This window comes from Kitasatospora sp. MAA19 (genome assembly GCF_029894125.1).
Classification (GTDB): domain Bacteria; phylum Actinomycetota; class Actinomycetes; order Streptomycetales; family Streptomycetaceae; genus Kitasatospora.
Map to the genome: position 1 here is coordinate 55924 of NZ_JARXYZ010000015.1, position 56708 is coordinate 112631.

The following is a 56708-nucleotide window of genomic DNA, read 5'->3' on the forward strand; positions in this document are numbered from 1 at the left end:
CGCCGGAGAGCCCCGATGACCACGCCGACCCTCACCACCGCCACGCCCTCGACCGGTATCGGCGCCGCCCCGCGCACCCGCTTGCGTGACCTGCTCGCCGCCGAGTGGATCAAGCTCTGGTCGCTGCGCTCGACCGCCTGGGTCCTGGGCCTGAGCGCCCTGTTCGTCATCGCCGCCAACCTCAAGTCGGCCCGGTACACCTACGACCACTACACCGTCGGCGAGGGCGATCCGACCACCATGCTGCAGGTCGCGCTCGGCGACTCCTTCACCGTCATCGCGGCCGACGTCGTGATGATCGTCGCGGGCAGCGTCGGCGCGCTCGCCGTGGTCGGCGAGTACGCGAGCGGGCTGATCCGCACCACGCTGGTGGCCGTCCCGGACCGCCGGGCGGTGATCACCGCCAAGGCCTGCGTGCTGACCGTGGTCATGCTCGGCTACGGCGTCCTCACCGCGGGCGTCTCCTTCGTCGCCTGCCAGGCCGTGCTCGCCGACACGCACATCGGCCTGTCCCTCGCCCACCCGGCCGCGCTGCGCTTCGTCGCGGCCGCCGCGCTGTTCGCCCCGGTCTGCGCACTGGCCGGGTTCGCCCTCGGCGCGCTGATCCGGCACACCGCCGGCGCCGTGGTGTCCACCGTCCTGGTGCTGTTCTTCCTGCCCGCGTTCTTCAACGAGCGCTACCGCTGGTCGGCCGACCTCCTGCACGCCATGCCGCTGCAGGCCTGGCGGCGACTGTCCCAGGTCGACCTGACGCACACGCTCCCGGTGGCGCACCCCGCCACCGTCGCCGGATCCTGGGCCACCTACGCGGCCTGGGCGCTCGCCTCGGTGGCGGTCGCCGTGGCGGTGGTCCACCGGCGCGACCACTGACCGACCCCGGATTCCTAATCGCCGTGCCAGCCCGCCGCCACGTCCGCCACCGCGACCAGCAGCGCCGCCAGCACCAGGCCCGCCGCGACGGCCACGCCCAGTTGGAAGGCCCACGCCCAGTCCGGGCGCGGGCCCTGGGCGTGGGCGAAGAACACCGAGCCGACGACCGCGATGCCCACCGCCGAGCCGACCCGCTGCGCGGTCTGCAGCACACCGCCCGCGCTGCCTGCGCGGGCGACCGGCACCTGCTGGAGGGTCAGCGTCTGGTTCGGGGAGATCACCAGCCCGCTGCCCACCCCGGCGACCAGCAGCGGCAGGGCCGTCGCCCAGGCCACCGACTGCCCCGGCCACTGCTGTACCGCCAGCGCCGAGGTCAGCAGGCCGAGCAGCACCAGCAGCAGCCCGGCCAGCACCAGCCGCCGCCCCAGCCGCCCGACCAGCCGCCCGCCCACCGCCGCGGCCACGGCCGAGCCGAGCGCGAACGGCGTGACCGCCACACCCGCCGCGAGCGCCGAGTAGTGCAGGCCCGTCTGCAGGTACAGCGTGAAGATGAAGAAGATCGCGGTGAACCCGGCGAAGTACACCAGCGACAGCGTCACCCCCGCCGCGTACGGGCGGACCGCGAACAGCCCCATGCTCACCAGCGGCTCCCGGTGCCGCGCGTAGTACCGCTCCCAGCCGACGAAGGCCGCGAGCAGCACCGCCGCCAGCGGCAGCAGCAGCCAGCGGGCCGCGCTGTGCCACTGCTGCTCCTGGACGAACGGCAGCAGCACCGCGACCGTCCCGGAGCCGAGCAGCAGCATCCCGACCGGGTCGAAGTCACGGTGCCCGGCCCGCGCGGCGGCCTGCGGCGCCGGAAGCAGCCGGTAGGCCAGCGGAAGGGCGGCCACGCCGATCGGCAGGTTGACGTAGAACACCCAGCGCCAGCCGTCGTGCGGGCCGAACAGGTGGATCAGCAGCCCGCCGAGCAGCGGGCCGACGGCGGTGGACAGACCGACGGTCGCGCCGAGCGCGCCGAAGGCCCGGCCGCGCTCGGCGCCCTGGAAGAGGACCTGGATGAACCCGGACACCTGCGGGACGAGCACACCGCCCGCCGCGCCCTGGAACAGCCGGGCCAGCACCAGCCAATCCTGGTTGCGCGCCGCCCCGGCCAGCGCGCTGGCCAGCGTGAACAGGGCCAGCCCGGTGAGGAAGACGGTCCGCCGGCTGCGCGCGTCCCCCAGCCGCCCGGCCGGGACGAGCACCAGGCCGAAGGCGAGCGCGTAGCCGCTCAGCACCCACTGCAGGCCGCTGTCGGACATGTGCAGCCCGGCCCGGACGGTCGGCAGGGCGACGTTGACGATGCTGACGTCCAACAACGTCATGAACCCGGCCACCAGGCAGACCGCGAGCGCCCGCCAGCGCCGCGCCGCGGCCCGCCCGCTGACGGCGGAGGCACTGGGCGGCGGGCCGTCCGGGATCCTGCGCGAGGGTTGGGCCGTCATGGGCGCCCCTTCCGAACGTCCGGCGGGCACGTCGCCGACCGGACGAGAGAGCCAGGCGGGCACCGGGCACACGCCGTCCGGCCATCGTGCGCCCCCGCCGCCCGCCACCGCCAGGCGGGCTGGCCCGCCCGCGCGGCCCGTTCACCCGGACGGCCGAGCCCGATCGCGTCCGGCGCGCGCGCCCCGGACGCTGAGGGAATGAGCGCCGCCACCGAAAGCCCGCCGTCCGCCCCGCCGGTGCTGGACATCCGGCAGCGGAACGTCGTCTTCGCCACCATCGTGCTCGGCATGCTGCTGGCCGCCCTGGACCAGACCATCGTCGGCACCGCGCTGCCCACCATCGTCGCGGACCTCGGCGGGGCCGCGCACATGTCCTGGGTGGTGACGGCCTATCTGCTGGCCGAGACGGTGGCCACCGTGCTGGCCGGCAAGTTCGGCGACCTGTACGGGCGCAAGCTGCTGTTCCAGGTCTCGGCGATCGTCTTCATCACCGGCTCGTTCTTCTGCGGCCTGGCGACCAACATGACGCTGCTGATCGCCTGGCGGGCGCTCCAGGGCATCGGCGCGGGCGGTCTGATGGTGACGGCCATGGCCCTGATCGCGGACGTCATCCCGCTGCGCGAGCGCGGCAAGTACCAGGGCGCGATCGGCGCGGTGTTCGGCGTGGCGACGGTGATCGGGCCGCTGCTGGGCGGGCTGTTCACCGACCACCTGTCCTGGCGCTGGGCGTTCTACGTCAACGTGCCGATCGCGATCGTGGTGGTGGCCGCGGCCGCCCGGACGATTCCCTCGGTGCGTTCGGCGCTGCGCCCGGTCGTCGACTACCTGGGGATCGCGCTGGTCGCGGTCGGCGCCAGCGCCCTGATCCTGGCGACCAGTTGGGGCGGCAACGAGTACGCCTGGGGCTCCGGGGTGATCATCGCCCTGTTCGCCGGCGGCGCCGTCGCCCTCGGCCTGTTCTGCTGGGCGGAGACCAGGGCCGCCGAACCGATGCTGCCGATGCGGCTGTTCCGCAACCCGGTGTTCGCGGTCTGCTCGGTGCTCAGCTTCATCGTCGGCTTCGCGATGCTCGGCGCGCTGACCTTCCTGCCGACCTACCTGCAGTACGTCGACGGCGACTCCGCGACCGTCTCCGGCGTACGGATGCTCCCGATGGTGATCGGGCTGCTGCTCGCCTCGATCGGCAGCGGCACCGCCGTCAGCAGGACCGGGCAGTACCGGCTGTTCCCGATCGTCGGCACCCTGGTGATGGCCGTCGGCCTCTACCTGCTCTCCCGGCTCGAACCCGGGACGGGCACCGCGCTCGCCTCCTTCTACATGTTCGTCCTCGGCGTCGGCATCGGGCTGAGCATGCAGGTGCTCACCATCGCCGTGCAGAACACCGTCGACTACGCGGACCTCGGCACCGCCACCTCAGGGGTGACCTTCTTCCGCACCATCGGCAGCTCCTTCGGCACCGCCGTGTTCGGCACCATCTACGCCAACAGCCTCAAGACCGAACTGGCCAAGGGCGTGGCCGCCTCGGCCCGCCTCACCGGCGCGGACCCGGCGCTGATCGCCCGCGCCGCCGAGAGCCCGCAGGGCCTGCACGGACTGCCCGCCGCACAGGCGGCGCCGATCGTCCAGGGCTACTCCGACGCCCTGCACACCGTGTTCCTGTGGACGGTGCCGGTCGCCCTGGTCGGCTTCGTGGTCGCGCTCTTCCTCAAGCAGGTGCAGCTGCGGGACACCGCCCGGGCCGGCTCCACCGACATCGGCGAGGGCTTCGCCCAGCCGACCACCAGCGACTCCGACCCGCACCTGGAGTTCGCGGTCGGCAAACTCGTCCGCGGCGTGGACCTCGACACCGTCCGCACGATCGTCGACGACGCCGACACCCGGGTCGACCTGGCCGGGGCCTGGGCGCTGATGGAGGTCGCCGGCCACACCAAGGCCGTCGGCCAGGCCTCCCTGGACCTCATCGCCACCCGCAAGCGGGTACCGCCCGAGGTGCTGGAGCCGGTCTTCGACCGGATGGCCGCCGAGGGCTACCTCACCCGCGACGGCGACCGGCTCTCCCCCACCGAGGCCGGCACCCGGGAGGTCCGCGCCCTGGCCCGGGCCTGGTCGGACTGGCTCAACGCCCGCCTGGACGCCGACGCCGGACGCCCGCGCAGCGCCCAGCTGCGCACCGCGGCGGACGCCATCGCCTGGCGCCTGATGATCGAGGACCTCGCCAACGGCCTCCCGTCCCACGCCCGTTCGAAGGTGACCAGCCGGACGTAGGGGCCCCGGTGTCAGGGCTTCCGCGCCAGGACCAGCTCGCGCCGCTCGCCGTCGGCCATCAGGTCGCCGGGCTCGTCGGTGTCGGCGAAGCCGTTGCGGCGGTAGAGGGCGATGGCGGCGTCGTTGTCCGGGTTCACCGCCAGCTTGAGAGTGGCGTACCCCTGCTCGGCGGCCCAGCGGGCGATCTCGCCGATCAGCCGGTCCCCGACGCCCCGGCCGCGCGCCGCCGGGCCGACCCACAGGGAGATCAGCTCGGCGGCGGTCTCGTCCTCGTCGGCGGGCACGCCGCTGGCCATCGCGACCGGGCGGCCGTCCAGCACCGCCACCAGGTCCAGGGCGCCGGGGATCTCCAGCCGGGAGCGCCAGCGGGCCTCGTGGTCGCCGGCGCCCTGCCAGTCGGCCAGGGTCGAGCCGAAGGCGTACGGCGCCTCGGTCAGCGCGGCCAGGCGCAGCTCGCGCCAGAGCGGCCAGTCGTCGGAGCTGAGGCGGCGCAGTTCGGGTTCGGTCCGCTCGGGTTCGGGCCGCTCGGGTTCGGGCCGCTCGGGTTCGGGCCGCTCGGGTTCGTGCGGTTCAGGCAGTTCGCGCAGTTCAGACATGGTGCGGACCCTGCCGTACGCCCGGCCGCCGCGGCAACCCGATTATCGGCGACCCGCTTGACCGAGGAGCTGCGCGACCGGATCGGCGCTGCCCGAGGCGCTCAGCTCCTGCACCAGCTCGCAGTTCCTGGCGATCCTGCTGGAGACCCACTCGCGCAGCCACTCGGACAGGTGCGGGAGCGGCAGGTCGGACGGGGCCAGCCCGGCGAGCACGCACCCGGTTGCCGCCGCTCCGCCGACGTTGACCACCACGTCCGGCAGGACGGTGTGGCCGGCCTCGCGCAGCAACCGGCGGGCCGGAGCGGTACAGCTCAGGTTTCCGCCCTCGACCACCAGGCGGGCCCGGACCGCCGGCACCGCCTCCTCGTCGACCGCGGCGGCGGATGCCGCCAGCACCAGCACGTCGGCGTCGACGTGCAGCCACGCCTGCCCGGGCCCGTGGACCGTGACCCGGGCGGGCAGCCGGCTCCGGTCGATCGTGCCGTCGCTGCTGGTGAGCGCGGCGAGTTCGGCGACGGGCAGTCCGCGGTGGTCCTCGATGGTGCCCCGGACGTCGGCCACGGCCACCACCCGGTGGCCGTGGGCGGCCAGGTGACCGGCCACCGCGCGCCCGACGGTGCCGAAGCCCTGGATCGCGATGCGCTGCGGGGTCCGCGCACCGGAGGCCCGTAGGGCGCCGAGCACCGCGACGGCCACGCCGAACCCGGTGATGTCGGCCATGCGGTCCCACAGTTCGGCCCAGCCGACGGTGAGGCGGGTGGTGCCGGGCCGGCGGGTGACGTCGTACCCGGCGGCCTCGAAGGCCAGCTGCCGGTCGGCGTAGGTGGTGCCCTGGTCGCAGCCCAGGTACACCCCGCCGTGCAGCAGCGGGGCCGCGGCGCGGCCGAACCCCCGCATCACCACCTGCCGTTCGACGGTGGCGCCCGGATCGGGTGCGATGCCGGCCTTGGCGCCACCGATGGGCAGGCCGACCAGCGCCAGCTTGTGGGTCATCGCCCTGGCGAGCCCGGTCAGCTCCTGCTCGGTCACCGTCCGGGTCATTCTGGTGCCGCCCATGGCCAGGCCGTCGACCATGGAGTCGACGACGACCCAGCCTCGGGCCTGGCACCCCGGGAGGTTCAGGGTGGTGGAGAGCATGGGCTCGGTCACCCGGCGCGCACCGTGCGGTGCGAGCGTCCGGTTCACTGCGCACCGTCCTCCGGGACGGACCGCAGGCGCAGGCTGCGCGGGCGCATGTCGGTCCACACGCGTTCGATGTGCGCGAGGCATTCGTCCTTCGCACCCCGTACACCGATCTCGTGCCAGCCCGCCGGCGACTCGCGGTCGGCGGACCAGATCGAGTACTGCTCCTCGTCGTTGACGACGACCTTCCACTGCTCGGGTGCTTCGCTGGTCATGCCGTTACCTCCAGAGGTCGGTGGTTGGGGGGTCCGCCGGGCGGCGGACGGGTGGATCCGGTTCGAGGCCGGCGTCGAGGCGGGCGCCAAGACGGGCGTCGAGGCGGGCGTCGAGGCCGTCCAGCCATTCCGGCAGGCTGGCGGCGCGCAGGAGGCCCGTCCCGACGAGCACACCGGCGTAGCCCTCCCCGAGCAGGCGGGCGGCGTCATCGGGGCAGCGGACGGCCCCGGCACTCACCGGGCACCGGGTGCCGCTGCTCAGCACTGCGGGCAGGAGTGACGAGCTTCGCCCGAGGTCGCCCGCGCCGCGTTCGCGGGTGGCGATGTCCTTGTTGTTCACCGCGACCACGCACTCCTCGGCGCGTGGCACGCGGCTGATCTCCTCCTCGGTGGTGACCTCGACGAACGGCGTCAGGCCCAGGCGCAGGCCGAGGTCGACCAGCTGGCCCAGGGTGGCGCGCGGCAGCAGCGCGGCGGTCAGCAGGATCGCGGACGCGCCGCTCTCGCGGGCCTGGTGCAGTTGGCTCCGGCGGGTGATGAAGTCCTTCTGCAGCACGGGCAGGTCCGTCGCTGCCACGACCTCGTGCAACAGGTCCCGGGTGCCGCCGAACCACCGCCCGGTCACCACGGACAGGCAGGGTGCGCCGACGTCCTGGTAGTCGGCGACCAAACGGGCGGCCGACCTGTCACCGAACAGGTCGTGCCCTGCGGCGTCCTGCCGCTTGAGCTCCATGATCACCGGTCGGCGGGCGTCCAGCAGCGCCTCGATGAACTCGCCCGTCATCTAGTCCCTCTGCCGTCCGTCACTCCCCAGCCGCGCCGCACGGCCGTGACCCGGTCGGTGCTCAGCCGTCCGTCGAGGTCCCTGGCCGCCGTGTCCACGTCGATGCCCAGGAACAGGGGGTGGTCCACCACCGCCCGGTAGTCCTCCCGGTTGTCGGCCGAGATGCCGCCGGCCAGCAGGAAGGGGCGTGAGAGGCGGTCCGCGATCTCGATGACGGCCCCGCAGTCCGCCGGTTGCCCGGTACTGCCGATCCGGCCGTCCCCGGCCACCGCGTCCAGCAGGAAGAGGTCCGTGCCCGCCCGCTCGTACGCCGCGATCAGGGACCGCTCCGCGCGGGTGTCCGCACCGAGGTGCAGCACCTTGACCACGTTGAGGTCCGTGGTGCTCTTCAGGGCGCGGACCAGGCCCGGCGGCTGGTAGCCGTGCAGTTGGACCCACCGCACCCGGGCCGCGGCCGTCGCCGCGCGCAGCACCTCGGCGTCGCGGAGGAAGGTCACGAGGACCGGATGCAGTCGCGCCGTTCGGTGTACGACGTCCGCGAGCACCGTGAGTTGACGGAGCGTCAGCTCCGCGCGACCCCCGGGAACGCCGTGCCACAGGCCGACGAGGTCGGCCCCGGCGCTGTCGAGCGATGCCACGTCCTCGGCCGAGGCGGCTCCGCAGATCTTGACCAGCATCAGGTGTCACAACCCCAACATGGCGGCGATGCGGTTGCGTTGGATCTCCGACGTGCCCGAGTAGATCGGGCCGGCGACCGCGTCGCGCACGTCCTTCTCCAGTCCGTACTCGGCCAGGTACCCGCTGCCGCCGAAGATCTGCACGGCGGCCAGCGCGGAGGAGAGGTTGCTCTCGCTGGCGAGCAGCTTGCTGACGGCGATGTCCTTCGTGACGTTCTCGCCCTCCGCCAGCCGGACCGCCGTGTCGTAGAGCCATTTCCGCGCGGTGTCCAGGCGGATCTCCATGTCCACGAGCTTGTGGGAGATCGACTGGTACGAGCCGATCGGCTTGCCGAACTGGACGCGTTCCTTGGCGTACTCGACGCAGCGGTCGAGCCGGTACCGCATCTGCCCGGTGTTGATGACGAAGGAGCAGAGGATCTCCCACTTCATCACGTGGTCCAGGACCAGGAACCCGGATCCGACCCGGCCGATCACGGCGGATGCGGGGATCCTGCAGTCGTCGAAGTGCAGTTCGCTCAGCGGCGCGGTCCGCAGCCCCATGGTGGCGACGGGTGGCCCGACGACGAGCCCCGGGGTGTCCCGCTCCACGACGAAGGCGGTGATGCTGAGCGGGCCGTGCTTCGGGTGGGTGCGCGCGTAGACCACGAACACGTCGGCCACCGGGCCGTTGGTGACGAAGGACTTGCCGCCCCGCAGCACGAAGCCGTCGCCCTCACGGGTGGCCGTGGTCCTCATCGCCAGCGCGTCGGAGCCGCTCTCGGTCTCACTGATCGCATGCGCCCCGATCGTCTCTCCGGAGCAGATCCCCGGCAGGTGGCGCGCCTTGAGCTCCGGCGAGCCGAACCGCTGCAGCGGGACTCCGACGCTGACCAGGTGGGTGGCGACCGAGAAGTTCAGTCCGCCGTCACGGCACCCGGTACCGAGTTGTTCGAGTACGTGCATGGTGGTGAGCAGGTCCTGGCCCAGCCCGCCCCACTGCTCGTCGAACGGCAGGCCGAGGATTCCGGACCGCTGGATCAGCTTCCACTTGTCCCACGGGAAGGCGCCTTCCGCGTCCCCTTCGAGATGGCCGGAGCTGAGCTCCTCGCACCACTGGCCGATCCCCTCGCCCAGAGCGATCTGGTCGGCGTTCCACCTGATCATCTGTCAGTCCTGTTAGTACTCGGAGAAATCGGCTGAGTCCAGGTTGTGGCGTTCGTCGCCGCGCAACGCGGGCGAGAACACGCACACCAGGCGGAGGTCCTCGTCCTGGCCCGCGATCAGGAAGTGGGCGTCGTGCCGGTCGAGCGCGTACAGCGTGCCCGGCTCGATCGGGTGGGACGTGCCGTCGGCGTCCACGACCTCGCCCGTTCCCTTGATGCAGTAGCAGGCCTCCAGGTGGCGGCGGTACTCCAGCCTCGACTTGGTGCCGGCGCGGACGGTGGTGTCCGTCATCGTGTAGCCCAGGCCGTCGGATTCGAGAAGGAACCTGCGGCTGAGCCCGTTGCCCCAGTCCACGGTCGTCACCTCGTCAAGGCGTCGGACGATCATCGGGTGTGCCTCCTAGCGGCTTGCTGAATACGGCGAAATGGTGTGCACGAAGGTGTGGAACTCCTCGACCACGTCGACCCCTTCGGCGAGGGCGTGCTCGATGCGGGCGACCCCGGCGCTGCCCACGACCGCGGCGTCGGCGCCGAGGCCGTGCAGCAGGGCGATGTCCGCCCTGGAGCGGACGCCGAATCCGACGGCGATCGGTACGGCGGTCGTCTTCCGCAGTGCGGCCAGCGCGGCGGCCAGCTCCTGGCGGTCGGCCGTGAGCCTGCCGCCGCTGCGGCCGTAGTGGGCCACCAGGTACAGGTACGCGGTGGCGCACTCGGCGGCCGCGGCCTTCACCTCGGCCGCCGACGCGGCGTAGCAGGTGGCGACCAGGGGCAGCCCCGCCTCCTGCACCGCTTCGAGGCAGTCGGCCCGTAGCCGCGGTGGCAGGCCGTGGACCAGCAGCCCGTCGACGCCCGAGTCGGCGACCCGCCGGACGAAGCCGGGCACGGTCAGGTCTCTGACCGTATGGCTCCAGTCGGCCAGCAGTGCCACCCGCAGGTGGCGCAGCCGGGGCAGGATCCCGCTGAGGAAGTCGAGCACCTCGTCGAGTCCGCCGCCGTCGGCCAGGGCCCGCTGCGCCGATCGGCGGATGACCGGCCCGTCGGTGACCGAGTGGGGAAAGGGCACCGCCAGCTCCAGGCAGTCCACCCGGCAGTCGTCGAGCATCCGCATGACGTCGGCCAGGACGGACAGCGGGGGGTCTCCGGCGTTGAGGAACATCGCCAGACCGGGCTGGTCCGGTGGCCGGCGGGCGAAGAACCCGCTCACCGCGCACGCGCCGTAGCCACCACGCGGCGCGCCGGTTGCGCACGCAAGCGGTCGACGAGGTCGCGTGCGGCGCCGCTGCGAAGGGCGTCGTCGGCCGCCCTGACCGCCTCCGGCCACTCGCCGATCAGCCCGCTCGCGACGGCCAGTGCGGCGGCGTTCAGGCAGACGGTCCGCGTCGCGAGATCCGTCCCGTCTCCGGAGAGCACGCCGAGGAAGTGGTCGACCACGTCCGCTCCCCCTCCGCTCGGCCGCAGTTCGGCGATCGCGCCGGGCCCGGGACCGGAAGCCTCGGCCCGCAGCCGGATCCCGTCGGTGCCGTCATTGGTGAGGACGACGTTGTCGACGGAGCTGACGAGCTCGTCGATTCCCAGCTCGTTGGAGCACAGCCAGATCCTCCGGTCGGCAACGGTGGCGGCGACATGGCCCAGGGTCGGCAACAGCGAATGGTCCGAGACACCGACGAGCTGGGCGGAGACCGGCACCGCGGCCAGGAAGGGGCCGACGGAGTTGATGAATCCGCCGATCATCCGCAGGTCCATCGGCACGATGCTCCGGGCCAGCAGCGCGACCTCCCGCGGGTAGACGAAGTTCCCCGGGAAGGCGATGCCGAAGCGTTCCAGTACGGCGTCGGTCTGCTCGTACGAGGTGGTCGTTCCGATGCCGAGGCGGTCGAGCAGATCGTGGGAGCCGCAGGTGCTCGTGTAGGCGCGGGATCCCGTCTTGACGATGCGGACGCCCAGGGCGGCGGCGACGAACGCCGCCGCGGTGGAGATGTTGAACGTGGCCGGCCCGCCTCCGGTGCCGACGATGTTGGCCGTGTCGTCCAGCCGCGCGGCGACGGCCGGCCGGCGCTCGTCCAGCGAGCGGAGCATCCCGACCAGCGTGTCCCGATCGGGCATCCGGGTGGACAGCGAGGACAGCAGCGCCACCGTCTCGCCGGACCGGAGAGCGCCGTCACGCAGCTGGTCCCAGAAGGACCCCCACATCTCCTGATCGACGGAGCGGTCCCGGTCGATCAGCGCTCGCAGCACCTCGTGCATGACTAGTGGGAGTCCGTCCGGTGCTGCTGGGCCCGTTCGATGAACCTGCTGATCGAACCGACGGAGCGGAAGCTGTCCGGGTCGAGGTCGAGGTCGATCTCCTCAACGCGCAGGTCGAAGCGATCCTCAAGCCAGGCGATCGTCTTGAGCAGGCCCAGGCTGTCGATGACCCCGCCGTCCACGAGGTCGTAGTCGGAGTCCAGCTCGTTCGCGCCGACGTCCGGCAGGAACTCCTCGATGATGAACTGCGTGACTACCGCGGCGTGTTTCACGTGGCCGTTCCTTCGTTTGGCTGGGACGGGGAGCAGGCGCGCTCCACGGGCCTGCGGTCGATCTTTCCGGTGGACGTCCTGGGCAGCGGGTCGTCCACGATCAGCAGGGCCGAGGGGACCGCGGTGAGCGGAAGCCGTTGTGCGCAGTGCCGGCGCAGCGCCAGCGAGTTCAGCCGGCTGTCCGGGGCGCGACGGACCACGCTCCGCAGCAGGCGGCCGGCCACCGGGTCGGGCACGGCCACCACGGCCGCCTCGACGACGTCAGGATGGTCGAGCAACACCTGCTCGACCTCATGGGTGTTGACCCGCACGCCGCGGACCTTGACCTGGTGGTCGTTTCGGCCTTCCAGGGTGATGCGGCCGTCCCGGTCACGCCGCACGAGGTCGCCGCTGCGGAAGTAGCGCCGCGTCTCCCCGTCGTGGTGATGGGTCGCGAACGTGTCCGCGTCCTGTTCCCGGTCCAGGTAGCCGTCGGTCTGGAAAGGCGTCGTGACCTGGAGCTCGCCGGTTCCCGGCCCGGTCAGGATCCCGCCGTCGGCACCGACGATCACCGCGTGGACTCCGGGCAGCGGGCGCCCGATCGGCACCGGGCCGTCCGCCGGCTCGGTGCCGTCGACCTCGTGCAGGAAGCTGTCGTTGGTCTCGGTACAGCCGTAGACGTTGTAGAATCGCGCGCCGGTGAACAGCTGCGGAAATTCGGCCAGGCAGCGGGCGGGCATGCTGTCACCGGTGAAGACGACGTGCTCGACCGTGTCGAGCCGCCGGCCGCTCTCCGTGGCCGCGTCGACCAGTAGCCGGTAGAACATCGGTACCGCCTGGACGAGTTGGACCGCGTGGCGGGACACGAGGTCCAGCAGGTGGCCCGGGTGGGTGGCCCGGGCCGGATCGACCAGGACGACGCGGCCGCCGTACTTGAGCGTGGTCCAGATGTCCAGCAGGCACAGATCGAAGGTGAGCGGGGCGTAGTTGAGGACCGTCGTTCCCCGACGGATGCCGAACCGCTCGCCGGCCCAGGTGGTGAAGCGGTCCACCGCCCCCGTACTCAGTGGCACGATCTTCGGCCGCCCGGTGGAACCGGAGGTGGTGAACATGAAGGAGACGTCGGCGGGCTCCGTACGGCGGGGCGCCTTCGGTTCCGCAGGCCGGTCCGAGGCACCCGGCCCGGGTCCGGGCGCCTGGGGGCTCTCCGGCGACAGGACGTGCCGGATTCCGGCCTGCTCGACCAACGCGTGGGGCGTTCTCCCCTCCGGCGTGGGCGCCGGCAGCAGCAGAAAGCGCCGCCCCTCCAGCAGGCAGGCGAGCACCAGCGCGATCGCCGAGGGCGACTTGGCGGCCAGGATGCCGATCGGCTCGTCCTCGCCCGGGGCGAGCCGGGCGATCCGGACGCGCTCCCGCTCCGCCAGCCGGTGGAGTTCACGGTAGGTCGTCTCTTCTCCGTGCCATACCAGCGCCGGATCACCGGGGTGGCTGGTGGCGTGCGAGACGAATGAACCCACCAGGTTCTGCTGCTGCATCACGACTTCTCCGAGTTCATGCAACGGGGTGAGTTCATAGACAACGGATGAGTTCATGCAACGGGTTCACCGATCTCATTCGAAACAATGAGGGCCCGACACGAAAGGGGCCCACCCGGCCGCCCGCTGGCGACAGAAGAATTATCACGTGGTGCCCGTCCACGGAAGTGGGGCCCTCGAACCACACCATGACGGGACGTCAGAGAGGGTGCCATGGCCTGCCGCGCCGATGCTAGCCGTGGAGCGTGTTCGATCTACATAAGGATTCCCGTGGGCTGGCGTAAAGATTGTCTTGATGCCCGCAATCCTCTTCTCGATCTTGTGGAGTGAGACGGGAGCCACCTAGTATCCGCCGTACTGTTCGCGAAGTAGCGAATCGGCGAGAGGATTTCCGGGGCGCTGAAGCGTTCCCAATCGCCGTGAAAGGTGGATCCGTCATGCCTGGCCCCGATCGGCGCGCGCACGCTCCGACCCTGTTGTCCTTCGCCCAGCAACGGCTGTGGTTCCTCGATCGGCTGCGGCCGGGTCGGCCGGACCACAACGTCCCGACCGCGGTTCGCCTGCGCGGCCGGCTGGACCAGGGGGCGCTCGCCCGGGCGCTGACCGAAGTCGTGCGGCGCCACGAGGTGTTGCGCGGCAGGATCGTCGACTCCGAGGACGGCCCGTGCCACGTCACGGAGCCGGTCGAGACCTTCGTGCCGACGATCACCGATCTGACGCACACCTCGGCGGAGCAGGCCTGGCAGCGGGCCCGGGAGCTGGTGGCCGCCGATCTGGCGGCCCCGTTCGACCTCGGGACCGCTCCGATGCTGCGGGCCCGACTGATCCGCACCGCCCCCGACGACCATCTGCTGCTCCTGGTGATCCACCACATCGCCTGTGACGGCTGGTCGCTGTCGGTGTTGTGGCAGGAGTTCTCCGCCGTGTACGGCGCCGCCGTCGACGGCCGGCCGATCGCCCTGGCGGACCTGCCCGTCCAGTACGCCGATTTCGCCGACTGGCAACGGAGCCACCAGGCCGGGACAGCACTGCTGGACCAACTCGCCTACTGGCACGAGCGCTTGGCCGACCTGAGCCCGTCGGCGCTCCCGACCGACCGAACCCGCCCCGCGGTGTGGTCAGGCCGGGGCGACCAGGTCGAGATCGAGATCCCCGCAGAACTCGCCGACCGCATACGCACACTGGGGCGCGCCCACGAGGTGACGCCGTTCATGACGCTGCTGGCCGCCTTCCAGGTCCTGCTCGCGCGCTGCACGGGACAGGCCGACGTGACGGTGGGGACACCGATCTCCGGGCGGACCCGGATCGAGGTGGAGCCGCTGGTCGGCTTCTTCGTCAACACGCTCGTCCTGCGCACCGACCTGTCGGGCGACCCCGGCTTCACCGACGTGCTCGCCCGGGTACGGCGGTGCGCGGTGGAGGCCTACGCCCACCAGGACGTCCCCTTCGAACGGCTGGTGCAGGAGCTGCGGCCCGAACGCGATCTCGGCCAACACCCGCTGTTCACCGTCATGTTCCAGGTGGAGGATCCGCCCGCGCTCCCGTCCGGCCTCCCAGGGCTTGCGGTGAGTGATCATCAGATACCGAACGACGTGGCGAAGTTCGACATCGAGGTCTCCATGACGGACCGCGGCGATCGCTTCACCGGCGTCATCCGCTACGCTGCCGACCTCTTCGACCGCGACACGGTGCGTCAACTCTCCGAGGGTTTCAGGACGCTGCTCGACCATCTCGTCGGCAGTCCCGAACGGCCGATATCGGCGTGGGAGACCCCTCCCGGCCTCCGCGTGAGCCGCTCCACTCCCGCCACTCCCGCCACTCCCGCCGTGCAGCCCACGGCCCCGCAGCCCGATGCCGACCAGGCCGGCGCTCCCGCCACCAGGACCGAGACCGAGCTTCTCGTGCTGGAGACCTGGGCCGAGGTGCTCGATGTCACCCCGGACGGCGTGCACAGCGACTTCTTCGAGCTGGGCGGCCACTCGCTCCTCGCCTCGAAGGTCATGTCCCGACTCGGCCGGGCACTCGACCTCGAACTGCCGGTCGCCCTGCTGTTCTACCACCCGACCGTCGCCGAACTCGCCGGCGGCATCGACGCGGCGTTGCTGGCGGACCTCGGCGCCGCCGCCGAAGCGGAACCGCTTCCCGCCGGAAAGGCCCGTCACCCGTGAAGGCACAGCACAGTCGACCCGAGCCCGGCCAACCGACCGGTGCCACGCCCGGAGCCATCCCCTCGACCGGTGCCACGCCGGCCGCCACCCGGGCCCTGCTCGATCAACGCGTCCGCGCGGCCCGGAACAGGACCGCCGAGGGCGAGCCGGGAGCTGCGGTCCCACCCCGCCCGGAGGGTGCGCAGGTGACGTCGTTCACCCAGGAACGCATGTGGCTGATCGAGCGGCTGTCCAACGGCCCCGCGATGTACAACGTCCACGAGGTCTTCCGGCTGCACGGGCCGCTGGACGTGGCCGCCCTCGGCCACAGCCTCACCGAGCTGGTGCGGCGCCACGAAGTCCTGCGCACCGCCTTCCCCGAGCAGGACGGGCGCCCCAGCCCCTCGGTCGAGCCGGCCCGGCCGCTCGACCTGCCCGTCACGGACCTCCGGACCGAGCCCGCGGAACACCGGACGCAGCTGACCCTCGATCTCGTTCACGCCGAGATCCTGCGCCCGTTCGACCTGACCACCGCCCCGCTGCTGCGCGCATCACTGCTGCGGGTCGACGAGGACGAACACGTCCTGGTGGTGGTCGTCCACCACATCGCGGTCGACGGCTGGTCGATGCCGCTGCTGTGGGACGACCTGTCGGCGATGTACCGGAGCCGGCTGGAAGGTCGCGAGCACGAGCTGCCCCCCTTGCGGATCCAGTACGCGGACTTCGCCCACTGGCAGCGGGCCCGGCTCTCCGGCGAACGTCTGCAGCGCCAGCTGGACTACTGGCGCGCACAGCTGTCCGGGCTGTCCCCGCTGGACCTGCCCACCGACCGTCCGCGCGGACCGGTCCGCGCGGGCCGGGGCGAGCGGATCACCTTCACGGTGCCCGCGGAACTGGCCGGGCGGTTGCGGCTGCTGGGCCGACGGCACGGCGCGACGATGTTCATGACGCTGCTCGCCGCGTTCCAGGCCCTGCTCGCCCGCTACAGCGGGCAGTCCGACGTGGCGGTCGGCACACCGGTCGCGGGCCGGACCCGTCCGGAACTCGACCCGCTGGTGGGCTCGTTCATCAACACCGTGGTCATCCGCACCGACCTCTCGGGCGACCCGAGCTTCGCCGAACTGCTCGATCGGGTCCGCCGGACCGCCGTGGACGCCTACGCGCACCAGGACGTGCCGTTCGAACGGCTGGTGCAGGAGCTGCGGCCGGCCCGCGGTCTCGACCGCAACCCGCTGTTCCAGGTGATGTTCGCCGGCCTGTCCGACCCGACCGCCTCCCTCCGGCTGGTGGGGACGGAGGTCGAACAGATCGACGTCGACAACGGCACGGCCAAGGTCGACCTCAGCCTGGTGATAGCCGACCGGCCGACCGGGACAACCGGGACCGTGGCCTTCGACACCGATCTGTTCGACCGCGCGAGCGTGGAGCGTCTGGTCGGCCACTACCTCCGGCTGCTGGACGCCGCGTCCAGCGATCCCGACCGTCCCGTCTCGCGCCTGGACCTGCTCACCGAGGCCGAGCGCGAAGCGCTGCTGGTGGCCGCCAACGCCACCGACGAACCCTTTCCCGCGGACCTCTGCGTTCACGAGCTGGTCGAGGAGCAGGCCCGGCTGACCCCCGACGCGGTGGCGGTCCGCTGCGGCGCCCAGCGACTGACCTACCGGGAACTCGACTGCCGGGCCAACCAGTTGGCCCGGCACCTACGAGCCCGGGGAGCACGGCCGGAACGCCTGGTCGGCGTGTGCCTGCCGCGCTCGGCGGACCTGGTCGTGGCCCTGCTGGCCGTCCTCAAGTCGGGCGCCGCCTACCTGCCACTGGACCCGGACCTCCCGGCCCAGCGCATGTCGTTCATGCTCGCCGACGCCGAAGTGCCGCTGCTGCTCACCCAGCGCTCCCTGGCCGACCGGTTGCCGCAGCACGGCGCCGCGACGGTGTGGATGGACGCCGAGGCCCGGCTCGTCGCGGCCCTGCCCGAGGACCGGCTGCCACCGCTCGCGACGCCCGCCAACCTGGCGTACTCGATCTACACCTCCGGTTCGACCGGCCGCCCCAAGGCCGTGCTGGTCCCGCACGAGGGCGTGGTCAACTACCTGGTGGTCCGCGGCCGACAGCTGGACCTCGGCGAGGCCGATGTCGTCGCCTCGGTGGCCTCGATCTCCTTCGACGTCATCGTCCCCCAGGTGCTCATGCCCCTGGCCTGGGGCGCGAGCGTGGTGATCGCCCCGTCGGAGGTCGCGGTCGACGGCCCGCGCCTGACGGAGATGATGCGCGAGTTCGGCGTCACCACGCTCATGGCCACACCGGCCACCTGGCTCCTGCTGCTGGACGGCGGCTGGCAGGGCGGCCGGTTCCAGGCGATCTGCGTGGGCGAACCGCTCCAGCCCGCCCTGGCCCGACGGCTCCTCGACCGGGTCTCCACGCTGTGGAACGGCTACGGTCCCACCGAGGCGTCCGTCGGTTGTGTCACCCGGCGCGTGGACGCCGAACGGGATCTGGCCCGGCCAGGCGCGTCCGTGCCGATCGGCCGGCCGCTCGGCAACCTCCGGATCTACCTGCTGGACCCGGCCGGCGCCCCGGTGCCCGTCGGTGTACCGGGTGAGATCCACATCGGTGGGGTCGGCGTCACCCGCGGGTACGCCAACCGGCCGGGGCTGACCGCCGAGCGCTTCGTGCCCGATCCGTTCGGTGCCGACGGCGGCCGGCTGTACCGGACCGGCGACCTGGCGCGGTACCTGCCGGACGGCAGCCTCGTCTTCCTCGGCCGCACCGACGAGCAGGTGAAGATCCGGGGATACCGCATCGAACTGGGCGAGGTCGAGGCCGCGTTGTGCGCGCAGCCCGGTGTCGCCAGGGCCGCGGTGACGGTGCGGGGCGGCGGGACGGACGCCGAACTGGCCGGCTACCTGGTGTGGCAGGACCGGCCCGGTGACCTGGCGGTCCTGCGGCGCTCCCTGCGCGAGACCCTGCCCGAGTTCATGGTGCCCACGACGCTGACCGCACTCGACCGGATCCCGCTGACCACGAACGGCAAGGTGGATCGCGGGGCCCTGCCCGCGCCCGCCCGCCACGGCCACGAGGCGGGTGCGCTACCGCCGCGGGACCTGCTGGAACTCCTGATGACCAGGATCTGGGAGCGCGTGCTGGGCACCCCGCGGGTCGGCGTCCGGGACGACTTCTTCGCGCTGGGCGGGCATTCCCTCAGGGCGGTCGAGCTCGTGGAGGCGATCCGGCGGGAGTGGGGGGTCACCGTGCCGCTGAACACGGTGTTCCGCCATCCCACCGTCGAGGGTCTGTGCGCGGAACTGCCCAACGCGTCGCGGGCCCTGCGCCGGCTCGTGGTTCCGCTGGCCGAAGGAGACCGCCGCAGGGCGCCGCTGATCCTGGTGCACCCGCAGAGCGGCGATGTGTGCTCCTTCCTCCACCTGGCCGGACACCTCACCGAACCAGTCACTGAACCAGTCACCGAACGGCACGCCGAACCCCTCGCCGGCGGCCGGCCCGTCTACGGCCTGGAGGCCGTCGGCTACAACACCGACGAGCCGCCCCTGGCCACCGTCGAGGAGCAGGCGCAGCGCTACCTGCGGGAGCTGCGGTCCGTACTGCCCGACGGCCCGTACCTGCTGGCCGGCTGGTCCTTCGGCGGGCTGGTCGCCTTCGAGATGGCCCGCCTGCTGGAGGAGCAGGGGAACCCCCCGGGATTCCTCGGGATCATCGACGTCGGAGCACCCGCGTTCACCGGTGGGTCCACCGACGGGTCCACCGACGGGTCCGACCACGGGTCCACCGGTGGGTCCGACGACCATGACGCGCACGGGACGGCCCGGTTCGCGCTCGCCTCCGGGCTGCCCACCGGAGCCGTCGGAGACCTCCACGAGCTCGACGAGCAGGACGCCCTCTCCCTGCTGCTCCACGACGCGCACGCCCGTGAGCGCCTTCCCCTGCGGGTGCGCACCGAACAACTGCGGCGCATGGTGCGGGTCTTCACCACCAACGGCGACGCCGCCCGACGCTACCGGTCAACGGCACGGCTGCGGACACCGATCCACCTGTTCACGAGCGCCGAGACCCACCCCGCGCTCGCCGGCCCGGTCGTGGTCCCCGCCCGGTGGCGGGAACGCACCCGGGGGGCGTTGAGCGTGGTCGAGGTACCCGGCAACCACCACGACATGCTGTCGCCGCCCCACGTCGCGCCCTTCGCCGACGCGCTGTCGGCCATCCTGGAGGAGCTCGGATGAGCGACGGACACGAGCTTCCGTTGTCGTCGGCGCAGTCCGGCATCTGGTTCGCCCACCACCTGCGCCCCGGCAGCCCCGCCTACAACACCGGCGAGTACGTGGACATCCCCGGGCCGATCGACGCGGAGCTGTTCGAGACGGCCGTGCGGCGCGTGGTGGACGAGACCGAGTCACTGCGCGTTCGCCTCACCGACGGTGCCGAGGGCCCCCGGCAGGTCGTCACCCCGTCGCCCGACTGGTCGATGCACCACGTCGACCTCACGTCGACACCGGATCCGTTGCGGGCGGCCGAGCGCTGGATGCGCACCGACCTGTCCACACCGGTCGGGCTCACCCGGGACCCGCTGTTCCGCCAGGCCCTGTTCACCATCGCGCCGGACCGCTTCCTCTGGTACCAGCGCGTCCACCACATCGTGGTCGACGGCTTCAGCATGTCGCTCATCGCGCGCCGCGTCGCCAAGACCTACACCAGACTGGTCGAGGGCAGGGGCGGGGCAGGACCGACCTTCGGGCCGCTGAGCCTGCTGCTGGCGCACGACGCTGCCTACCACGCGTCGGAACAGCCCGAACAGGACCGGGCGTTCTGGGCGGACCGGCTGGCCGGCCGCCCGGATCCCGTCAGCCTCGCCAGCCGCTCGGCGGCCGCCTCGGACGGCTTCCTGCGCCGTACCAGCACCCTCGACGCGCCCACCGTGGCCGCGCTGCGGCGGGCCGCACGACCCGCCGGGGCGAGCTGGCCCACCGCCTTCACCGCAACGGTCGCCGCGTACCTCCACCGCCTCAGCGGCGAACGGGACATCGTGCTCAGCATGCCGGTGACCGGGCGCACCGGCTCCTCCGCGCCGGCCGTCCCCGGCATGGTGGCGAACGTGGTGCCGCTGCGGCTGCGCGTGCACCCGGAACAGGGTCTGTCCGCACTCGTGCGACAGGTGGCCGAGGAGATCGCCGCCCTGCGCCGGCACCAGCGCCACCGCAGCGAGGACCTGCGCAGGGAGCTGGATCCGGCACGGTCGGAACGGGTCCTGTTCGGGCCCGTCGTCAACATCATGTCCTTCTACTACCACCTGGACTTCGCGGGCGTCCGGGCCACCGCGCACAACCTGTCCAACGGGCCGGTCGAGGATCTCTCGTTCTCCGTCTACGACCGCTCCGAGGGCACCGAGCCCCGGCTCGACGTCGATGCGAACCCCGCGCTCTACTCGGAGGCCGAACTCACCGCCCACCAGCAGCGGTTCCTGCGGTTCCTGAACGCGGTGGCCGCCGCCGACCCGGGCCGGCCGATCGGCCGGCCCGACCTCCTCACCCCCGAGGAACGGCACCGGACCGTCGTGGCCGCCAACCGCACCACGCATCCGCTGCCGCACCCGACGGTGCCGCTGGCCTTCGCGGCCGAGGTCGGGCGCACGCCCGATGCGCCCGCCGTGGTGTGCGGGGAAACCACCCTGTCCTACGCGGAGTTGAACGCCCGGGCCAACCGGCTGGCCCACCGGCTCATCGCCCTGGGTGTCCGCTGCGACAGCACGGTGGCCGTACTCATGGAACGCTCCGCCGACGTGGTGGTGTCGGTCCTGGCGATCAGCAAGGCGGGCGGCGCCTACGTGCCGCTGGACACCCGGGCCCCGATCGCCCGCCTGCGTCGCGTCCTGGACGACACCGGGGCGGCGGTGCTGCTCACCCACCGGGCCACCCGGGACCACGCACTGTCCCACGGCACACCGGGTGTCGTCGTCGACGCCGACCCCGGCCTCGCCTTCGAGTCGACCACCGACCCCGTCGTGCCGCTGCGCCCGGATCACCTGGCCTGCGTCCTGTACACCTCGGGGTCCACGGGCTCGCCGAAGGGGGTGGCCCTGAGCCACCGCAACGTCGTCAGCCTGACCGCGCAACGCTGTTGGCGCGACGAGGACGGCCCGCGGGTACTCGCCCACTCCCCGCACGCCTTCGACGCCTCGACCTACGAGTGGTGGGTGCCGCTGCTCAACGGGGGCCGGGTGGTCGTGGCCCCGCCCGGCGAGCTGGCGCTCTCGGACCTCCACCGGCTCGTCGTCGATCACCGGGTCGGTGCGCTGTGGTTGACGGCCGGGCTGTTCCGGGTGTTCGCCGAGGAGTCCCCCGGCACGCTGGCCCGGGTCGGCCAGGTGTGGACCGGCGGTGACATCGTGCCGGCCGATGCGGTCCGGCGCGTCCTGGCCCGGTGTCCGAACTCCGTGGTGGTCGCCGGGTACGGCCCGACCGAAGCCACCACGTTCACCACGCGCAGGGTGCTCCGCCCCGGTCAGGCCGTGCCCGACGTCGTCCCCCTCGGCCGACCGATGGACAACCGGCGGGTGTACGTCCTGGACGAGGCGCTGTCGCCGGTGCCGCCGGGGGTGGCCGGCGTGCTGTACGTCGCCGGTGCGGGCATGGCGCGCGGGTACCTGAACGACCCCCGCCGGACGGCCGGCCAGTTCGTGCCGTGCCCGTTCGGCGAACCGGGCGAGCGGATGTACCGCACGGGTGACGTGGTCCGCTGGAACGCCGAGGGGGAACTCGAGTTCCTCGGCCGCGCGGACGAGCAGGTCAAGCTCCACGGTTTCCGCATCGAGCTGGGCGAGATCGAGGCGGTTCTGGCCGGGCATCCGGCCGTCGCCCAGGCGACCGTGGTCGCCGGCCCGGGTACCTCGCCCGGCAGGCGTCTGATCGGCTACGTCGTCCCGGCGGGGGGCTCGGGGCTCGACCCGGCGTCGGTGCGGGAGCACGCCTCCGCGGTGCTGCCGGACTACATGGTGCCCTCGGTGATCGTCACGCTCGACGCCTTTCCCCTGACGCCCAGAGGGAAGATCGACCGGGCCGCGCTGCCCGTCCCGGACCTCGCACCGGCACCGTCCGGGCCTGGGCCGCGAACCCCGGCGGAGCAGACCATGTGCGCGCTGTTCGCCGAGGTACTCGGCCTGCCCACGGTGGGCGTCGACGGCGGTTTCTTCGCGCTGGGCGGCAATTCCCTGCTCGCGACCCGGCTGGTCAACCGGGTGCGGGTGAGGTTCGGCCGTGAACTCACCCTCGGCGCCCTGTTCCAGGCACCCACGCCGGCGCGCCTGGTCGAAGCGCTCGAGGAAGCCCCGGACGCCGCGGCCGTACCGGATCTCTCACCACGTACACGACTCTGACAGCGATCACAGGAAGCACCTCGGCATGGTCCACACCCTCCCCCATCCCGACGAAACGCCGGCACCACCGGCACCACCGGAAACCCCGGTGGCCGCGGCAACCCTGACGGCCCCGGCCGACCCGGCGACCCCGGCGCTGGGGGTGTCCCAGGTCCGCCGGTACTACCAGCTCGTCGACGCCGGGGACGTGCCCGCGCTGGTCGCCCTGTTCACCCCGGACGCCCGCTACCACCGCCCCGGGTACCAACCCATGGTCGGGCATGCCGAACTGGAACGCTTCTACCGCGACCAGCGGGTGATCCGCACCGGCGTGCACACCCTGGCCACCGTGGTCACGACCGACGACGAGGTGGCGGTGCACGGCCTGTTCCGCGGCGTGCTGCACGACGGCGGTGAGGTCGAGCTGCGGTTCGCGGACTTCTTCCGGATGACGCCGCAGGGCCGCATCGCCTCGCGGGACACCTTCTTCCACGTGCCGGCGGTCTGAGGCGGTGGACGCACCCGGTGACACCGCGCACCACGTGCGGCGCATCGGCCGCCGCGACGACCGCCCACCGAACAGCGCCGACATCGCCGACAGCGCCGACAGCGGTACCGGCGGCGACAGCGACGGCCCACGCGGTCGCGCGTTCAACCCCGACGGGGACACTTCAGCACAGGAAAGCGGGAAGCAGTTGACCAAGACGGTCTTCACCTCCGACATCCCGGCGTTCGTCGGCAGCGGACGGCCACCGTTCGACGCACGGGCCATCCACGAACTGGTCGCCGAACAGGCGGAGCGGGCCCCGCACGCGCCCGCCGTCACCTGCGACGGACGGACCCTGACCTATCAGCAGCTCAACGACCGCGCCAACCGGCTCGCCGGGCGTCTGCGAGCGGCCGGACTGGCGCCGGAGGACGTCGTAGGCGTGCTGGTGCCGCGGTCGCCGGAGCTGATCGTGGCCCTGCTCGCCGTCCTCATCGCGGGCGGGGCGTACCTCGGCCTCGAACCGGACGACCCGGCCAGCCGCCACGCGCTGCTGCTCAAGGACGCCGGCGCGGGCATGGTGATCGCCGAAGCGGCCCTGCGGGAGCAACTGCCGGGCACGGTCGTCACGGTGACGGAAGGCTGCCCGACGCAGGAGTCGGCCACCGGGCCGGCGGTTCCGGCCCGCCCCGGCGACCCGGACCGGCTCGCCTACGTCAGCTACACCTCGGGCTCCACCGGCGAGCCCAAGGGTGTCGGCGTACCCCACCGGGCGATCGATCGGCTCGTCCGGGGTGCGGACTGGATGGACGTCCGCGCCGAGGACGTCTTCTTCCACCTCGCGCCGGTCGCGTTCGACGCGTCCACGTTCGAGATCTGGGCCCCCCTCGTCAACGGCTGCCGACTGGTCCTCTTCCCCCCGGTCGCCATCACGCTGGAGCACGTGGCGCGCGTCGTCCGTGCCGAGCGTGTGACGGTCCTGCTGCTGACCACCGGGCTCTTCCACCAGATGGCGAGCTCCCACCTGGAGGCGTTCGCCGACGTGCGGCACGTCCTCACCGGGGGCGACGTGGCCTCGCCGGGCCATGTCCAGCACCTGCTGGCCCGCTACCCGGAGCTGCTCTTCACCAACGGCTACGGACCGACCGAGAACACCACGTACACGACCTGCTGGACCAGCAGCACCCTCCCGGAGCTGCGGAGCGTGCCGATCGGCCGCCCGATCAGCGGCACCAGGGTCGCCGTGCTCGACGACGACCTCAGGCCGGTGCCCGTCGGCGAGTGCGGGGAACTGTACGTGGCCGGGGCGGGCCTGGCCCGCGGCTACCTGGGCCGCCCGGCCGCAACGGCCGAACGGTTCCTGCCCGATCCGTTCGGGACCGAGCCGGGGGCCCGGATGTACCGGACCGGCGACCTCGTGCGATGGCTGCCGGACGGCACGCTGGAGTTCGTCGGACGCGCGGACGACCAGGTCAAGGTTCAGGGCTACCGCGCCGAACCGCGCGCCGTCGAGGTCGAGCTGGAACGGCTCGCCGGGGTGCGGCACGCGGTCGTGCTGCCGCAGGCCGATCCGGCGGGCGGCACCCGGCTCCTGGCCTACGTCGTGCCCGCGGAGCCCGATCCGGCGGGTACCGCCGACCTCGGCCGGCGGCTGCGCCACGAACTGCGGGACAGGCTGCCGGGCTACCTGATTCCCTGGGCGATCCTCGTCCGTCCCGAGCTGCCGGTGAACCGCAACGGCAAGATCGACCGCCGGGCCCTGCCCACCGCCACCCGGGTACCGCGCAACGTGGCCAACGAGTTCGTCCCGCCCCTCACCGAGGTGCAGACGCGGCTGGCCGAGTTGTGGGGCGACGTCCTCGGCGTCGAACCGGTCGGCGTCGACGACGACTTCTTCGACCTCGGCGGACACTCCCTGCTGGCCACCGACCTCCTGGTCGCCACCCAGCGCGAGTTCGACGTGGACCTCCCCGCGCAGACCCTGTACCTGTCGCCGACCGTCGCCGGGCTGGCGACGGCCCTCACCGCCCGGATGCGGACGGCGGGCCCGGACGGCCCGACGGGGGGCCCGGCCGACGGGGCACGGGCGGAGCAGCCCCGATGACGGCGGTTCCCCCGACCACGCGATGCCCGGTCCTCTCCCCGCAGCCGGTCGATCTGATCGACCCCGACCTCTACCACGCGGGCGGGGCACACGAGGTGTGGCGACGGCTGCGCCGCCACGCCCCGGTGAGCTGGCAGCCGGTCGGCGACATCGGCTACTGGTCGATCGTCGGTTACGCGGAGGCCAACCGGGTGCTCCGCGACCACGACACGTTCACCTCCGAACAGGGCACCCTGCTCAACCTCCTCGGCAAGGGCGACCCCGCCGGCGGCCGGCAGATGGCCGCGACCGACCCGCCCCGGCACTCGCACCTGCGTGGCCCGCTGCAGCAGGCACTGTCGATCAAGACGGTGGAGAACGACCGGGAGGCCATCCGCCGGGTCGTCGTCGAGCTGCTCCGGCCGTTGGCCGACGGCGGCCCGTTCGACTTCGCCGCCGCCATGGCCACCCTGCCGATGGCGGTGATCGGCACCATGATGGCGCTACCGGAACAGGACTGGCCGCGGCTGGTCCGGCTCGCCCACGCCTGCATCGCCGCGGACGACCCCGAGTTCCAGCTCGCCGCCGGACCACGGGCCACCCTCGTGACCGCCCACCGCGAACTGTTCGCCTACTTCCAGGACATCGTCACCGCGCGTCGGCGCGCACCGGGTGACGACCTGATCAGCGTGCTGCTCACCATGGAACTGGACGGACGCCGACTGTCGCCGGGCGAGATCGTGTCCAACTGCTACAGCCTGCTGCTCGGTGCGACCGTCACCACCGCCCAGCCACCGATCGCGGCGATGGTCGAACTGGCCGGGACCGCGGTCCTGGACGACTGGGCGGCACACCCGGAACTGCTCGGCAGCGGCGTGGAGGAGGCACTGCGATGGGCTTCGCCCACCCAGCACTTCATGCGCCACGCCACCCGCGACGTCGAGATCCGGGGTGTGCCGATCCCCGCGGGGGACGCGGTCGTCGTGTGGTTGGGGTCGGCCAACCGCGACGAGACCGTGTTCGCCGACCCGGACACCTTCGACATCCGACGGCGACCCAACAAGCACATCGCGTTCGGCGTCGGCGCGCACTACTGCATCGGACACACCGTCGCACGGGTGGCCCTGCGGATCCTGTTCGCCGAACTGCTCGGCCGGTTCACCGGATTCGAACTCGCCGGTGCACCGCGGCGCATGCGCTCGAACATCATCGCGGGCTTCTCGCACCTGCCGATCACCGCGCGGACCCGATAGGAGCCGGCGCCTCGCCGCCGCCTGCCGCCACCACGGCCGCTGTCACCGCCGCCACCAGCACCACAACCGCCTTCACCACAACCGCCTTCGCCGCTGCCGGCATCACCGCAGCCGAACCCGAGAAGAAGCCCCCGAACGGAAGGTCATCAATGGACGCTCCGACGGCCCGTACCCGCAACAAGTGGTTCCTGCGCGAGCCGTCGCCGGTGGCACCGGCGCGGCTGTTCTGCCTGCCCTACTCCGGGTGCGGAGCGAGCATGTACCGCCAGTGGCCGTCATCGGTCGACGGCGTCGAGGTCTGCCCCGTGCAGCTGCCCGGCCGGGAGAACCGGATGCGCGAGCCCGCCCACACCACCTACGAGGCGCTGGCCGACGACCTCTGCGAAGCGCTGCGCCCCTACCTGGACCGTCCCTACGCACTGTTCGGGCACTGCGGCTCCGCGTTGGCGGCGTACGAGACCGCCGTACGGCTGGTCCAGAGGGGCGCTCCCGCCCCGACCCAGGTGTTCGTCTCCGCCGAGGTCGCGCCGCAGGACGGCCCCTACGGCCGCTTCCTCGGCATGAGCGACGACGAACTGGCCGCCGAACTGCGCCAGCTCGTCGCGGAACTGGGCGGCACCCTGGAACCGAGCCTGCTCGCGCTCTACCTCGGCGTCCTGCGGAACGACGTCGACATGAACAAGCGGTATCACGTGGCGCAGCCGGTCCGGCTGCCGTGCCCGATCACCGCCATCGGCTGGACCGAGGACACGGGCATCGCGCCGTCGCTGATGACCGGCTGGTCGGCCTGCGGCGAAGCGACCTTCGAACTCCTGGAGGGAGGCCACTACCGCTTCATCGAGGCGCCGGCGGAACTACTGGCGCTCCTGGTCGCGGATCTGACGCCCACCCGGTCCCGCCCCCTCTGACACTCGGCTCAAGGCCTCATGGTGAAGCCTCGCAGCTCGGCTCCCCGGGAGTCAGGTCACACTTCGGCCCGGCAGTTCACTGGGGCATCCACCAAGTCCCGCCTGCCGAAGGCCCCTTCAGGCCGACGTACAGCACCTCCCCGCCCCCGCGCGATCGCGGGCCTGGTGGCGCCGGGCGACGACGGCGCGCTCGTCGTCGCCCGGCGCGGACGGGTTCGACCCGCCCGGTCGTGCTCAGGATTCGCGGAGTCGGATGTCGTTGCCGTCGCCCCAGGAGGACACGCCACCGACGGAGTCCGTGGTCTCGTAGCAGGTCCTCGGGAAACCGGCGCCCTTGCGCCACTTGGCCTGCTGGCCCTCGCCGCCGAGGGTGTACCGGCCCTTGGCGGCCCGGCGGGTCAGCTTCACACCGTGGCCCTGGACGAAGGTGCCGTCCGGGTCACTGTTCAGGAAGCCCTGGATCTCATGGCGACCAGTTCCACCAGCGCGTCGGCGTCGACGTAGCCGGCACGCCGTTTGGCGGTCGCGCGGTACAACGTCTTGAGGACGGCGCCCGCAGCGTCGGGCCTGGCGGGGCGCCAGGCCCTGCCCGCTCGTCGTGCTCCTCGGCTCCATCCGCCACCCCTCGCCGGGCACCGTCACCTGCTCGTAGACGGGGGGCGTCCTCCTTGGCCCTGGCCTGGTACGCACCCTCGGGCTGCTTGACGCCCAGGGCCGGCGCAGGACGACGGGTGCGCGGGGCCGACGGGTGGAGATTCCGAGTGAGCGGGACGCGGCACGTCGGCATGTCGGCACGGCAGGCCCGCGGTCGACGGCTAGGACGGACGGATGCGACTTCCCTCACCGGCCGCGCTGCTGGCGGTTCCGCTCGTCATGCTCACCAGCGCCGTCCACGGCGCCGCGCCCGAATCGGCGGCGGAACCCTCGGCCGCCCGTCCCGCGCCCGTTGCCGTGCCGCCTCCCGTGTCCTCGGAACCACTGCCGGAGTACCGGTTCACCGGGGCGGGCTTCGACGCCTGTTCGGCCCCGTCGGCGGAGGCGTTGTCCGTCTGGCGCACCGCCTCTCCGTACGGTGCGGTGAACATCTACAGCAGCGGCAGCCAGCGCCACTGCGAGCAGACCCGGTTGACGCCGCAGTGGGTCGCCATCGTCCGGGCGATGGGATGGAAGCTGGTGCCCACGCACGTCGGGCTCCAGGCGCCCTGCGCCGAGCGGGAGGACAAACCGCTGCGGATCGACCCGGACCGGGCCGGGGAGCAGGGCGGACGGGAGGCGGGCGAGGCGGCGGCGGCGTTGCGGGCGCTGGGCCTGGGGCCGGGCAGCCCGGTGTACCTCGACATCGAGGCCTACCCGACGGGCGACGCGGTGTGCAGCCGGGCGGTGGTCGACTTCACCGTCGGCTGGACCCAGGCCCTGCACGCGGCCGGGTACCGGTCGGGCTTCTACTCCAGCATGAACTCCGGCATCGCGGACGTCGTCGCCGCCGTCCGGGCCGGACGCGCGCCGATGCCCGACGCGATCTGGTACGCCCGCTGGGACGGGCGCCCCACGACCAGCGGGCAGGCCGGGCTGCCCGACGACCTGTGGACCGGCCACCGCATCCACCAGTACCGGGGCAGCGCCGACGAGACGTACGGCGGCGTGACCCTCAGCGTCGACCCCGATGCGCTGGACGGGCTGGTAGCCGGCGGCGCCTGAGCCATGACGGGCGGGGCCGGAACGGGCGTGACGGCGTCCTCGCCGTCCAGGCGCTCCAGGGCGCGCTGCGCGGTGTCGTTGCCGTGGCGGCCGACGGGCAGCGGCCGGGCCTGTCTCCGCCACTCACACCGTGCCGAACCCCAAGTCGTCGGCCACCTCGACCTGTTCCAGGAAGTTGCGGAACACCGTGGCGTGCGACGGATGGGCATCGCCTGGCTGCGCCTGCGTCAGGCTGCAGAAGAGGTCGAACTTCATCCGCTTTTCTCCGGATAGGGGCCCGCGGTGGACCGGTCTCGCCCGCAGGTTCGCATGCCGATGCGCGCTCCTTCTCTCCAGTCCCGGCCGTCACTGGTACTCGTCGCGCACACCGACCGGGTGTGCGGCCTGAGCCGGGCATCGGATCTGCGGAGCGCGGCGGCCGAGCTCCCGGGCCTGCTGACCAGTGAAAACCAGTGAGCACGGTTCTCGCAGGTCAGCCGGCCAGCGGCGGGTTCAGCCGGGCGAAGGCCTCCTGGCGCCGGTAGGGGAAGTACGGGTACGGCGCGGTGCGGGCGCTCGCCGCGTCCAGCCGGGCGACCTGCTCGTCGGTCAGCGACCAGCCGACCGCGCCGAGGTTCTGCCGCAGCTGCTCCTCGTTGCGGGCGCCGATGATGACCGAGGAGACGGTCGGGCGGCGCAGCAGCCAGTTGATCGCGATCTGCGGGATGCTGCGGCCGGTCTCGGCGGCGATCTCGTCGAGCACGTCGACCACCTGGTAGAGCAGCTCGTCCTCGACCGGCGGGCCGTAGTCGGCGGTGTCGTGCAGGCGGCTGCCGGCCGGGAGCGGCCGGCCACGCCGGATCCGGCCGGTGAGGCGGCCCCAGCCGAGCGGGCTCCAGACCAGGGCGCCGACGCCCTCCTCCTGGGCGAGCGGCATGAGCTCCCACTCGTAGTCGCGGCCGACCAGCGAGTAGTAGACCTGGTGGGCGGCGTAGCGGGGGCGGCCGTAGCGCTCGGAGACGGCCAGGGACTTCATCAGCTGCCAGCCGGAGAAGTTGGAGACGCCGGTGTAGCGGATCTTGCCGGCCCGGACCAGGTCGTCCAGGGTGGCCAGCACCTCCTCGATCGGGGTGCCGGCGTCGAAGGCGTGGAGCTGGAAGAGGTCGAGGTAGTCGGTGTCGAGGCGGCGCAGCGCGTCGTCCACGGCCTTGGTGAGGCGGGCCCGGGAGGTGCCGGCGTCCTGCGGGCCGTCGCCGGTGGGCAGGCCGGCCTTGGTGGAGACGAGCACCTGGTCGCGGCGGCCGCGGATGGCCTGGCCGAGGACCTCCTCGGAGGCGCCGTCGGAGTAGACGTCGGCGGTGTCGAACAGGGTGACTCCGGCGTCGATGGCGATGTCGAGCAGGCGGCGGGCCTCCTGGACGTCGGTGGTGCCCCAGGCGCCGAACAGCGGTCCGCGGCCGCCGAAGGTGCCGGTGCCGAGGCTGAGCGCGGGGACCTTGAGTCCGGACGAGCCGAGTCGGCGGTATTCCATGGCGGTTTCCATGACAGTTCTCCCCTCAAAACCCCTTAACGGGATTACCATTCCGTTAGGATGACTCGACCCTACCAGGGTGCGCCGACCTAATGGAACAGGAATCCCGTTAATGACTGCCGAGCCCCCCGCGCCGGACACTCCGGAGACCCCCGCCCCCGGAACGGCCACCCCTGGGACCCCCACCCCCGGGACGGCCACCCCCGGGACGGTCCGCCCAGGCGGCCGTACCGCCCGGGTCCGCGCCGCCGTCCTGCGGGCCGCCGAGGACGCCCTGGTCGAGCACGGCTTCAGCGGCCTCGACCTCGGCGACGTCGCGCAGCGGGCCGAGGTCGGCCGGACCACCGTCTACCGCCGCTGGGGCACCACCTCCGCGCTGGTCGCCGACCTGCTCACGGACATGGCCGAGCAGTCGCTGCCGCGCACCCGCACCGGTTCCCTCGCCGAGGACCTGCGGGCCAACGCCCGGCTCGTCCAGCGCACGCTCGCCGACCCCCGACAGGGGGCACTGTTCCGCGCGGTGATCGTGGCCGCCACCTGCGACCCGGGCGCCGCCGAGGCCCTGCGGCGCTTCTACCTGCGCCGGGTCGAGGAGTGGGCGCCGTGCGTCACCGAGGCCGTCGAGCGCGGCGAACTCCCGCCCGACACCGATGAGTTCGAGGCGGTCCGGGCCGTCTCCGCACCCCTCTACTACCGGATGCTCACCACCGCCGAGCCCCTCGACGAGGCCGCCGCGGACCGCGCCGCGGCCGCCGCCGAGGCCGCCGCCCGGGCGGGGGCGTACCGGCGGCAGGACATCTGAGAACGCCGCAGGCCGCGCAGTTCGTCGAACTGCGCGGCCTGCGGTACACCGAGCCCGGTGGCGCCCTCCGGGGTCCGCCGGGCGAGCGGTCTAGAAGAAGCTGTCGTCGTCGCCCTCGTAGTAGTTGTTCACGACCACCTCCGGCGCGTCGTCGCTGAACGCCTCGTTGAGCAGCGCGCCGCCGACCAGGCCGGCCGCGCCCGCGCCGATCAGGGCGCCGGTGCCGAAGCGGCGGCCGCCCTGGGCCGACTGCCCCTGGGCGGGCTGGCCCTGACCCGGCACCTGCGGGTACCCCTGCTGGACCTGCTGCGGGTAGCCGGCCTGCGGCGGGGTGTAGAACGGCGGCACGGTGGTCTGCACCCGCTGGGCGCAGGCGGCGCAGGCCTCGATCTGGCGCGGCACGCCCCACTGCGGCGACCACAGCACCGCCGTCGAGCCGAGGCCGTGCGAGGGGTCGAAGAAACACGTCACGGGGGAACTCCCTGCTGCTGGCTGGGTCATCGGGACAGCGGGCGGCGCGGTGGGCAAAGCCGGCACAGCGGCCGCGATCGGGGCCGGAGCCGCAGCCGGGGCCGCCGGGGCCGGGGTCGCGGGCGCGGCGGGCGCCGGCTGCAGGACGTCCACGCCGAAGTCGCCGGCGATGCCCGCGAGCCCCGACGCGTACCCCTGCCCGACGGCCCGGAACTTCCAGTCCGTGCCGTGCCGGTAGAGCTCGCCGAACACCATCGCCGTCTCGCTGCCGGACTCCGACACCACGTCGTACCGGGCCACCTCGACGCCGCCGTCCGGGTCGGCGAGCCGGACGTACGCACCCCGGACCTGCCCGAAGCTCTGGCGCCGCTGCGCCGCGTCGTAGATCGCCACCGCGAAGACGATCTTCTCCACCCCGGCGGCGACGTCCGCGAGCCGGACGTCGATCTGCTCCTGGTCACCGCCGTCGGCGCTGCCGCCCTGGTGGCGGACCGAGCCGTCCGGGCTCTGCAGGTTGTTGAAGAAGACGAAGTGCTGGTCCGAGACGACCTTCCCGGAGGCGTCGCAGAGCAGCGCGCTGGCGTCCAGGTCGTACCCGGCGCCGGCCGTCCAGCCGAGGCCGACCCGCACGACCCGCACCCCGGGGGCCTGCTTACCCAGGGAGACGTTGCCGCCCTTCGTCAGGGCCACACTCATGGGACTTCCTCCACAACCGTCCGAATACCGCTGCTTGCGCCGTTCGACCACGACAACGCTGTAGAACTCGCGCCGGTTCCCGACCGCGGACTCAGTACCGGACGGGAAGTTCCAGCAGGCCACGGGCCCTCAGGGTCGGGCGGTGGCGCAGCTGCTCGGCCGGTACGTCCAGGGCGAGGTCGGGGAAGCGGCGCAGCAGCACGGTCAGCGCGACAGCGGTCTCCATCCGGGCCAGCGGCGCGCCCAGGCAGTAGTGGATGCCGTGACCGAGGGCGAGGTGGCCGCTCTCGCGGCGGCGCAGGTCGAGCCGGTCGGGGTCGGTGAACTGCTCGGGGTCCCAGTTGGCGGAGGCGAGGGCGAGCAGCACGGTCTCGCCGGCCGGGACGGTGACGTCGCCGATGGTGACGTCCTCGCGCGGGAAGCGGCGGATGGCCAGTGGCGCGGGGCCGTCGAAGCGGGCGAACTCCTCGACGGCGCCGGCGATGAGCTCCGGTTCGTCGCGCAGGGCGGCGAGCTGCTCGGGGTGGGTGAGCAGCGCGAGGACGGCGTTGGCGATGAGGTGGACGGTGTTCTCGTAGCCGGCGAAGAGGATGAGGAAGGCGAGGGACGTCAGTTCGTCCTCGCTGAGCCGGTCCTGTTCGTCGCGGACGGCGATCAGGTCGGAGAGCAGGTCGTCGCCCGGCTCGGTGCGCTTGCGGTCGATCAGGCCGGTGAAGAAGCCGAGCATCGCCTTGACGGCGGCGCGGGCCTGCTCGGGGCGCGAGGGGTCCGGGGTGATCAGCGTGTCGGTCCAGGCCCGGAAGTCGTGCCGGTCGTCCTCGGGGACGCCGAGCAGGTCGCAGATGACGGTGATCGGCAGCGGCGCGGCGTAGGCGGCGAGCAGGTCGGCGCGGCCCAGGGGCGCCACGGTGTCGAGCAGTTGCTCGGCGACGCGCTCGATCGGCCCGCGCAGGGCGCTGATCCGGCGCGGGGTGAAGGCCTGGACGACGAGGCGGCGGATGCGGGTGTGGTCGGGCGGGTCCATGTTCAGCAGGTTGGCGTCCAGCGCGGGCGGCAGCGCGAAGCCCCGGTAGTTGCCGGGCGCGGCGTGCGCCTTGTCGAGGGCCAGCCGGGGGTCGGCGAGGGCCTGGCGCACGTCCGGGTAGCGGGTCACCAGCCAGACGGGGAGTCCGTCCGGGCCGACGACCCGGTGGACGGGCGCATCGGCGCGCAGCTGGGTGTAGCCGCCGCAGGGGTCGGCGATCAGGGCCTTCATGCTCAGGTCACGGGGTGTCACCTGGTCAGCCTACGGGTACGGCGAGGGCCCTCTGGCGGGGCGTCAGTCTCCGGACCTATTGTCAGGTGACATGACATCATTGCGCCGCGTCGCGACCCTGGCCGCCGCCCTCGCCGGCACGCTCGCCGCCCTGCTCGCCCCGGTCACCGCCCAGGCCGCCCAGGGCGGCTGCCCGACCGTCGGCACGGCGCCGGTGGACGCCGAACAGGCCCGGCTCCAGGACCAGCGGACGGCCGCCTTCACCGAACGCTCCGGCCTGCGCGACCTGCTCCGGGGCTTCCCCGCCGCCCTGTGCGCCGCCCGGGACGCCGGCCAGGCGGAACGGGTCGCGGACAGGTGGGGGCGGGCGCTCTGGCAGGCCGGGGTGGACCGGGCCCAGGGCCGGCGCCCGAGCGGCGAACTGCCCGCCCGCGACGACCGCCCGCTGTACTGGACCAGGCTCGCCATGACCGTCCAACTGGCCCGCTGGCACCCCGGGTTCGAGGTCGACCCGACCGCGCTGCGGGCCCGCTTCGAGGACACCTCCCGAGGCCTCGACGACGGCTTCACCGCCGCCCCGGGCATCCGGCGGATCTTCGTCAGCGGCTTCGACCCGTACGGCCTCGACACCGAACCGCGCCGCGCCAACCCCTCCGGCGCGGCCGTCCTGCAACTGCACGGTCGGCGGATCACCCTCGCCGACGGCAGCCCGGCCGAGGTCCGGGCCGTCCTCCTGCCGGTCCGCTACGGCGACTTCGACGACGGGATCGTCGAGCGCGCCTTCGGCCCGCACCTCGTGCCCGGCCGGCAGGCCGCGGACCTGATCACCAGCATCAGCCAGGGCTACCCGGGCCTGTTCACCCTGGAGGCCTGGGCCGGGCGGGCCCGCTCCGCCGACCCGGCCACCGACAACACCGGCACTCTCTCCGGCGGCACCCGGGAGCACCCGGTCACCGCCCCGGGCCTGGGCGACGGCCCGGAGTTCATCCGCACCACCCTGCCGACCGACGCCATGACGGCCGTCCAGCAGCCCTACCCCGTCCGCCTCAACACCACCGTCACCGAGATCCCCGAGGGCGCCGTCCTGCCCGTCGACCGCGAGGACGGGCCGACCCCCGGCTCCCGCGCGGTCTCCGGAGGCGGCGGCGGGTACCTCTCCAACGAGGTCGCCTACCGCTCCAACCGCCTCCGCCTCGACCTCGCCCCCGACCTCCCCGGCGGCCACCTGCACACCCCCGTCCTCACCGGCCTGCCCGCGCAACCGGACCGCCTCACCGCCCCCGAGTTCGAGCAGAACGAGGCCGCCATCGCCGACCAGGTCCGCGAGATCCTGCGCCACGCCCGGTTCTGACCCCGGGTCCCGGGGCCGCGCGCACGGCGGCACCTACCCCCGGTCGGCGTAGCGAGTGCCGGACGCACGGGCCCGGGACTCGGCGATCTGCGCGTACGCGGCCGCCCGGTCCGCCCAGTGCGAGCCCACCACCGACTTGCCGTGCTCCAGGTCCTTGTAGACCTGGAAGAAGTGGGTGATCTCCAGCAGGTCGAACCTGCGCAGGTCCTCGATGTCGCGCAGGCCGGCGTAGCGCGGGTCGTGCGCGGGCACGCACAACACCTTCTGGTCCGGCCCGCGTTCGTCCCGCATCACCCACATGCCGACCGCCCGGCAGGTGAGCACGCACCCCGGCACGGCCGGTTCCCCGCCGAGCACCAGCGCGTCCAGCGGCTCCCCGTCGCCGGCCAGGGTGCCCTCGACGTAGCCGTAGTCCGCGGGGTACCGGGTGGCGGTGAACAGGGTGCGGTCGAGGCGGATCCGGCCCACCGCGAAATCCATCACGTACTTGTTCCGCGACCCCTGCGGGGTCTCGATCATCACCTCGAACTCCACCGCGGCCTCCTCCTCGGCTCCTGGGGAGATTGTCCGCCGTCCCGGCCGTCCGGGCACCCTCCGCAAACGCCCTCCGCGGCCCGGTGGCGTCCGTTAGCATCCGGATCATGGGGAGTTGGCGGGTCACGGTCCAGAACCACCATCGACGGGGCGGCGGGCGGCCGCAGGGGCGCCCGGAGGGGCCGCTGGCCCGGCGGGGCGACCTGCAGCTGCACGGCCGGGACGGCGAGGTCAGCTGCGTCGACGAAGCGGGCCGGGTCCGCTGGCGGCACGCCTGCGCGGGGCGCCCGAACGCGGCCCACCTCTCCTCCGGCCGGGTGCTGGTCACCACCGACTCCTTCGAGTACACCGCCTGGGGCCACCTCGGCCCGGCCCTGCTGCTGGACCTCGACGACGGCGCCCTGGTCGCCGAGCTGCGCGGCGAGCGCGGCGCGGCCCTGGGCGGCGGCCGCTTCGTGCTCGGCCTGGAGGGCTACGGCGGCTTCGACACCTGGGCGTACGACCCGGACGGCGCCCTGGTCGACTCCTGGCGCAGCTACGGCCACTACGTGGTCGGCAGCGGCCTGCGCGTGGTCGAGACCGACCGCCGCCGGCCCACCGGGAGCCGGGTGGTGCGGCTGCTGCCCGGCGGCGGGATCGAGCACGGCCCGCTGCTCACCGACCCGCAGGCCCCCGCGCCGGTGGTGCTGGCCGACGGCACCGTCCTGGTGCTGGACGCGGGAGTGCTGCGCGCCGTCGGGCGCGACCTGGACGACACCGTGCTCGCCGAGTTGCTCCCCCTGGCCGACGAGGACCTGCACCGGTTCACCGGCACGCTGCGCCGTACGGCCGACGGCCTGGCCGTGACGCTCGTGGAGCGCCATCCGACCCGGATGGGCCGGTACACCACCCACCGCTGGGCCCTCGGCCTGGAGGCGCCGCGCTGAGGTGCACCTGACGGCTCGGCGCGTTGCCGGTTCCCGGGGCCGTGCCCGGACGACGGGCCGGACGGCGCGGCCTGTTCACCGCGCCGCCGTCCCCACGCCCCGGTCACCGCTCCCCGGTCACGGCGCCCTGGGTCGCCCCACCCCGGTCACCGCACCACGGGCAGCTCCACGTACGACGGTCGGGCCCCGCCGTGCCCGATCCGGTAGCTCGCCCGGCCGTCGGCCGGGAGCAGCTGGAAGGAGTCGGGGTTGGCGGCGGCGACGGTGAGCCGGATCCGCTCGCCGGCCCGGAACAGCACCGCGACGGGCTGCAGGTCGATGGTGACCTGCTGGGCCCGGCCCTGCGGGAAGGGCGTCGCGTCGGTGGCCGCGTAGCTGCGGGGCGTGCGCAGCCGGCGCCAGTCGGGGTTGTCGTCCCGGTCGGCCACCGCCCGGTCGGCGAGGGCGAGTTGCCCCTCGGTCAGGTAGGTGACCCGGCCGTCGGGGGCGACGTCCTCCAGGTAGACGTGCAGGGCACCCTGGGCGGTGCCGTCGAGGCCGGTGACGTCCAGCGTGACGCGGCCGTTGCCGGTCACCCGGGTGTCCTCGGTCAGCGGCGAGGTGGTGTAGCTGAGGAGCTTGCCGTCCACCGCGGCCCGGTCGGGGTAACTGACCTGGTTTCCGGTGAGGTTGGTGTTCCAGCGGTCCAGCGGGCCGGTGCCGGCGGTGGGGTCGAGGCGCAGCAGGTCGGCGCCGGCGCGGCGGTCGTCCGGTTCGGGCCGCCGGCGGCTGAGCGCGTTGTCCTCGCCGAGGTAGAGCCGCTGCGGGCGGGTGCCGGGCAGCGGCCAGCGGGTGGTGGTGCGCCAGACGCCCTCGTTGAAGGTGTAGTAGTGCAGCTGCCGGGTGCCGTCGGGGCGGGCGTCGCCCCGCACGTAGCGGTCGAAGAAGTCGATCGTCCGCTGGGCGATCTGGGCGCGTTCCTGGTCGGTCAGGTGGCGGGCGGGCTGGAACGGGTCGGCCAGGTAGCCCTGGCCGTGGCTCCACGGGCCGATCCAGGCGTCCTGGGTGTTGCCGAGGCCGGTGAACTGGGAGAGCACGCCGTTGGCAGTGCCCGCGTCCAGCCAGCCGGCGTCGGTCAGCACGGGGACGCCGCCGGCCTCGACGGCGTCGGCCTGCTCGCCGACGCTGCCGACGGTCCAGCTCTTCGGGCCGTCCCGGTAGTCGCGGTACACGCCGGCGTGGGCCATGTCGACCAGGTTGGCGTTGCCCGCGTGCTCGGCGCGCGCGGCGACCAGCAGCGCCGGTCCGTCCGGGCCGTCCACCGGCCGGGGCACGGCGCCGGTGAGGCCGGTGGCCTGGCAGACCTGCCGGGTCTGCTCGTCGGTGTCGCAGGTGGTGCCGCCGGCCTGGTCGAGGATGCTCAACAGCAGCGCGTACGGGGCGATCCGGGGTTCGATCAGCAGGCCGCCGGGGCGCACCAGGTCCTCGTACGGGTCGAAGTCGTAGGAGATCGGTGCGGCGGCGGTGATGTGGTGGTTGCCGAGGGCGGTGGCGAGCATCGCGGTGTCGCCGCCGTAGGAGACGCCGGTGGTGCCGACCCGGCCGTTGGACCAGGGCTGGGCGGCGATCCAGTCGCTCAGCGGGCCGCTGTCGGCGACGGCGTCGGCGCCGAGTTCGGAGGTCAGGGTGCCGAAGGAGGCGCCGGTGCCGCGCAGGTCGGCGACCACGTAGGCGTAGCCGCGGGCGTTCCAGCCGTCGGCGTCGTTGCGGTAGCCGCCGTTGCCGGGCGACCCGGGGTAGACCCGGGCCCGCCAGTAACGCTGGGTGACCAGAATGGTGGGCAGGTTCGCGCCGGGCTTGGCGCCCTCGGGCAGCCAGACGTCCACGGCGAGGCGGACGCCATCGGGCATCGTCACGTAGCGCGACTGCAGGTGCGGCTCGGTCGGCCCGGTGGCCGGAGCGGCCGCGGCGGGCGCCACCGCGAGACCCAGGACGGCCGCAGCTGCGACGAACGCCGCCAGCGGGCGGCGCAGGATCCCCCCGGCCCGGCTCATCGGGCGGTCGCCTGCCAGGGGCCTTGCTCGGGCCTGGCCTCGGTGTCCGTCCCCGGCCAGGGCGGCATGGTGACGGCGACGATCCGCAGCGGCCGGTCCGCGTCCTCGTCGGCCCGGAACTGGAAGGCCGTGCCGAGCGGGATCGAGGCCGCCGTCCCGGGCCTGAGCCGGACGGTCTCCTCCCGTCCGGCCTGGCGCCGCCACAGCCGCCCGCTGCCCTCGGTGACCTGCCACAGCTCCTGCACGGTGGCGTGCGACACCGCGTGCGACACCTGCCCGGGCGCGAGCTCGAACACCGCGAGGCTCCCCCGCCCGTCCAGCACCAGCAACGGGAACACCGCAGACCCGTCCGGGGCCGTCACCACGGGGACGTCATCGACGTCCGCTGTCTCGAACGGTTGCTGGCCCACCTGATGGCTCATCCGACCCGGCCTCTCTCGTATGACGGAGTACCTCGGTCTCGCCCCCCACCGCTGATGAGAACACGCCGCGCCGGGCACCCGCCACCCTCACTTTTCTCAGGGTCGCGGGCCTGCCGGGTCAGCCTTCCGAGGGAGCGCCGAAGTCGCGCAGGGCCTCGGTGACGATCGCGTCCAGCCGGGCGTGGTGGGCGCCGCGCCAGTAGGCCTGGCCGCAGTCGACGCACTGGGCGAAGGCGTCGTAGGAGCGCTCGGTGCCGTCCCGGAGCTGTTCGAGCACCGAGGTCTTGGCGGCCTCGCGCAGCACGCCGTTGCAGGTGGTGCAGCGGCTCCACGGGGCGAGCGGGGGCGCGAAGCGGGAGAGTACGTCGCGCAGCTGCTCGGCGGGGCGGTGGCTGTAGACGTAGGCGCCGGCCCACAGTTCGCGGCGGCGCAGCAGTCCGCGGTCGCGCGAGAGCAGGACGCGCTGTTCGGCGGCGGAGCGGGCGGCGAGCGCGGCGTCGCCGATGTCCGGGTTCTCGTAGGCCGCGTCGACGCCGAGCAGGCGCAGCCGGCGGGTCAGGGTGCCGAGGTGGACGTCCAGCAGGAAGCGCGGCGGGACGGGCGACGGCTGCGGCCTGGCCACGGCCCGGACGGTGACGTGCTCCTCGTCCACCGGGACGTACGAGTCGGGCACCGGGCGGCCGTCCACCAGCAGGCTGCCGACCTCGGTGAGCGGGACGCCCAGCGACTCGACCACGTGGCCGAGGGTCGAGGTGCCGTCGGTGCGCAGCGCCGAGCGGCCCGCCCGCCGGGGCCCGGAGACGAAGAGGTGCAGCTCGGGGGCGAAGTCGAGCCAGATCTGGGGTCGGTCCACGCGGCCAGCATGCCAGCGGTCGGCGGCCCGGGGCCACCGCTTTCCGATCGGCGCCCGGAGCGGTCCCGCGTGCGCCCGGAGCGGCCTCGCGTGCGCCCGGAGCGGCTGCGGTCGGCGCGTGCGACGGCCGAGGCCAGGCCGGGCGGCGGCGGTGGACCCCCCTTCGGGCCTCGGTCGCTCATCGGACCTCGGTCGCTCATGGGGCCTCGGTCGCCGCCACCCCGACGGCAGCGGACGTCCCGACGGCTGCGCCGGGTCGCGGGGGCGCGGTCGGCGCCGGGTGGCCGCGGTCGCGCTCGGCCCAGCGGACGACCGGCCCCATCGCGTGCCCGGCCGCCAGGAAGAGGCCGCCCAGGACCAGCCAGCCCGCGAGCCCGCCGTCCAGCAGCAGGGTGGTCAGCAGCAGCGGCCCGAGCGTGCGGGCGACGGCCACGCCGGTGCCGAAGAAGCCCTGGTACTGGCCGATCCGCTCGGGTGGGGCGAGGTCGAAGCTGATCTGCCAGGAGCCCGCCGACTGCCGCATCTCCCCGATCACCTGGAGGACGGAGGCCGCCACCAGCAGTGCGGCGACCGCCCACACCGGCACGTCCAGGGCCGACAGGCCGAACACGGCGCACGAGGCCAACAGCACCACCCCGGCCGAGCGGACCGCCCGCGCGGCCGAGGCCAGGCCGGTGACGCCGCGCGCCGCCCGGACCTGGAAGACCAGCACGGCCACGGTGTTGAGGACGAACAGGGCCGAGCCGAGCCAGCCGATCCCGGGCGCGCGGTCGGCGATCCAGAGCGGGATGACCAGGCTGAGCAGCGGCATCCGCAGCAGCAGCACGGCGTTGACCAGCGCGACGGCGGCGTACCGGCGGTCCCGCAGGACGGCGAGGCGCGGCCCGGTGCCCGACTGCGCCGGGGCGGGCGGGACTTCGGGCAGTCGCAGCAGGATCAGCGCGCCGGCCAGGAAGCCGAGGGCGGTCACGGCGAAGGCGCCGAGGAACGCGGCCCGGGTGCCGACGGCGAGCGCGATGCCGCCGATGGCGGCGCCAACGGCCAGGCCCCCGTTCAGGGTTGACTGCAGGTGGGCGAGCAGGGCGGTGCGCCGGGCGGGCGGCACCAGGGCGCCGACCAGCGCCTGCCGGGCGGCGGTGAGCCCGGACTGCGTCGTCGCGTAGAGGCAGACCGCCACCAGGAACGGCGCGTAGGAGCGGATCATCAGGAAGGCGGCGACCACCACCGCCGTGGCCAGTGCTAGGGCCACCGCCGTACGGCGCGGGCCGCGGCGGTCGGCCAGGTGGCCGAGCGGGACGCCCGCCAATGAGCCGAGCGCCCAGGCGACGGCGAGGCCGAGGCCGAGCGCGGTCGCCGACATGCCGACGACGTGGGTGAAGTAGAGCGCGGAGCAGGTGTAGTAGGCGCCATCCCCGACGGCGCTCACCAACTGGGCTGCGGCAAGCGTCCGTTGGGGTCCGGCGGGCGGGATGAGTCGGGGCTCCGGGGCACTGCTGGTCGACACGTCTCTCCTGGCTGGGGGGCGGCGCGCGGGCCGGGTGCTCGCAACCGTTCGCGGTCCAGCCTAGGAAGGAACCGGCCCAGCCGAAAGATCCAGTGATCAAGGAATTTCCTGGGCCACTTCCCACCCCCGCCGCACCGGCGGGCGAGGGCTGAACCCGCGTGCGACAGTTGCCGAACACCCCATCCACGGACCCGAAACGGGCCTCGCCCGCACGGTCGCCGCGCCGTCCGTACCCGCTCCGAATCCACTCCGCCCGGCCCCCGCCGAGCGGAGACCACCCCACCGGAGGGCCAACATTGACCGTATTGACCGGTCAGTAACGCCCTCCTATGCTCAACGGCGTTCGCGATCCGGCACCGGGCCCGGCGCCGTCGTGCCCGTCGTGCCCGTCCGGTCCGCCGTCGCCATCGGCTCCGTCCTCGGCTCGAAGGGCTTCTCCCATCAGTACTCCCCTCGCCCGCTCGGACGACACCGACCGCCCGGGCGGCACCGACCGCCCGGACGCCCCCGGCCGCCCGTGCGAGGCACCCGCACCGGCCGCCGCCGGCGCGGCCCGCCGCCGCTTCCTCACCTATCTCCTGGCCGCGCCGACCCTCACCGTCGGCGCCCGGCTCGGCCTCGACGCCGCCGCGCCCGCCACCGCACAGGCCGCCGTCCGCACCGCCGCGGCCGCCCAGGACGCCGCCGCCCCCGCGCAGTTGATCGGCCTTCCCGGCATCCCGGACATCCTGGACCTCGGCGACGCGCTGATCGTCGCCGGCCTGCCGACCTCGCACCTGCTGGTGCTCGAACTCACCCCCGCCGGGCGCGCGGTGCTGCACCTGCCCCGGCTGGAGGTCGGCCAGGGCCTCACCACCGCCATCGCGATGCTCGTCGCCGAGGAACTCGACGCCCGGCTCGGCGACGTGGACGTCCCGCTCTCCGACGGCCGCCCCGAACTGCTCTTCAACCAGCTGACCGGCGCCTCCAACTCGGTGCGCTCGCTCTACGACCCGGTGCGCGCCGCGGCCGCCGCCGCCCGCGCCCGGCTGGTGACCGCCGCCGCGCGGCGCTGGAACGTTCCCCCGGACACCCTGCGCACCGCCGACTCCGCCGTCCTCGCCCCCGACGGCCGCCGGGCCGGCTACGGCGACCTCGCCGCCGACGCTGCCGCCATCGCCGTCCCGGCCGTGTCCAGCAGCCCCAAGAGCGCCGACCGGCTGCGCCTGGTCGGCCGGCCCACCGGCCGGATCGACGCCCGCGACATCGTCACCGGCCGCGCCAAGTACGCCGGGGACCTCGCGATCCCGGGCGCCGTCCCCACCGTGGTCGCCCGCCCCACCACCATCAACGGCACCCTCCGGAGCCTGGACGCCTCGGCCGCCCGCACCATGCCCGGTGTGCTCGGCGTGGTACAGATCCCCAGCGGCGTCGCCGTCCTCGCCGAGACCTTCGACCAGGCCCTCAAGGCCCGCGACGCGCTGCGCACCTCGTGGAACCCGGGGCCGGTCGCCCACCTGTCCACCTCCGACATCCGCGCCCAACTGCGCGCCGCCCACGCGCCGTTCCTCATCCCGCCGCTGCTCACCCAGTACGTGGACGGCGAGTTCGACTTCGCCTTCGTCAACCACGCGCCGATGGAGGTGCTGACGGCCGTCGCCGACGTGCGGCCGAACCGGGCCGAGCTGTGGTTCGCCTCACAGACCCCGATCATCGCCCAGCAGACCATCGCCGCCGAACTCGGCCTCCCACAGGACGCCGTCACCGTCCATGTCGTGCGCGGCGGCGGCTCGTTCGGCCGGCGGCTGTTCTTCGACGCCGCCCTGGAGGCCGCCCAGATCTCCAAGGCCGCCGGCCGGCCGGTCAAGCTCATGTGGACGCGCAACGACGACATGCGCCACGGCCGGATGCGCCCGGCCAGCCACCACCGGATCCGGGCCACCTACGGGCTCGGCCAGGTACTCAGCTACGAACACCGCGCCGCCACCGTCAAGACCGACTTCCGGCACGGGCTCGGTGAGATGCTCACCGGCGCCGGCTTCAACCTCTCGCTGGCCGGGCTCAGCCTCGCCCAGGCCTTCTTCCTGCTCAGCGAGAAGAACCCGTACAACGTCGGCATCCCCACCCAACTGCTCGCCGAAGTGCCGCTGGACGTGCACACCGGCAGCTGGCGGTCGGTCTACTCCGGCGCCGTCCGGGTCTCCGACGAGATCATGATGGACGAACTCGCCCGCCGGATGGGCCAGGACGCCGTCGCCTTCCGCCGCGCCCGACTGCGCAGCGCCGCCGGCCGGGCCGTCCTGGACACCGTCGCCAAGGCCGGGAACTGGGGCCGCCCGATGCCGCCCGGCCAGGCCCAGGGCATCGGCTACCACGACGAGAACAGCGGGTGCGCCGCCTACCTGGTCGAGCTGGACGCCACCGACCCGACCGATCCCCGGGTCACCAAGGCCGTGATCGCCGCCGACCTCGGCCGGGTCATCAACCCCACAGGCCTGGAAGCCCAGTTGACCGGCGCGCTGATCGACGGCATCTCGGTGATCCTGCACGCGGGCAACCACATCGACAACGGCGCCGTCCGCGAGGGAAGTTACGCCGACTTCCGGTACGCCCGACAGCGGCACACCCCGCCGGTCGTCGAGATCCACCTCATGCCGCCGAGCGGACCTCCCGGCGGGGCGGGCGAGTTGGGCGTCCCGGCGGCCTCCGCCGCGGTCGCCAACGCCTACGCGCGCGCGACCGGCACCAGCCCGCGCTCCTTCCCCATCAACTTCTGACCCCCGGACCAAGGAACGCCAACTCCCCATGCCCACCCACACCTTCGTCCTGAACGGGCAGCCCGTCACCGTCGAGGCCCCGGACGACATGCCGCTGCTCTGGGTGCTGCGCGACAAGCTCGGCGTCACCGGCCCCAAGTACGGCTGCGGGGTGGGCGTCTGCCGCGCCTGCACCAGCCACCTGGACGGCGAGGAGTTCCAGCCCTGCACCCGCTCCGTCAAGGACTGCGAGGGCCACCGCGTCACCACCATCGAGGGCCTGGCCGACGGCGACACCCTGCACCCCGTCCAGGAGGCCTGGCTCGGCTGCGACGTCGCCCAGTGCGGCTTCTGCCAGCCCGGCCAGATCATGACCGCCGTCGCCCTGCTGCGCCGCACCCCGAACCCGACGGACGCCGACATCGACCAGATCCAGAACATCTGCCGCTGCGGCAGCTACCCACGCATCCGCGAGGCCATCAAGCAGGCGGCGGCCCGGCAGGCCTCGGGCTGACGGCGCGCCGCGACGCGGCTGTCCCGATCGACCCGACGGTCACCGACCCCGACTACCGCGCGCCCTCCGGGTCGCGGCCGAAGAAGCCGGCGAGCCGGTCGTACGGCGAGGCGTCCTCCGGCACGGCGACCTCGGGGCCGAAGGCGTGGTGGTCCTCCTCGCCGCCGCGGTACTCGGGTGTGAGCGCACCGCGGGCCCAGGCGAGGGCGACGAGGGCCACCTCGTGGTCCAGACCGTCCGTGGACTGGTCGGTGGCATGGGCCAGATCCCAGCCGTGGACGGCGAATTCGGCGATCTGCTGGTCCACCGGGAAGCGGGCCGGCAGGGCTCCGACGCCGGGGATCTCCAGCGTCCCGGTGAGGTCGCCGGCCTCCCGCCAGGCGCCGACGAGCGCCTCGGCGCCGGCCTCGAAAGCGTGCAACCAGTCCTCCTCCACCCGCTCGAAGGGCTGCGACCAGTCCGGCTGCCCGCCCTCGGCCCGGACGGTGAACTGCCGCAGGTCGAACAGCAGATGGCTGATCAGGTCGCCGACGTCCCAGGACCGGCAGGCCGTCGGGTGGCCGGCCAGCTCGACGCCGACGCCGTCGATCAGCCCGGCGGTCTGCGCCAGCGCCCGGGCGAGCAGCTCGATCGGGTCTTCCGCTGCGGTCATGGCACACCTCTCGGTCGGCAGAACGGCTGGGAACACGAGTCGGACCGGGCGATCGTAAACGCGCCCACCGACAACCGCCCGCCGCGACACCGGCCCGGTGGTGCGACCACCGGGCCGGTGTCCGTCCCGCGGACCGTCAGGCCGCGAAGCCGCCGTCCACCGCGAGCTCCGCGCCCGTGACGTACCGGCCGTCCTCGCCCACCAGGAAGGCGACGGCGCCGGCGATGTCCGCGCCCGTGCCGAAGCGGCCGAGCGCGGTCAGGCCGCTCTGGAACCCGGCGTCCGGGCCGTCCGCCGGGTTCATGTCGGTGTCGATCGGGCCGGGGTGGAGCACGTTCGCGGTGATCCCGCGCGGGCCGAGCTCCCGGGCCAGTGCCTTGGTCAGGCCGATCAGCGCCGCCTTGCTGGTCGCGTAGAGGGTGGCGCCGGGGAAGGCGACCCGCTTGGCGATACAGCTGCCGATGGTGACGATCCGCCCGCCGTCCGCCAGGTGCGCGGCGGCCGCCTGGGCGAACAGGAACGGCGCCCGGACGTTCACCTCCAGCACCCGGTCGACGTCGTCGAGCGGCAGTTCGCCGATCAGGCCGAGCACACCGACACCCGCGTTGTTCACCAGGACGTCCAGCCGCCCGAACCGCTCCGCGACCGCGGTGACCACGGCCTGCACCTCCTGCGGGTCGGCGCTGTCCGCGCGGACGGCCCACCCGCGCCGCCCCATCGCGGTGATCTTCGCCGCGACCTCCTCGGCCAGCTCGGCCCCGCCCTGGTAGGTCAGGGCGACGTCGGCACCGTCCTCGGCCAGCCGCAGCGCGACCGCCGCCCCGATCCCCCGGCTGCCGCCGGTCACCAGGGCCACCTTGCCGTCGAGCTTCGTCGCGCCGTTCATCGTCATATCTCCAGAACTCCTCGTTCGGACCTGGTCCGACTCGTTCCGATCAGAACCCCTGGTTCCGATCGCGGACATGACTCGATCCTCGACGACGACGCCGGAACGATCCGGCGGTATTCAGACGTCGCGTTCAATCTTCAACTACAACCCCGAACGCCCGCGTGCACCACCTCACGCCCGCTCACGCGCCGCGCCGAGCGGCCGCCCCGGGGAGGGGCGACCGCTCGGCGCGGGTGCGAGGGGGCGAGGAGCCGCAGGGGCGAGGGGGCGTCAGAGGGCCAGGGTCTGGCCCGGGAAGATGAGGTCCGGGTCGCCGCCGATGGTGCGGGCGTTCTTGCCGTACAGGCTGTCGGCGTCGGTGCCGAACTTGGCCGCGATGCCGCTCAGCGTGTCGCCGCTCTTGACGGTGTAGCCGCCGCGCGAGGTGTTCTTCTCCGAGGACGGCGCCGACTGCTGCGGCTTCGACGCCTCCTGCGGCTTCGGCGCCTGCTTGCTCTTCGGCGCCTGCTGGGCCTGCGACGCCTGGGCCTGCGACGTCCGGGTCTGGGACGTCCGGGTCTGGGACGACTGGGCCTTCGGCGCCTGGGTCTTGGGCGCCGCCTTGGCGGCCGGCTTGGACGGCGCGGCGTCCGAGGTGTCGACGGCGGCCGGGGCGCCGCCCTTGCTCAGGCCCGCCTTCGCCGAGCAGACCGGCCACGCGCCGGCGCCCTGCGAGGTGAGGACCTTCTCGGCGACGGAGATCTGCTGCGCCTTGGTCGCCTGGTGGGCCTGGGAGGCGTAGGCGGTCCCGCCGTACGCGGCCCAGGTGGACGGGGTGAACTGCAGTCCGCCGTAGAAGCCGTTGCCGGTGCTGATGCTCCAGTTGCCGCCGCTCTCGCACTGGGCGACGGAGTCCCAGGCGGAGGTGGTCGCGGCGGAGGCCGGGGTGGCCGTGACGAGGCCGGCCACCGGCAGGGCCGCGACGGCGGCGCCCGCGACGACCGCCATCCGCACGCGGTTGCGCTTGGTGGCGGTGGTGTCGGTGGCAGCGGCGGTCTCGTGACGGGAAGTCATGTAAGTCCTCTCGACAAGCCCCGGGCGGGCATGCGGAACCAGGCCCACTACGGGCCGGTCGTCGCGCTCACCTCACTCGATGGGCGGCCGGACACGTGTCGGACGTGCCGTGCCGCCCCGGCCACCTCCGCTCGCCGACGGCCTGTTCGAGCCGGTCGCGTCGGCGGGCACGGCCCTCGCGCCGGGGGTCAGTCGGCGGGCCGTGCGTCGGGGTGAACCCGGGTGGTGCTCGTTGCACCGCCAATGAAGCTACGGGCCACCCCGGGGTGCAGCAAGCAATTCTTGCTCCCCGCAGGTCAGTTGACTGTTACCGGCGGTATCGATCAAGGAACTGCGTCCAGTTCGACCAGGTTTGACCACATTTTCAAGATCAAATGGTCAATTCCCGTGCCCGCGCTCACATCTGTCCATCCGTGAAGTCGCGCACACCATCAACAATCGGCAATCATGTGACGACGCACCGTCACCACCGAAGCCGGAGTTCCCCGTTCCGCACCGCCGCCGGGTGGCATCCGCCACACCCGCGACGCTCCGTCATCGAAGCGACACGCTCAGTCCCGGCCGCCGAGCTCCGCGTCCCGCGCCAGCAGCGCCGCCTGCACCCGGTTCTCGCAGCCCAGCTTGGCCAGGATCCGGCTGACGTAGGTCTTCACCGTCGCCTCGCTCATGTGGATCCGCGCCCCCGCGTCGGCGTTGGACAGACCCTCGCCGAGCAGCGCCAACACCTCCAGCTCACGGGCGGTGAGCACCTCCAGCCGGCGCCGGGCCGCCGCGCCGCGGGCGGCCACCGAACCGCTGCGCCCGGAGGCCAGCGAGTCGACGATGTGCCGGGTGGCGGCCGGGGAGAGGAAGGCGTTCCCACCGGCCGCCGCACGCACCGCCTGGATCAACTCGTGCGGCGCGGTGTCCTTGAGCAGGAATCCGGCGCCGCCCTCGGTCACGGCGCGCAGGACGTTCTCGCGCTCCCCGAAGGTGGTGAGAATTAGCGCCCGCGCGCCGGGCGCGACCTTCGGCAGCTCCCCGAGCGCCGTCAGCCCGTCCATCACCGGCATCTGGATGTCCAGCAGCACCACGTCCACCCGGTGCGCCCGCGCCAGCTCCAACGCCTCCCGGCCGTCGGCGGCCTCGGCGACCACCTCGATGTCGGTGGCGGAGCCCAGGATCATCCTGATCCCGGCCCGGATGAGCGGCTCGTCGTCGGCGACGAGGACTCGGATCACGGCTGGTCATTCCCCTCGAACGGTGCTGCGGCAGGAGCACCATCCTCACATCCCGGCCGAACGGGGCGTTCCACCCGGTCAGGACTTCGTGAGGTAGTGCTCCTTGTCCGCCAGCACCCCGTCCTTGAAGCAGAACCGCACGACGTTGTCCTGGCCCCAGGTCTCGCTGAGGTCGCTGGACAGGTACCAGCGGCAGTCCGCGCCCTCCGGCGGCGTCGGCCCGGTGCCCCGGTAGCCCTCGGTGAAGAAGTCGCTTCCCGGGGGCAGCCGGCGCAGCACATCGGCCTCCGGCGTACCGATCTGCATCTCGTCGTACACCGGCTTCTGCACCGTCGCGTCGTCGGTGCCTTGGACGAAGGCCAGCACGCCCCAGATCAGCAGCCCCAGCACGGTCAGCCCGACCACCCCCACCCCGACCGCGCAGCCGATCGCCGGGCTGCGCCGCCCGTCGCGCTCCCCGTCCACCGGCGGCAGGCCGTCCAGCACCCAGTCGTCGACCCCGGCGATCCCGGCCCCCGCGCCGCCGTCGCCCGCGCCCTCCGCCCCCTCGTACGGCAGCACGCCGGCCAGCCGGAAGCCCTGCTCGGGCGTCGGACCGGCGTGCACCATGCCGCCGACCAGCCGGGCCCGCTCGCGCAGACCGGTCAGCCCCTGGCCGCCGCTGACCGCCGGTCCCGCGCCGACGCGCGCGCCCACGAGCTCCGGCGCGCACGGATTGACGACCTCCACCACCAGCGCGTCCGGTTCGTACCGGAGCGCGACGGCGATCGGTGCGCCGAGGGAGTGCTTGTGCGCGTTGGTGAGCGCCTCCTGCACGACCCGGTACGCCGCGTGGTCGACCGCTGCGGCCAGCGGGCGCCGCTCGCCCTCCCGGGAGAAGGTGACCTCCGCCCCGGCCGCCCGCGAGGACTCCACCAGCCCCTCGATCCCGTCCACCCCGCCCCGCACCGGCGCCGCACCCGTCGCCGGCGGCACCGCCGTCGACTCGTCGTGCAGCACGCCGACCACCTCGCGCAGCTCCCGCATCGCCGCGACCGCCGCCTGCCGCAGCACCCCGACCGCCTCCCGCTGCCGGTCGCTGAGCGTACGGTCCACCTCCAGCGCGCCGGAGTGCACGGAGATCAGCGCGAGCTGGTGGCCGAGGCTGTCGTGCATGTCCTGGGCGATCCGGTGCCGCTCGCGCAGCCGCGCCTGGTGCACCACCATGACGCGCTCGCGCAGCAACTGGTCGTTGCGCTCGCGCAGCGCGTCCAGCAGGGCGCGGCGCTGCGCCCGGTAGCGGCCCCAGAGCGCGGGCAGCACCGCGACCAGCAGGAAGGCGCCGAGCGAGAGCCCGAAGATCAGCTTGGGCGAGGCCGAGCCGGCGTCCTTCAGCACCCCGGTCACGGTGAACAGCACCCAGCTCACCGCGAAGGTGCCGACCAGCGCGCCGACCCGGCGCATCCTGGCCCCGACCGTCCAGCCCGCGCAGACCAGCAGCGGCAACGTCCCGAGCGAGTCGCCGGTCGCGGCCGCGGCGAGCATCAGCACGGGGGCCGGGAACGCCGGACGCAGCACCCACAGCAGTGCCGCCCCGAACCCGACCGGCACCGCCAGGCCGGAGCCGGCGGCCGCCTCCAGCAGGGCCGCGACCCCGCCCATCAGCAGTGCGAGCGCGCTCTGGCCCACCACCCGCCGGGGCGGCCAGGGCCCCGGGAACGCCGTCCGTACCGCCTTCTTCCAGGCCCGTGCCATCGCATCCACCCGTCGAGGCTAGCGGGCCGCTCGATCCGGCCGCCGCCACCGTTCGTCGCCGCCGCCCCCGACGAAAGTCGCCGCTGCCGGGCCGGGCCCGGCCCTCGCCCGGCCCGGCCCTCAGCCGAAAGCCGTGAGCAGCAGCGCCACGTCGTCCACCCGGTGCGACGGGCCGACCTCGCGCAGCACCCGCTCCGCCAGGCCCTCCAGGTCCTCCGGCCCGTCCGCCCCGCCGCGCGCGAGCGCGGCCCGCAGCCGGTCCACCCCTTGGTCGATCGCCACCGCCGGGTCCTCCACCAGCCCGTCCGTGTACAGCGCGAGCACCGAGCCGGGCGCCAGGCACAGCTCGCTGACCGGGTACTCGGCCTCGTCGTCCACGCCCAGCAGCGCCCCGCCCGGCACGTCGAGCGCCTCGGCCCGTCCGTCCGGGTGGCGCAGCACCGGCGGCAGGTGCCCGGCCCGGGCGATCCGGACGGAGCCGTCGGCGGGGGTGAGGCGGACCAGGCAGCAGCTGGCGAGCAGGCCGGGGTCGAGGTCCAGGAGGAGCCGGTTGGTACGGCAGAGCACCTGGCCGGGCGGGTCGTCGGTGGTGGCGAAGGCGCGGACGGCGCTGCGCAGCTGGCCCATGGCGGCGGCCGCGCCGACGCTGTGGCCCTCGACGTCGCCGATCACCAGGGTGACGTCCCCGCCGGTGACGATCGCGTCGTACCAGTCGCCGCCGATCTCCATGCCCTGGGTGCCGGGCAGGTAGCGGGCGGTGATCCGGATACCGGGCACGTCCGGGAGCCGGTGCGGCAGCAACGCGTGCTGCAGGCCGCGGGCCAGGGCGAACTCGGCGTCGTACAGCCGGGCCCGCTCCAGCGCCTGGGCGATGAAGCCGCCGAGCGCGGTGAGCAGGCCGCGGTCCTCGGCGGTGAAGGGGCGCGGCCGGTCGAAGCCGAGGATGCAGCTGCCGACCGGGTGGCCGGAGGCGATCAGCGGCAGGAAGGCCCAGGCGCCCATCTCGTCGAGCGCGATGTCGGGGTAGGCGGCGGCGAGTTCCTGGACCGACTCGAAGAAGATCGGGGTGCCGGTGCTCAGCGTCTCCGCGCCCGGGATGCGGGCGCCGACCGGGGTGCCCTCGAAGCGGTCCAGGAAGCCCTCGGGGTAGCCGCTCTGCGAGACCAGGTGCAGGTGCTTGTCGCGCACCCCGTAGATGGCGAGCTCCTGGCCGCCGAAGGCCGGCAGGATCTCCTCGGCCACCACCCGGCAGACGTCCCGCACGCTGACGGCCTCGGTGAGCGCGCTGGCGAGCTGGAGCAGGTGGTAGGTGCCGCCGACGCCGGTCGGCAGGTCGGACCGGACACCGGGCGGGACGGTGGCCGGCGGCTCGGCCGTACCCGGCGGGGGCCCGGCGGCCACCACCCGGCCGGTGACGCCGTGCGCGTCGGGGTAGAGCGAGAAGGCGAGCCAGCTGCCCGGCGGGCGGAGGGCCAGGAAGGCGGTGGGCTGCTGGGAGAGCAGGGCGGCCCGGTAGCGGTTCTCGTAGAACGGGTCGGCGAGCCAGGACAGCGCGTGCCACGGGTGGTGGCCGACCAGGTCCTCGCGGCGCGCCTGCAGCAGCGGCTCGGCGCTGCGGTTGGCGTAGCTGATCCGGCCGTCCGGGTCGAGCGAGAAGACGCCGTCGCGCAGCCGCTCGACGGCGGCCGCGGCGGCGGTGAGGGTGCGGGCGTCCAGCACGGCGCCGACCAGGTGGGTACGGCCGTCGCTGATGGCGGGCACGCGCGCCCAGAGCTCCACCGGGTACGGGTGGCCGTCCGGCCCGAGCACCCGGACCCTGGCCGCCAGCACCTCGCCCCGGACCAGCGCGATCCGGGCGGCGGACCGGAACTCGGGCCGGTCTCCGGGGGCGATCCGGGCTGCCAGCGAGGCCACCGTGCCGTCGAACTCGCCGGGGCCGAAGCCGAAGATCGTCCGGAACTGCTCGTCGGCGGCCAGCGCCCCGGTGGCGACGTTCCAGTCGAACAACCCGACCCGGATGGTCGGCGCGGACGGCGACGGCAGCTCGACCACGGCCGCGTCGGCGCCGGGCTCCACCGGGTGCCCGCTTGCCACCAGCCCCGCCAGCCCGGCGGCCAGCCGCTCGGCCACCTCCACCAGCCGCCGCGGGGCGCCCTCCGGCACGCCCTCGGCCGAGGCCGGCCAGAGCGCGCTGATCACCCCGAACCGCTCCCCCCCGCTCGCCACCGGCACGCAGGCGGAGGCGAAGTCGTACGGCATGCCGACCGCGAGCTGCGGGAAGCGCCGCATGGTGTCCTCGGTGTCGGAGAGGATGATCGTCCGCCCGGTGCGGAAGCAGACCGCGACCGGCAGCGGCCCGGCGGCGGCGATCCGCCGGAACGGGCTCATGATCGACAGCGGTACGCCCGCGATCGTGCAGATCACCAGCGAACGCCCGTCCCGCGAGCGCAGGTACAGCATCACGCCGTACGCTCCGGTGTCGCCGAGCGCCCTGCGGACGGCGCCCGTCAGCAGGTCGTCCCGCTCGTGGTCCGCCGGGGCGGCGTCGGGCTCCTGCGACCGGTGCGGGTCGGGCCGCACCGCCCGGGCACGGCCCTCCGCGTGCGGATGGCGCATGCTCTTTTGCTACGCCGGGCCCAGGGGCGTGTCAAGGCGAGCCCCGGGCGGCCGGCCTCCGGCCCGGGGTGCCCGCCCACCCCGCGTGCGCCAGCATGGACGGCATGCCGCGCAACCCCGGCCGCACCACCGTGGTCAACCTCAAGGGCCACCGCGACGACCCCGCCTACGCCGACGTCGTCTACGTCGGCCGCGCCATGCACCGCGGCGGCTGGCACCTGCCCGACTCGCCGCTGCACTGCCCCTACCGGCCCGGCCCCGACCTCACCCGCGAGCAGATGGTCGTCAAGTACCGCGCCCACCTCCTCGCCCGCCCCGACCTGCTCGCCCTCGTGCCAGCGCTGCGCGGTCACCGCCTCGGCTGCTGGTGCGCCCCGCTCCCCTGCCACGCCGACGTCCTCGCCGACCTCGCCGACCACCCCCCGAACGGCTGACGGCGCACAGCCCGGAGAGGTCGGCCTCCACCGCGTCCGGCAGCACGGCCCCGACCGGCCCGGTGAACGACTCCCCCGCCCGGTACACCCGGCTCACCGCGGCGGTTTCGGGTGGTCCGGGGCCTGTTCGATATCCTCCGGGCGGGTGGTGGCGCGAGGGGCGCCCCGGGGGGAAGCGGGAGCCGGTATGCAGTCGCCATCGTCCGAGGGACCCGTGCGCGAGGCGTCGTGGCGGTGGGACGGGGAGGCGGACGGCGTCGCGCAGGCCCCCGAGGACGTGGTCGGCGGGGGCGGCGACGGGCCGCGGCTGAGCCGGCGCGGGCTGCTGGCGGGCGCCGGGGTGCTGGCGGCGGGCGGGGCGGTGTGGGCGTTCGGCCGTTCAGGTGCGGACCAGCCGGCTCCGCCGCCGAAACCGCAGCCGACCCCGCTGTCCGGGCCGACCCCGGTGTGGACGTACCGGGGGCCGGAGGCGATGACGCCCGAGCGGCTGGCCGGCCGCACGACCGGGCCGGTGTTCCTCTCCCGGGCCGGGCTCCAGGTCGTGGACCCGGCCACCGGCGCCGCCGCCCGGCTGCTGACCTTCGAGGCGCCGAGCAGGGACTGGCCGAGCGATCTGGAGCTGCTGCCGAAGGTGGTGCTGGGGCCGGACAGGATGTTCACCACGACCTCCCCCGGCCACCTCGACTCCCGCCACCTCAGCGACCCCGCCGCCGACTGGAGCCTGCCGCTGCCCGACGATCTGCAGGGCTCCCTCCACCTGGCCGGCTGCGACGACGACACCCTGTACGGCTACGCCTGGAGCCCGGGGTGGGAGAAGTCCGCCACGGTGAAGAACCGCATCTTCGCGATCCGGATCTCGGACCGCTCGGTGCTCTGGAACCTCCCCACCGACCGGGACGAGCAGCCGGTCGGTCCGGTCACGGCCCCCGGCGGCCGCATCCCGTACGTGCGCAACCTGGGCGGCCGCGCCGAGCTGGTGGTCCGGGACGCCGCCGACGGCCGGGAGCTGTGGAAGGCGACCGCCGAGGACCTGCGCTGGTGCATCTGCGGCCCGGCGAACGTCTACGTCCCCGAAGGCGCCGGCGTCCGCGCGCTGCGCCCGACCGGCGAGCCGGCCTGGACGGTCTCCCCCGCCCGGGACGAGTCGTGGCGGGCGATGCCCCCGGTCCCCGACGGCCCGCGGATCTACCTCCCGCGCGACAACGGCCTGGTCACCGGGCATGACGCGGCCACCGGTGCCCTGCAGTGGTCGTACCGGCTGCCGTTCCTGCTGGACAGCCGCAGCCACCCGCTGGTGGTCGGCGGCACGCTGTTCGTCCCCGGCCCGGCCGCCGCCGGGGTCTGCGCGATCGACACCGCGAACGGCCGGCCGCGCTGGACCTTCCGCGACTCCGGCCCCGGCAAGGACGTCTGGTCCCTCGCCGCCGACGCGGGCCACCTGTACGCCGGCCACGACGACGTCCTGCACGCCCTCCCGCTCACCTGACCGACCCACCTGACCGCCCCACGTGAACGGCCCACCCGACCGACTCACCCGAACGCCCGCCCGGCACGGCAGGATGGCCTGATGCAGGTACGCCCGATCTCCCCCGAACAGCTGGCCGAACTGCTCGCCGACCGCATCACCGCGCTGCCCGGCGCCGGCCGGCGGTGGCTGCGGGTGGCGGTGGACGGCGCCGGGCCCGCCCGCCCCGACCTGCTCGCCGACGCCCTGGTGGAGCCACTGCGGCTGCGCGGGCGCCCCGCGCTGCGGGTGTCGGCGGCGGGCTTCCTGCGCCCGGCCTCGATCCGCCTGGAGTACGGCCACCAGGACGCGGACGCCTTCCACGACCTCTGGCTGGACGACAGCGCCCTGCTGCGCGAGGTGCTGGACCCGCTGGAGCCCGGCGGCAGCGGCCGCGTCCTGTCCTCGCTCCGCGACCCGGCGACGGACCGCTCGACCCGCGTGCCGTACACCGAACTGCCGCCCGGCGGCGTGCTGTTGCTGGACGGCGCCCTGTTGCTCGGCCGCTGGCTGCCGCTGGAGCTGACCGTCCATCTGGCGCTCACCCCGACCGCCCTGGCCCGCCGCATGCCCGCCGACCAGCAGTGGACGCTGCCCGCCTTCGCCCGCTACGAGGCGGAGACCGGCCCGGCCGAGGCCGCCGACGTCACCGTACGGGTGGACGACCCGCGCCACCCGGCCCTGGTCGAGCGGACCTGAAGGGCGAACCGGCCGAACCGGCCGGCGCCGGCCCGCGCTGGCAGTAGGGGCACCAGTACGCCACCCGGTCCTGCGGGGGCGTGCCCTGGCGAGCGGTCCGGACGAGGGTGCCGCAGCGCGGGCAGGGGCGGCCGGCCCGGCCGTGGACCCAGTGCTGGTGGCCGCGTCTGGTGTCGCCGGTGGTGATGTGGCCGGGGCGCAGCCGGTTGGCGTCGAGGAGTTCCCGGGCCAGCTCCACCAGTCGGTCGGGGCACGGGAGTTGGCCGACTTCGGTCCACGGGGTGACGCCGGCCAGGTAGCACAGCTCGGCCGCGTAGACGTTGCCGATGCCGGCCAGGTTGCGCTGGTCGAGCAGCGCCTCGGCGACCGGGCGGCCGGGGTGGGCGAGCAGTCGGCGGACGGCCTCGACCGGGTCCCAGTCGGGGCCGAGCAGGTCGGGGCCGAGATGGCCGACGGCGCGCTGCTCGTCGGCGGTGCGCAGCAGTTCGACGACGGGCAGCCGGTAGCCGACGGCGGTGCCCCGGTCGGTGCCGAGGATGGCGCGGATCTGCCAGGCGGGGCCGGCGGCCCAGCGCTCGCCGGGCCGGTAGACCTCCCAGCGGCCGTCCATCCGCAGGTGGGTGTGCAGGGTGAGGCCGCCTTCGAGGCGGGTGAGCAGGTGCTTGCCGCGCGGGGCGACCTCCAGCACCCGGCGGCCGCCGAGCACGGCCGTGGCGTGCGCGGGCACCCGCAGGTCGGCGCTGGTCAGCACCTGTCCGGCGAGGGTGTCGTGCAGCCGGGCCGCCGCACGGTAGACGGAGTCACCTTCTGGCATGCCTCCATCCTCCTCCGCGCGGCGGCCCGACGGGAGCGCGGGCGGCCCTGCCGTGGGCCACCCGGCCGAGGGCTACCGGCTACTCGGCCACGGGCGCCTGGCCCTCGCGGACGACGACGACCGGGCAGGGCGCGTGCTCGGTGAGGTGGCGGCCGACCGAGCCGAGCAGCACGCCGGAGAAGCCGCCGAGGCCGCGGCTGCCGACGACGAGCAGCGCGGCGCCCTTGGCGGCCGCCAGCAGGGCCTGCGCGGCGTTGCCGGGCATCACGCTCTCGCTGATCCGCACGCCCGGGTCGTCGCCGA

48 protein-coding genes and 1 pseudogene (2 of these 49 only partly in view) are annotated in these 56708 nt (G+C 73.7%); 19 read left to right on the top strand and 30 right to left on the bottom strand.

The annotated features are described in order from the left end of the window. Together P3T27_RS22865 and P3T27_RS22870 are read left to right on the top strand one after the other, a co-directional pair. A protein-coding gene (locus P3T27_RS22865) for an ATP-binding cassette domain-containing protein (protein ID WP_280681341.1) crosses the window boundary here: on the top strand, window positions 1–19 show its 3' end. 893 nt of this gene lie to the left of the window's left edge; 19 of the gene's 912 nt are visible here — the last part of the coding sequence; its start codon lies off the left edge, out of view; the stop codon is at window positions 17–19. Beyond that, on the top strand, window positions 16–870 hold the full coding sequence (locus P3T27_RS22870) for an ABC transporter permease subunit (RefSeq protein WP_280681342.1): 855 nt from the start codon (window positions 16–18) through the stop codon (window positions 868–870). Before P3T27_RS22865 ends, P3T27_RS22870 begins: the two co-directional genes overlap by 4 nt. A gap of 14 nt (window positions 871–884) precedes the next feature. Here the strand turns inward: P3T27_RS22870 and P3T27_RS22875 are convergent, their stop codons facing one another. Continuing rightward, window positions 885–2354, bottom strand: coding sequence for an MFS transporter (locus P3T27_RS22875; protein WP_280681344.1), 1470 nt, complete (start codon window positions 2352–2354; stop codon window positions 885–887). Window positions 2355–2552: 198 nt separating this feature from the next. On the opposite strand from P3T27_RS22875, the gene P3T27_RS22880 reads away from it, so the two are divergent. Next, the gene (locus P3T27_RS22880) at window positions 2553–4619 is read left to right on the top strand and encodes an MDR family MFS transporter (RefSeq protein ID WP_280681346.1); all 2067 of its coding nucleotides are present in this window, start codon (window positions 2553–2555) and stop codon (window positions 4617–4619) included. 11 nt (window positions 4620–4630) lie between these two features. On the opposite strand, the gene P3T27_RS22885 is transcribed toward P3T27_RS22880, so the two are convergent. From P3T27_RS22885 to P3T27_RS22935, 11 genes are read right to left on the bottom strand one after another with little or no spacing between them, the layout of a single operon-like run. Next, window positions 4631–5215, bottom strand: coding sequence for a GNAT family N-acetyltransferase (locus tag P3T27_RS22885; RefSeq protein ID WP_280681347.1), 585 nt, complete (start codon window positions 5213–5215; stop codon window positions 4631–4633). A 42-nt stretch (window positions 5216–5257) separates the two neighbouring features. Further along, the gene (locus P3T27_RS22890) at window positions 5258–6364 is read right to left on the bottom strand and encodes a Glu/Leu/Phe/Val dehydrogenase dimerization domain-containing protein (protein ID WP_280681353.1); all 1107 of its coding nucleotides are present in this window, start codon (window positions 6362–6364) and stop codon (window positions 5258–5260) included. Between the two features lie 32 nt (window positions 6365–6396). Further along, window positions 6397–6612 (bottom strand): MbtH family NRPS accessory protein, encoded by a 216-nt coding sequence (locus P3T27_RS22895; RefSeq protein ID WP_280681355.1) that lies wholly within the window; start codon window positions 6610–6612, stop codon window positions 6397–6399. 4 nt (window positions 6613–6616) lie between these two features. Then, complete coding sequence (locus tag P3T27_RS22900) at window positions 6617–7396, bottom strand: indole-3-glycerol-phosphate synthase (protein WP_280681357.1); 780 nt, start codon at window positions 7394–7396, stop codon at window positions 6617–6619. Beyond that, on the bottom strand, window positions 7393–8073 hold the full coding sequence (locus tag P3T27_RS22905) for an N-(5'-phosphoribosyl)anthranilate isomerase (RefSeq protein ID WP_280681359.1): 681 nt from the start codon (window positions 8071–8073) through the stop codon (window positions 7393–7395). The genes P3T27_RS22900 and P3T27_RS22905 overlap by 4 nt, the downstream gene beginning before the upstream one ends. Before the next feature lie 6 nt (window positions 8074–8079). Then, window positions 8080–9219 (bottom strand): acyl-CoA dehydrogenase family protein, encoded by a 1140-nt coding sequence (locus P3T27_RS22910; RefSeq protein ID WP_280681361.1) that lies wholly within the window; start codon window positions 9217–9219, stop codon window positions 8080–8082. 12 nt (window positions 9220–9231) lie between these two features. After that, entirely contained in the window at window positions 9232–9606 is a 375-nt protein-coding gene (locus P3T27_RS22915) for an ectoine synthase (RefSeq protein ID WP_280681363.1), read from the bottom strand. Between the two features lie 12 nt (window positions 9607–9618). Then, window positions 9619–10422, bottom strand: a complete 804-nt coding sequence (gene trpA / locus P3T27_RS22920; RefSeq protein WP_280681364.1) for a tryptophan synthase subunit alpha — start codon at window positions 10420–10422, stop codon at window positions 9619–9621. Beyond that, entirely contained in the window at window positions 10419–11462 is a 1044-nt protein-coding gene (locus tag P3T27_RS22925) for an anthranilate phosphoribosyltransferase (RefSeq protein WP_280681366.1), read from the bottom strand. Before P3T27_RS22925 ends, trpA begins: the two co-directional genes overlap by 4 nt. Before the next feature lie 2 nt (window positions 11463–11464). Then, a complete protein-coding gene (locus tag P3T27_RS22930; protein ID WP_280681367.1) occupies window positions 11465–11734 on the bottom strand; it encodes an acyl carrier protein in 270 nt (89 codons plus the stop codon). Next, window positions 11731–13248 carry an AMP-binding protein gene (locus P3T27_RS22935; protein WP_280681369.1) on the bottom strand — a complete coding sequence of 506 codons (1518 nt, stop codon included), beginning with the start codon at window positions 13246–13248 and terminating at the stop codon, window positions 11731–11733. Before P3T27_RS22935 ends, P3T27_RS22930 begins: the two co-directional genes overlap by 4 nt. Window positions 13249–13685: 437 nt before the next feature. Between P3T27_RS22935 and P3T27_RS22940 the strand changes: the two genes are divergently transcribed. The 7 genes from P3T27_RS22940 (at window position 13686) to P3T27_RS22970 (ending at window position 27486) form a co-directional block, all read left to right on the top strand. Next, window positions 13686–15416 carry a condensation domain-containing protein gene (locus P3T27_RS22940; protein ID WP_280681372.1) on the top strand — a complete coding sequence of 577 codons (1731 nt, stop codon included), beginning with the start codon at window positions 13686–13688 and terminating at the stop codon, window positions 15414–15416. Between the two features lie 185 nt (window positions 15417–15601). After that, window positions 15602–19630, top strand: a complete 4029-nt coding sequence (locus P3T27_RS22945; RefSeq protein ID WP_280681374.1) for an amino acid adenylation domain-containing protein — start codon at window positions 15602–15604, stop codon at window positions 19628–19630. Then, window positions 19627–22776, top strand: coding sequence for an amino acid adenylation domain-containing protein (locus P3T27_RS22950; RefSeq protein ID WP_280681376.1), 3150 nt, complete (start codon window positions 19627–19629; stop codon window positions 22774–22776). The genes P3T27_RS22945 and P3T27_RS22950 overlap by 4 nt, the downstream gene beginning before the upstream one ends. Window positions 22777–22864: 88 nt before the next feature. After that, a complete protein-coding gene (locus P3T27_RS22955) occupies window positions 22865–23263 on the top strand; it encodes a nuclear transport factor 2 family protein (RefSeq protein WP_280681378.1) in 399 nt (132 codons plus the stop codon). Window positions 23264–23267: 4 nt separating this feature from the next. Continuing rightward, complete coding sequence (locus P3T27_RS22960; protein ID WP_280681380.1) at window positions 23268–25346, top strand: non-ribosomal peptide synthetase; 2079 nt, start codon at window positions 23268–23270, stop codon at window positions 25344–25346. After that, window positions 25343–26578, top strand: coding sequence for a cytochrome P450 (locus P3T27_RS22965; protein WP_280681382.1), 1236 nt, complete (start codon window positions 25343–25345; stop codon window positions 26576–26578). The genes P3T27_RS22960 and P3T27_RS22965 overlap by 4 nt, the downstream gene beginning before the upstream one ends. Before the next feature lie 149 nt (window positions 26579–26727). Beyond that, complete coding sequence (locus P3T27_RS22970) at window positions 26728–27486, top strand: alpha/beta fold hydrolase (RefSeq protein WP_280681384.1); 759 nt, start codon at window positions 26728–26730, stop codon at window positions 27484–27486. A 234-nt stretch (window positions 27487–27720) separates the two neighbouring features. On the opposite strand, the gene P3T27_RS22975 is transcribed toward P3T27_RS22970, so the two are convergent. Beyond that, on the bottom strand, window positions 27721–27894 hold the full coding sequence (locus P3T27_RS22975; protein ID WP_280681386.1) for a hypothetical protein: 174 nt from the start codon (window positions 27892–27894) through the stop codon (window positions 27721–27723). 420 nt (window positions 27895–28314) lie between these two features. Between P3T27_RS22975 and P3T27_RS22980 the strand changes: the two genes are divergently transcribed. Then, complete coding sequence (locus P3T27_RS22980; RefSeq protein ID WP_280681388.1) at window positions 28315–29184, top strand: DUF1906 domain-containing protein; 870 nt, start codon at window positions 28315–28317, stop codon at window positions 29182–29184. Window positions 29185–29307: 123 nt separating this feature from the next. Here P3T27_RS22980 and P3T27_RS22985 read toward each other — a convergent pair whose 3' ends face one another. Then, window positions 29308–29439, bottom strand: a complete 132-nt coding sequence (locus P3T27_RS22985) for an LLM class flavin-dependent oxidoreductase (RefSeq protein WP_280681389.1) — start codon at window positions 29437–29439, stop codon at window positions 29308–29310. A gap of 217 nt (window positions 29440–29656) precedes the next feature. Further along, window positions 29657–30694 carry an aldo/keto reductase gene (locus tag P3T27_RS22990; protein ID WP_280681592.1) on the bottom strand — a complete coding sequence of 346 codons (1038 nt, stop codon included), beginning with the start codon at window positions 30692–30694 and terminating at the stop codon, window positions 29657–29659. 112 nt (window positions 30695–30806) lie between these two features. On the opposite strand from P3T27_RS22990, the gene P3T27_RS22995 reads away from it, so the two are divergent. Continuing rightward, the gene (locus P3T27_RS22995) at window positions 30807–31496 is read left to right on the top strand and encodes a TetR/AcrR family transcriptional regulator (protein WP_280681390.1); all 690 of its coding nucleotides are present in this window, start codon (window positions 30807–30809) and stop codon (window positions 31494–31496) included. Window positions 31497–32111: 615 nt separating this feature from the next. Here the strand turns inward: P3T27_RS22995 and P3T27_RS41030 are convergent. Continuing rightward, window positions 32112–32663 (bottom strand): annotated as a pseudogene (locus P3T27_RS41030) (TerD family protein); the annotation flags it as partial. Window positions 32664–32754: 91 nt separating this feature from the next. Then, window positions 32755–33918 (bottom strand): cytochrome P450, encoded by a 1164-nt coding sequence (locus tag P3T27_RS23005; RefSeq protein ID WP_280681593.1) that lies wholly within the window; start codon window positions 33916–33918, stop codon window positions 32755–32757. 91 nt (window positions 33919–34009) lie between these two features. Between P3T27_RS23005 and P3T27_RS23010 the strand changes: the two genes are divergently transcribed. Next, complete coding sequence (locus P3T27_RS23010; protein ID WP_280681394.1) at window positions 34010–35269, top strand: pyroglutamyl peptidase; 1260 nt, start codon at window positions 34010–34012, stop codon at window positions 35267–35269. Between the two features lie 33 nt (window positions 35270–35302). On the opposite strand, the gene P3T27_RS23015 is transcribed toward P3T27_RS23010, so the two are convergent. Then, window positions 35303–35803 carry an inorganic diphosphatase gene (locus tag P3T27_RS23015; RefSeq protein WP_280681396.1) on the bottom strand — a complete coding sequence of 167 codons (501 nt, stop codon included), beginning with the start codon at window positions 35801–35803 and terminating at the stop codon, window positions 35303–35305. 107 nt (window positions 35804–35910) lie between these two features. Between P3T27_RS23015 and P3T27_RS23020 the strand changes: the two genes are divergently transcribed. Next, window positions 35911–36729 (top strand): hypothetical protein, encoded by an 819-nt coding sequence (locus tag P3T27_RS23020; RefSeq protein ID WP_280681398.1) that lies wholly within the window; start codon window positions 35911–35913, stop codon window positions 36727–36729. A 146-nt stretch (window positions 36730–36875) separates the two neighbouring features. Here P3T27_RS23020 and P3T27_RS23025 read toward each other — a convergent pair whose 3' ends face one another. From P3T27_RS23025 to P3T27_RS23040, 4 genes are all read right to left on the bottom strand, one after another. Continuing rightward, window positions 36876–38762, bottom strand: coding sequence for a CocE/NonD family hydrolase (locus tag P3T27_RS23025; RefSeq protein WP_280681400.1), 1887 nt, complete (start codon window positions 38760–38762; stop codon window positions 36876–36878). Continuing rightward, window positions 38759–39172, bottom strand: a complete 414-nt coding sequence (locus P3T27_RS23030) for a cupin domain-containing protein (RefSeq protein WP_280681402.1) — start codon at window positions 39170–39172, stop codon at window positions 38759–38761. The genes P3T27_RS23025 and P3T27_RS23030 overlap by 4 nt, the downstream gene beginning before the upstream one ends. Before the next feature lie 130 nt (window positions 39173–39302). After that, window positions 39303–40037 carry a Mut7-C RNAse domain-containing protein gene (locus P3T27_RS23035; RefSeq protein WP_280681404.1) on the bottom strand — a complete coding sequence of 245 codons (735 nt, stop codon included), beginning with the start codon at window positions 40035–40037 and terminating at the stop codon, window positions 39303–39305. 196 nt (window positions 40038–40233) lie between these two features. Further along, window positions 40234–41541: an MFS transporter gene (locus P3T27_RS23040; protein WP_280681407.1), complete on the bottom strand. Its 1308-nt coding sequence runs from the start codon at window positions 41539–41541 to the stop codon at window positions 40234–40236. A 329-nt stretch (window positions 41542–41870) separates the two neighbouring features. Between P3T27_RS23040 and P3T27_RS23045 the strand changes: the two genes are divergently transcribed. Next, window positions 41871–44297 (top strand): molybdopterin cofactor-binding domain-containing protein, encoded by a 2427-nt coding sequence (locus P3T27_RS23045; protein ID WP_280681409.1) that lies wholly within the window; start codon window positions 41871–41873, stop codon window positions 44295–44297. 28 nt (window positions 44298–44325) lie between these two features. Then, window positions 44326–44790: a 2Fe-2S iron-sulfur cluster-binding protein gene (locus P3T27_RS23050; protein WP_280681411.1), complete on the top strand. Its 465-nt coding sequence runs from the start codon at window positions 44326–44328 to the stop codon at window positions 44788–44790. 52 nt (window positions 44791–44842) lie between these two features. On the opposite strand, the gene P3T27_RS23055 is transcribed toward P3T27_RS23050, so the two are convergent. The 6 genes from P3T27_RS23055 to P3T27_RS23080 form a co-directional block, all read right to left on the bottom strand. Then, window positions 44843–45442, bottom strand: coding sequence for a TIGR03086 family metal-binding protein (locus tag P3T27_RS23055; protein WP_280681413.1), 600 nt, complete (start codon window positions 45440–45442; stop codon window positions 44843–44845). Window positions 45443–45578: 136 nt separating this feature from the next. Beyond that, window positions 45579–46328, bottom strand: a complete 750-nt coding sequence (locus P3T27_RS23060) for an SDR family oxidoreductase (protein ID WP_280681595.1) — start codon at window positions 46326–46328, stop codon at window positions 45579–45581. 273 nt (window positions 46329–46601) lie between these two features. Further along, window positions 46602–47384 carry a transglycosylase family protein gene (locus tag P3T27_RS23065; protein WP_280681415.1) on the bottom strand — a complete coding sequence of 261 codons (783 nt, stop codon included), beginning with the start codon at window positions 47382–47384 and terminating at the stop codon, window positions 46602–46604. A 551-nt stretch (window positions 47385–47935) separates the two neighbouring features. Further along, window positions 47936–48604 carry a response regulator transcription factor gene (locus P3T27_RS23070; RefSeq protein WP_280681417.1) on the bottom strand — a complete coding sequence of 223 codons (669 nt, stop codon included), beginning with the start codon at window positions 48602–48604 and terminating at the stop codon, window positions 47936–47938. A 78-nt stretch (window positions 48605–48682) separates the two neighbouring features. Then, entirely contained in the window at window positions 48683–50338 is a 1656-nt protein-coding gene (locus P3T27_RS23075) for a histidine kinase (protein WP_280681597.1), read from the bottom strand. A gap of 120 nt (window positions 50339–50458) precedes the next feature. Further along, window positions 50459–52954, bottom strand: coding sequence for a SpoIIE family protein phosphatase (locus P3T27_RS23080; RefSeq protein WP_280681419.1), 2496 nt, complete (start codon window positions 52952–52954; stop codon window positions 50459–50461). A 104-nt stretch (window positions 52955–53058) separates the two neighbouring features. Here P3T27_RS23080 and P3T27_RS23085 point away from each other — a divergent pair, with 104 nt between their 5' ends. The 3 genes from P3T27_RS23085 to P3T27_RS23095 all read left to right on the top strand — a co-directional run bounded on the left by P3T27_RS23085 (window position 53059) and on the right by P3T27_RS23095 (window position 55591). Beyond that, window positions 53059–53388, top strand: coding sequence for a DUF4326 domain-containing protein (locus P3T27_RS23085; protein ID WP_280681421.1), 330 nt, complete (start codon window positions 53059–53061; stop codon window positions 53386–53388). 187 nt (window positions 53389–53575) lie between these two features. Continuing rightward, window positions 53576–54874, top strand: a complete 1299-nt coding sequence (locus tag P3T27_RS23090; RefSeq protein ID WP_280681423.1) for a PQQ-binding-like beta-propeller repeat protein — start codon at window positions 53576–53578, stop codon at window positions 54872–54874. An 81-nt stretch (window positions 54875–54955) separates the two neighbouring features. After that, window positions 54956–55591, top strand: a complete 636-nt coding sequence (locus P3T27_RS23095) for a uridine kinase (protein WP_280681425.1) — start codon at window positions 54956–54958, stop codon at window positions 55589–55591. Here the strand turns inward: P3T27_RS23095 and P3T27_RS23100 are convergent. Together P3T27_RS23100 and P3T27_RS23105 are read right to left on the bottom strand one after the other, a co-directional pair. Then, window positions 55539–56405 carry a DNA-formamidopyrimidine glycosylase family protein gene (locus P3T27_RS23100; protein WP_280681427.1) on the bottom strand — a complete coding sequence of 289 codons (867 nt, stop codon included), beginning with the start codon at window positions 56403–56405 and terminating at the stop codon, window positions 55539–55541. The genes P3T27_RS23095 and P3T27_RS23100 overlap by 53 nt on opposite strands. Before the next feature lie 79 nt (window positions 56406–56484). After that, window positions 56485–56708, bottom strand: partial view of a universal stress protein gene (locus P3T27_RS23105; RefSeq protein ID WP_280681429.1) — the 3' end only. 232 nt of this gene lie beyond the right edge of the window; only the last 224 of its 456 coding nucleotides appear in the window; its start codon lies beyond the right edge, outside the window; the stop codon is at window positions 56485–56487.

Bases quoted from the DNA above. Each gene is read 5' to 3' on its own strand.
- P3T27_RS22870 (WP_280681342.1), top strand. From the start codon at position 16: ATGACCACGCCGACCCTCACCACCGCCACGCCCTCGACCGGTATCGGC.
- P3T27_RS22875 (WP_280681344.1), bottom strand. From the start codon at position 2,354: ATGACGGCCCAACCCTCGCGCAGGATCCCGGACGGCCCGCCGCCCAGT.
- P3T27_RS22880 (WP_280681346.1), top strand. From the start codon at position 2,553: ATGAGCGCCGCCACCGAAAGCCCGCCGTCCGCCCCGCCGGTGCTGGAC.
- P3T27_RS22885 (WP_280681347.1), bottom strand. From the start codon at position 5,215: ATGTCTGAACTGCGCGAACTGCCTGAACCGCACGAACCCGAGCGGCCC.
- P3T27_RS22895 (WP_280681355.1), bottom strand. From the start codon at position 6,612: ATGACCAGCGAAGCACCCGAGCAGTGGAAGGTCGTCGTCAACGACGAG.
- P3T27_RS22900 (WP_280681357.1), bottom strand. From the start codon at position 7,396: ATGACGGGCGAGTTCATCGAGGCGCTGCTGGACGCCCGCCGACCGGTG.
- P3T27_RS22905 (WP_280681359.1), bottom strand. From the start codon at position 8,073: ATGCTGGTCAAGATCTGCGGAGCCGCCTCGGCCGAGGACGTGGCATCG.
- P3T27_RS22910 (WP_280681361.1), bottom strand. From the start codon at position 9,219: ATGATCAGGTGGAACGCCGACCAGATCGCTCTGGGCGAGGGGATCGGC.
- P3T27_RS22915 (WP_280681363.1), bottom strand. From the start codon at position 9,606: ATGATCGTCCGACGCCTTGACGAGGTGACGACCGTGGACTGGGGCAAC.
- P3T27_RS22925 (WP_280681366.1), bottom strand. From the start codon at position 11,462: ATGCACGAGGTGCTGCGAGCGCTGATCGACCGGGACCGCTCCGTCGAT.
- P3T27_RS22935 (WP_280681369.1), bottom strand. From the start codon at position 13,248: ATGCAGCAGCAGAACCTGGTGGGTTCATTCGTCTCGCACGCCACCAGC.
- P3T27_RS22940 (WP_280681372.1), top strand. From the start codon at position 13,686: ATGCCTGGCCCCGATCGGCGCGCGCACGCTCCGACCCTGTTGTCCTTC.
- P3T27_RS22950 (WP_280681376.1), top strand. From the start codon at position 19,627: ATGAGCGACGGACACGAGCTTCCGTTGTCGTCGGCGCAGTCCGGCATC.
- P3T27_RS22965 (WP_280681382.1), top strand. From the start codon at position 25,343: ATGACGGCGGTTCCCCCGACCACGCGATGCCCGGTCCTCTCCCCGCAG.
- P3T27_RS22970 (WP_280681384.1), top strand. From the start codon at position 26,728: ATGGACGCTCCGACGGCCCGTACCCGCAACAAGTGGTTCCTGCGCGAG.
- P3T27_RS22980 (WP_280681388.1), top strand. From the start codon at position 28,315: ATGCGACTTCCCTCACCGGCCGCGCTGCTGGCGGTTCCGCTCGTCATG.
- P3T27_RS22985 (WP_280681389.1), bottom strand. From the start codon at position 29,439: ATGAAGTTCGACCTCTTCTGCAGCCTGACGCAGGCGCAGCCAGGCGAT.
- P3T27_RS22990 (WP_280681592.1), bottom strand. From the start codon at position 30,694: ATGGAATACCGCCGACTCGGCTCGTCCGGACTCAAGGTCCCCGCGCTC.
- P3T27_RS22995 (WP_280681390.1), top strand. From the start codon at position 30,807: ATGACTGCCGAGCCCCCCGCGCCGGACACTCCGGAGACCCCCGCCCCC.
- P3T27_RS23005 (WP_280681593.1), bottom strand. From the start codon at position 33,918: ATGAAGGCCCTGATCGCCGACCCCTGCGGCGGCTACACCCAGCTGCGC.
- P3T27_RS23010 (WP_280681394.1), top strand. From the start codon at position 34,010: ATGACATCATTGCGCCGCGTCGCGACCCTGGCCGCCGCCCTCGCCGGC.
- P3T27_RS23020 (WP_280681398.1), top strand. From the start codon at position 35,911: ATGGGGAGTTGGCGGGTCACGGTCCAGAACCACCATCGACGGGGCGGC.
- P3T27_RS23025 (WP_280681400.1), bottom strand. From the start codon at position 38,762: ATGAGCCGGGCCGGGGGGATCCTGCGCCGCCCGCTGGCGGCGTTCGTC.
- P3T27_RS23045 (WP_280681409.1), top strand. From the start codon at position 41,871: ATGCTCAACGGCGTTCGCGATCCGGCACCGGGCCCGGCGCCGTCGTGC.
- P3T27_RS23050 (WP_280681411.1), top strand. From the start codon at position 44,326: ATGCCCACCCACACCTTCGTCCTGAACGGGCAGCCCGTCACCGTCGAG.
- P3T27_RS23055 (WP_280681413.1), bottom strand. From the start codon at position 45,442: ATGACCGCAGCGGAAGACCCGATCGAGCTGCTCGCCCGGGCGCTGGCG.
- P3T27_RS23060 (WP_280681595.1), bottom strand. From the start codon at position 46,328: ATGAACGGCGCGACGAAGCTCGACGGCAAGGTGGCCCTGGTGACCGGC.
- P3T27_RS23065 (WP_280681415.1), bottom strand. From the start codon at position 47,384: ATGACTTCCCGTCACGAGACCGCCGCTGCCACCGACACCACCGCCACC.
- P3T27_RS23075 (WP_280681597.1), bottom strand. From the start codon at position 50,338: ATGGCACGGGCCTGGAAGAAGGCGGTACGGACGGCGTTCCCGGGGCCC.
- P3T27_RS23080 (WP_280681419.1), bottom strand. From the start codon at position 52,954: ATGCGCCATCCGCACGCGGAGGGCCGTGCCCGGGCGGTGCGGCCCGAC.
- P3T27_RS23085 (WP_280681421.1), top strand. From the start codon at position 53,059: ATGCCGCGCAACCCCGGCCGCACCACCGTGGTCAACCTCAAGGGCCAC.
- P3T27_RS23090 (WP_280681423.1), top strand. From the start codon at position 53,576: ATGCAGTCGCCATCGTCCGAGGGACCCGTGCGCGAGGCGTCGTGGCGG.
- P3T27_RS23095 (WP_280681425.1), top strand. From the start codon at position 54,956: ATGCAGGTACGCCCGATCTCCCCCGAACAGCTGGCCGAACTGCTCGCC.
- P3T27_RS23100 (WP_280681427.1), bottom strand. From the start codon at position 56,405: ATGCCAGAAGGTGACTCCGTCTACCGTGCGGCGGCCCGGCTGCACGAC.